This is a genomic window from Mycobacterium sp. NTMscope_Eco_3 (assembly GCF_976985685.1).
In genome coordinates, this window is record NZ_CDRJYZ010000001.1 from 2,919,411 (window position 1) to 2,977,081 (window position 57,671).

The 57,671-nt window shown below is 69.8% G+C and carries 36 protein-coding genes and 1 pseudogene (1 of these 37 only partly in view); 14 read left to right on the forward strand and 23 right to left on the reverse strand.

Going from position 1 to position 57,671, the window contains the following annotated elements; translation table 11 throughout:
- Nucleotides 1-1,471, reverse strand: the start of a protein-coding gene (locus tag AC0KTM_RS13450) for an acyl-CoA synthetase (RefSeq protein WP_225327538.1). 1,577 nt of this gene lie to the left of the window's left edge; only the first 1,471 of its 3,048 coding nucleotides appear in the window; it begins with the start codon at nt 1,469-1,471; its stop codon lies beyond the left edge, outside the window.
- A 511-nt stretch (nt 1,472-1,982) separates the two neighbouring features.
- Between AC0KTM_RS13450 and AC0KTM_RS13455 the strand changes: the two genes are divergently transcribed.
- From AC0KTM_RS13455 to AC0KTM_RS13490, 8 genes are all read left to right on the forward strand, one after another.
- Entirely contained in the window at nt 1,983-2,489 is a 507-nt protein-coding gene (locus AC0KTM_RS13455) for a hypothetical protein (protein ID WP_067168027.1), read from the forward strand.
- 17 nt (nt 2,490-2,506) lie between these two features.
- A complete protein-coding gene (locus tag AC0KTM_RS13460) occupies nt 2,507-3,253 on the forward strand; it encodes a gluconate 2-dehydrogenase subunit 3 family protein (protein ID WP_225327537.1) in 747 nt (248 codons plus the stop codon).
- A complete protein-coding gene (locus AC0KTM_RS13465) occupies nt 3,253-4,950 on the forward strand; it encodes a GMC family oxidoreductase (RefSeq protein ID WP_238956112.1) in 1,698 nt (565 codons plus the stop codon). Before AC0KTM_RS13460 ends, AC0KTM_RS13465 begins: the two co-directional genes overlap by 1 nt.
- Nucleotides 4,943-6,733, forward strand: a complete 1,791-nt coding sequence (locus AC0KTM_RS13470) for a glycoside hydrolase family 15 protein (RefSeq protein ID WP_225327535.1) — start codon at nt 4,943-4,945, stop codon at nt 6,731-6,733. Before AC0KTM_RS13465 ends, AC0KTM_RS13470 begins: the two co-directional genes overlap by 8 nt.
- Nucleotides 6,734-6,769: 36 nt before the next feature.
- Complete coding sequence (locus tag AC0KTM_RS13475; RefSeq protein ID WP_472415794.1) at nt 6,770-7,786, forward strand: SDR family oxidoreductase; 1,017 nt, start codon at nt 6,770-6,772, stop codon at nt 7,784-7,786.
- On the forward strand, nt 7,783-8,901 hold the full coding sequence (locus AC0KTM_RS13480) for an enolase C-terminal domain-like protein (protein ID WP_472415796.1): 1,119 nt from the start codon (nt 7,783-7,785) through the stop codon (nt 8,899-8,901). The genes AC0KTM_RS13475 and AC0KTM_RS13480 overlap by 4 nt, the downstream gene beginning before the upstream one ends.
- A 91-nt stretch (nt 8,902-8,992) precedes the next feature.
- Nucleotides 8,993-9,679 (forward strand): PAS and ANTAR domain-containing protein, encoded by a 687-nt coding sequence (locus tag AC0KTM_RS13485; protein WP_472415798.1) that lies wholly within the window; start codon nt 8,993-8,995, stop codon nt 9,677-9,679.
- A gap of 32 nt (nt 9,680-9,711) precedes the next feature.
- Entirely contained in the window at nt 9,712-11,538 is a 1,827-nt protein-coding gene (locus AC0KTM_RS13490) for an ABC-F family ATP-binding cassette domain-containing protein (protein WP_472415800.1), read from the forward strand.
- Nucleotides 11,539-11,743: 205 nt separating this feature from the next.
- Here the strand turns inward: AC0KTM_RS13490 and AC0KTM_RS13495 are convergent, their stop codons facing one another.
- The 18 genes and pseudogenes from AC0KTM_RS13495 to AC0KTM_RS13580 all read right to left on the reverse strand — a co-directional run bounded on the left by AC0KTM_RS13495 (nt 11,744) and on the right by AC0KTM_RS13580 (nt 45,416).
- Nucleotides 11,744-13,006 (reverse strand): HNH endonuclease signature motif containing protein, encoded by a 1,263-nt coding sequence (locus tag AC0KTM_RS13495; RefSeq protein ID WP_238956116.1) that lies wholly within the window; start codon nt 13,004-13,006, stop codon nt 11,744-11,746.
- A 57-nt stretch (nt 13,007-13,063) separates the two neighbouring features.
- On the reverse strand, nt 13,064-14,125 hold the full coding sequence (locus tag AC0KTM_RS13500; protein ID WP_238956117.1) for a type III polyketide synthase: 1,062 nt from the start codon (nt 14,123-14,125) through the stop codon (nt 13,064-13,066).
- A 160-nt stretch (nt 14,126-14,285) separates the two neighbouring features.
- Nucleotides 14,286-17,393, reverse strand: coding sequence for a type I polyketide synthase (locus AC0KTM_RS13505; RefSeq protein WP_472415802.1), 3,108 nt, complete (start codon nt 17,391-17,393; stop codon nt 14,286-14,288).
- A gap of 2 nt (nt 17,394-17,395) precedes the next feature.
- A complete protein-coding gene (locus AC0KTM_RS13510; RefSeq protein WP_472415804.1) occupies nt 17,396-23,770 on the reverse strand; it encodes an SDR family NAD(P)-dependent oxidoreductase in 6,375 nt (2,124 codons plus the stop codon).
- A gap of 19 nt (nt 23,771-23,789) precedes the next feature.
- Nucleotides 23,790-30,182 carry an SDR family NAD(P)-dependent oxidoreductase gene (locus AC0KTM_RS13515; RefSeq protein ID WP_472415806.1) on the reverse strand — a complete coding sequence of 2,131 codons (6,393 nt, stop codon included), beginning with the start codon at nt 30,180-30,182 and terminating at the stop codon, nt 23,790-23,792.
- A gap of 125 nt (nt 30,183-30,307) precedes the next feature.
- Nucleotides 30,308-31,369, reverse strand: coding sequence for a type III polyketide synthase (locus AC0KTM_RS13520; RefSeq protein ID WP_225327525.1), 1,062 nt, complete (start codon nt 31,367-31,369; stop codon nt 30,308-30,310).
- A gap of 111 nt (nt 31,370-31,480) precedes the next feature.
- On the reverse strand, nt 31,481-32,911 hold the full coding sequence (gene argH / locus AC0KTM_RS13525) for an argininosuccinate lyase (protein ID WP_225327524.1): 1,431 nt from the start codon (nt 32,909-32,911) through the stop codon (nt 31,481-31,483).
- A 71-nt stretch (nt 32,912-32,982) separates the two neighbouring features.
- Nucleotides 32,983-34,188 (reverse strand): argininosuccinate synthase, encoded by a 1,206-nt coding sequence (locus AC0KTM_RS13530; RefSeq protein WP_472415808.1) that lies wholly within the window; start codon nt 34,186-34,188, stop codon nt 32,983-32,985.
- Nucleotides 34,189-34,215: 27 nt separating this feature from the next.
- Nucleotides 34,216-34,710 carry an arginine repressor gene (locus AC0KTM_RS13535; protein WP_083016028.1) on the reverse strand — a complete coding sequence of 165 codons (495 nt, stop codon included), beginning with the start codon at nt 34,708-34,710 and terminating at the stop codon, nt 34,216-34,218.
- Entirely contained in the window at nt 34,707-35,633 is a 927-nt protein-coding gene (argF, locus tag AC0KTM_RS13540; RefSeq protein WP_472415810.1) for an ornithine carbamoyltransferase, read from the reverse strand. The genes AC0KTM_RS13535 and argF overlap by 4 nt, the downstream gene beginning before the upstream one ends.
- On the reverse strand, nt 35,626-36,819 hold the full coding sequence (locus AC0KTM_RS13545; RefSeq protein ID WP_472415812.1) for an acetylornithine transaminase: 1,194 nt from the start codon (nt 36,817-36,819) through the stop codon (nt 35,626-35,628). The genes argF and AC0KTM_RS13545 overlap by 8 nt, the downstream gene beginning before the upstream one ends.
- Nucleotides 36,816-37,703: an acetylglutamate kinase gene (gene argB / locus AC0KTM_RS13550; RefSeq protein ID WP_225327520.1), complete on the reverse strand. Its 888-nt coding sequence runs from the start codon at nt 37,701-37,703 to the stop codon at nt 36,816-36,818. Before argB ends, AC0KTM_RS13545 begins: the two co-directional genes overlap by 4 nt.
- Nucleotides 37,700-38,911, reverse strand: a complete 1,212-nt coding sequence (gene argJ, locus AC0KTM_RS13555; protein ID WP_472415814.1) for a bifunctional glutamate N-acetyltransferase/amino-acid acetyltransferase ArgJ — start codon at nt 38,909-38,911, stop codon at nt 37,700-37,702. The genes argB and argJ overlap by 4 nt, the downstream gene beginning before the upstream one ends.
- A pseudogene (gene argC / locus AC0KTM_RS13560) lies at nt 38,908-39,967 on the reverse strand (N-acetyl-gamma-glutamyl-phosphate reductase). Before argC ends, argJ begins: the two are co-directional and overlap by 4 nt.
- Nucleotides 39,968-39,998: 31 nt before the next feature.
- Nucleotides 39,999-42,485, reverse strand: a complete 2,487-nt coding sequence (gene pheT / locus AC0KTM_RS13565) for a phenylalanine--tRNA ligase subunit beta (RefSeq protein WP_472415816.1) — start codon at nt 42,483-42,485, stop codon at nt 39,999-40,001.
- Nucleotides 42,485-43,528 (reverse strand): phenylalanine--tRNA ligase subunit alpha, encoded by a 1,044-nt coding sequence (gene pheS, locus AC0KTM_RS13570; protein ID WP_472415818.1) that lies wholly within the window; start codon nt 43,526-43,528, stop codon nt 42,485-42,487. The genes pheT and pheS overlap by 1 nt, the downstream gene beginning before the upstream one ends.
- 139 nt (nt 43,529-43,667) lie before the next feature.
- On the reverse strand, nt 43,668-44,486 hold the full coding sequence (locus AC0KTM_RS13575; protein ID WP_238956127.1) for a rhomboid-like protein: 819 nt from the start codon (nt 44,484-44,486) through the stop codon (nt 43,668-43,670).
- 9 nt (nt 44,487-44,495) lie between these two features.
- Entirely contained in the window at nt 44,496-45,416 is a 921-nt protein-coding gene (locus tag AC0KTM_RS13580) for an adenylate/guanylate cyclase domain-containing protein (RefSeq protein WP_238956128.1), read from the reverse strand.
- A 200-nt stretch (nt 45,417-45,616) separates the two neighbouring features.
- Here AC0KTM_RS13580 and AC0KTM_RS13585 point away from each other — a divergent pair, with 200 nt between their 5' ends.
- Nucleotides 45,617-46,684 (forward strand): oxygenase MpaB family protein, encoded by a 1,068-nt coding sequence (locus tag AC0KTM_RS13585; protein WP_238956129.1) that lies wholly within the window; start codon nt 45,617-45,619, stop codon nt 46,682-46,684.
- On the opposite strand, the gene AC0KTM_RS13590 is transcribed toward AC0KTM_RS13585, so the two are convergent.
- The 4 genes from AC0KTM_RS13590 to infC all read right to left on the reverse strand — a co-directional run bounded on the left by AC0KTM_RS13590 (nt 46,671) and on the right by infC (nt 48,816).
- A complete protein-coding gene (locus tag AC0KTM_RS13590) occupies nt 46,671-47,462 on the reverse strand; it encodes a TrmH family RNA methyltransferase (protein ID WP_238957305.1) in 792 nt (263 codons plus the stop codon). The two genes, AC0KTM_RS13585 and AC0KTM_RS13590, sit on opposite strands and share 14 nt — an antisense overlap.
- 30 nt (nt 47,463-47,492) lie before the next feature.
- Complete coding sequence (gene rplT / locus AC0KTM_RS13595) at nt 47,493-47,888, reverse strand: 50S ribosomal protein L20 (RefSeq protein ID WP_008257634.1); 396 nt, start codon at nt 47,886-47,888, stop codon at nt 47,493-47,495.
- An 88-nt stretch (nt 47,889-47,976) separates the two neighbouring features.
- A complete protein-coding gene (gene rpmI, locus AC0KTM_RS13600) occupies nt 47,977-48,171 on the reverse strand; it encodes a 50S ribosomal protein L35 (RefSeq protein WP_014942304.1) in 195 nt (64 codons plus the stop codon).
- Nucleotides 48,172-48,207: 36 nt separating this feature from the next.
- A complete protein-coding gene (infC, locus tag AC0KTM_RS13605; RefSeq protein WP_225327549.1) occupies nt 48,208-48,816 on the reverse strand; it encodes a translation initiation factor IF-3 in 609 nt (202 codons plus the stop codon).
- Nucleotides 48,817-49,359: 543 nt separating this feature from the next.
- On the opposite strand from infC, the gene lysX reads away from it, so the two are divergent.
- The 5 genes from lysX to AC0KTM_RS13630 all read left to right on the forward strand — a co-directional run bounded on the left by lysX (nt 49,360) and on the right by AC0KTM_RS13630 (nt 57,636).
- Nucleotides 49,360-52,629 (forward strand): bifunctional lysylphosphatidylglycerol synthetase/lysine--tRNA ligase LysX, encoded by a 3,270-nt coding sequence (gene lysX / locus AC0KTM_RS13610; protein WP_238956130.1) that lies wholly within the window; start codon nt 49,360-49,362, stop codon nt 52,627-52,629.
- 77 nt (nt 52,630-52,706) lie between these two features.
- Nucleotides 52,707-54,191 carry an alpha/beta hydrolase gene (locus tag AC0KTM_RS13615; protein WP_238956131.1) on the forward strand — a complete coding sequence of 495 codons (1,485 nt, stop codon included), beginning with the start codon at nt 52,707-52,709 and terminating at the stop codon, nt 54,189-54,191.
- Between the two features lie 5 nt (nt 54,192-54,196).
- Nucleotides 54,197-54,616: a DUF6653 family protein gene (locus AC0KTM_RS13620; protein ID WP_308193062.1), complete on the forward strand. Its 420-nt coding sequence runs from the start codon at nt 54,197-54,199 to the stop codon at nt 54,614-54,616.
- 161 nt (nt 54,617-54,777) lie between these two features.
- The gene (locus AC0KTM_RS13625; RefSeq protein WP_238956132.1) at nt 54,778-55,443 is read left to right on the forward strand and encodes a TetR/AcrR family transcriptional regulator; all 666 of its coding nucleotides are present in this window, start codon (nt 54,778-54,780) and stop codon (nt 55,441-55,443) included.
- 60 nt (nt 55,444-55,503) lie between these two features.
- Entirely contained in the window at nt 55,504-57,636 is a 2,133-nt protein-coding gene (locus tag AC0KTM_RS13630) for an Rv1355c family protein (protein ID WP_238956133.1), read from the forward strand.
- Nucleotides 57,637-57,671: the final 35 nt, after the last annotated feature.

Consider the following 57,671-nt stretch of genomic DNA (forward strand, 5'->3'; position numbering starts at 1 on the left):
CCTCGTAGGTGTGCACCCGCCCGTCGAACAACAGGAATTCGCCCTGCGGGGCGTCGTGGGCCTGCTCCTCGATGATGCGGCCCAGCGAGATGCGGGTGTGGTCGTTGATCTGTCCCAGCCGGACCAGTCGTGGCAGCGTGCGGACCGTTTCGACGGCCAGGGTGCGCATGGATTTGTTGGCCGCGACGACGGTGTTGGCCGCGCCGCGCACCATGCCCAGCGCCGCCTCGGAGGCTTCCCCGATGCCGTGCGCGAGCCGGGAGCTCAGCGCCACGCCGCTGTCGGTGTGCTCGGCGGGCTGGTCGGCCATCGGCGCGATGCTGGTCGGCTTGTCGCCGCCGGCCGACAGCCACCGCACCCATTCGGCGACGGTCGGCCAGCTTTGCTGGGCCGCCTTGGACCCGACGACGAGGCCGAAGTGGCCCGTGCGGATGGTGGACTCGTAGACGTCGGCGTCCGGTGCCGCGCGCCGGATGCCGCGCACCGACGCCGGCTGGCCGATGTCGTCGACCTCGCCGACGAAGGCCAGCACCGGGCAGGTGATGTCGGTCAGGGTGACCATCTGCCCGTTGACGGCGAAACCGCCGGTCATCATCCGATTGTGGGCGATGAACTGCTTGAGCAGCTCGGAGATCGCGGGGCCGGACCACGCGATCCAGCCTTCGCGTTCGAGGAAGCGGCGCTGCTGCTCGCGCGGCAGCAGCGCCTCGCGGTCGTGCAGCTGGCGAACGAAGTCGACCCGCGCCTTGGCGGTCTTGAGCGGGTCGAGCATCTGGAAGCCCGTGCGCGCCATCCAGCTGGGGATGGCCAGCCGGCTGAAGACGTGGTCGGCCATGAAGTTGGCGGCGGGCGCGGCGAAGTTTGCCGGGATACCCATCGGCAAGGCGGCCAGGGTGTCCACCGGGGACCCGAAGGTGACGATGCTGGCCAGGCTCTTCGAACGCCGGTAGGCGGCGACCTGATAGCACCACATGCCGCCCTGCGAATAGCCGACCAGATGGATGTCGCTGCCCGTGGTGTCCCGGACCGTATCGATGGCCTGACTGAGCGCGACGATGTGATCGGCCAGCGTGCGCCGCATGCCGCCTTCGACCTTGTCGGGTTCGCCGAAGTCGATGACCCAGGGATCAAGCCCGTGGGCGTGCAGGATCCCGACCGCGCCTTCGTCGCGGGTGACGTCCCACATGTCGGCCGACATCATCATCGGATGCACCATCAGCACCGGCGGCCCGACGGGCGACTGGCCGGGCCGGCTGTCCGGCGGGAAGTACCGCCGGAGCTTGTACATCGACACGCTCTCGACGATCTGGGACGGCGACGGCGCCGTGCCCGTTTCCAAGCCCCCCAGTCGCAAGACCTCCAGCCCGTTCTGCGCGGTAGCGATCAGCCGCTCGACCGGTCGTGTGACCATCGAAAAATTGAGATCCACTGCTGCTCCCTGAGTCTTGACAGCTTGGACATCATGGCACATCTGGGCAGCTAGAAGGGCGGTGGTTGTAGCGAATCGGCGTCGGTGATCAGCCGTGCCGGGTCCGAACGCCAACCAGGGGTCGTCCGTTTTGCCGATCGCGTTGCGCTACACAACGGCGGAAGTTCTTCATCCCCGTCGGGTGGTGCCGGGCCACCCGCGCGTCGCGGGTGTGTTTGCGTTCGCGCGCACCGCCTGGTGACTCGCTGTGAATCGCCTGCACGCCAGTTTGTGCAGCAGGGCACCGGGTACGCAGTCGATGCGCTTCGGTCGCGACGCGTCGTCGAGATGACCTCGGTTGAAACACCCAGCCGGACGCTTAACCGTGACCGCCGGACCGTGTTCCTTCCAGCCCGAAGGCGAGGTCGCTCTATGGACACGACGACGGATTTGCTCGGCGAGCACGCTCACAAAACCACCGGCGCGCGCATGGCCGCCAACGATCACACGAAGGAAATCAGCCCGGACCGGTGATTCGCCGGCCCGGCACGACGCGAGCGAAGAAGGGATACACATGTTGTTGCTGGGCAACGGCGGAGGCCGCAAAGGCCGGACCGCCGGCAGCGACGGACTGGGCGAGGTCTCGCACCTGGCCGAGCGAGCACTGTACGACGTCGCACACGGTCGTTTCGAACGCTCACTGTCCGGGTTGACCGCCATTGCGGCGCTCGTCACGACGGCCGAAATCTACTTCGAGCACTACAAGGCGAGCTTCGGCAACAAGTGGATGTGGAGCCCGATCGTCGTGACCCCGCCGGTGGTCGTCGCCGGCATCGGGGGCGTGTTCTCGCGACGCTGGGCCAAGCTCTGGCTGCCGATCACCGCCGGCATCTACACGGCCAACGGGCTGATGGGTGAATACCTGCACGCGCGCGGCGTCGCCCGCAAGCCGGGCGGATGGAAACACGCGTCCTACAACGTGCCCATGGGCCCGCCGATCGCGGCGCCGGGATTGATGTGCATGGTCGGGGGGATGGGGCTGCTGGCGTCGATCCTGCGCCGCGAACGGTTCCGGGGTTAGGCATCGGGATCACTGAGATGGCTGACACCTCACGCCCCGACCACCTGCCCAACCTGCGCCCCGACGGCAAGCCGCCGCACCCGTCCTGGCTTCCCAAACAGCGCCGCGGCACCACGCCGCAGATGATCGGCCGCTACCCCGATTTCGACGTGCTCACAACCGCCGGCACCTGGGACGAGGCCACCCGGAAAGTCGTGCTGGCCCGGCTCAAACCTCCTGGCCCACTGCGGTTTTTCACCGCCGAAGAGGAGCCGTGCCTGCGCGCGTTCTGCGACACGGTGCTGGCGCAGGACGCCGAGCCGCGAGTCCCGGCGGCCGAATCCGTCGACTCCAAGCTCGCCGACGGGCGCCTCGACGGCTATCAGTACGCGGACATGCCCGACGACCGCGACACGTGGCGCTTGGTGCTGCGCGGGCTCGATGAGACCGCGGCGGCCAAATACGGCGCATCGTCCTTCGCCGCCGCCGGGCTGGACACCCGCGAAGAAATCGTCGGCCAGTTCTCGCAGGGCGACCTCGAGGGCGGCGCCTGGGAGAGCCTGAACGTCAAGCGCGCCTGGTCGGTGTGCATGCGAATGACCTTGTCGGGCTTCTACTCCCACCCGTGGGCCTGGAACGAGATCGGGTTCGGCGGCCCCGCCTACCCGCGCGGCTTCATGCGCCTCGGCGGTGCCACCGGACCCGACGCCGCGCGCGAACCGTTCGAGACCCCCGGCGCCACCGACGAAGACCCCGTGCAGGTCGTGCAGAACGGCGAAATCTGATGGGCGACTTCTGGCGAGGCCTGCTCAAAGGAGCCGTCGGCCCCAAGGACAACGACTCGCGGTTCCTGCTCGACGTGCACTCGCGCGACCTGCCCGGCGAGCAGACCATGCGCCGCTACCGCGACGACGACGAGGTCGACCTCGTGGTCGTCGGGGCGGGCGCCGGCGGCTCGGTGCTGGCGCAGCGGCTGGCGCGCGTCGGTTGGCGGGTCGTGATCCTCGAGGCCGGCCCGTTCTGGCACCCCGACGAGGACTGGGTGTCCGACGAGGCCGGCTCCCACGCGCTGTACTGGACGCAGAAGCGCATCATCGGCGGTGACGACCCAATTGAGCTGGGCAAGAACAACTCCGGGCGCGGGGTCGGCGGCTCCATGGTGCACTACGCCGGCTACACCCCGCGGTTCCACCCCAGCGACTTTGCGACCTACACCCTCGACGGGGTGGGCGCCGACTGGCCCATCCGCTACGAGGACTTGCTACCCCATTACGAGCAGGTCGAGCTCGAGCTGCCGGTGGCCGGCCAGAACTGGCCCTGGGGCGATCCGCATCGTTATCCCTTTGCCCCGCATCCTATTTCGGGTGCGGCCGCCAAGATTTGGCGGGGCGCGCTCAAGCTCGGCATCGAGATGCGGGTCGGGCCCGTCGGCATCGTCAACGGCACCTTCGGCAACCGCCCGCACTGCATCTACCGCGGCTACTGCCTGCAGGGCTGCAAGGTCAACGCCAAGGCCAGCCCGTACGTCACGCACCTTCCCGACGCGCTGGCCCACGACGTCGAGATCCGCGCCAACTGCATGGCCTCGCGCGTCGAACTCGACGAGACCGGCGCGGCGCGAGGCGTGGTGTACTACGACGAGGTGGGCGGCAAAGAACGACTGCAACGCGCCAAAGTCATTGCCGTGGCTGGGTATTCTATCGAGACGCCGCGCCTGCTGTTGAACTCGGTCAGCCAGCGCTTCCCGAACGGGTTGGGCAACAACGACGATCAGGTCGGGCGCTACGTGATGGTGCAGGGCGCCACCCAGTCCGCGGGCCGCTGGTCCGAGGAGGTCCGGATGTACAAGGCGCCTCCCCCGGAGGTGACCTCCGAGCAGTTCTACGAGACCGACCTCTCGCGCGGGTTCGCCCGAGGGTTTGCCATCCAGACCGTGTCGCCCATGCCCATCGGCTGGGCCGAACACGTGCTGGCCGACGGGCATTGGGGCCGCGCCCTGCGTGAGTACATGCGCGACTACAACCACTGGGCGACCGTCGGCGTGCTCAACGAGCTGTTGCCGCTGCCGGACAACCGCGTGACGCTGGCCGACGAAAAGGACCCCTACGGCATCCCGGTGGCCCGGTTCGACTACACGCTCTGCGACAACGACAAGGCCAACATGGCCTACTCCACCAAGGTGATCGGCGACATCCTGCACGCCGCCGACGCCCAGGACGTGCTCACCATCGAGCGTTTCGCCCACCTCATCGGCGGTGCCCGGATGGGCACCGGACGTGAGAATTCGGTGGTCGACTCCGACCACCGGGTGTGGGGCGTGCCGAACCTGTTTCTCGCCGACGGCTCGGTGTGTCCCACCCAGGGCTCCGCCAATCCCGCGCTGACGATCATGGCGTTGGCCTCGCGGCTTGCCGAACGGATGGCCGCCGGAAAGATCGATACCGGCGTGGCACGGGGGTCGAAGGCGGGAGCCCGTGGCTGACCTGAAGGTCGATACCGAGACCACCTTCGCCCCCCGAGTGCTGCGCGAGTATGCGCTGCTCGCCGACGGCGAGCGGGGTGCGCTGATCGGTCCGCAGGGTGACGTGGCATGGATGTGTGCGCCGCACTGGGATTCCGACGCCGTCTTCTCGAATCTCATTGGAGGCGGCGGGGTTTACGCCGTCACCCCGACCGACGTGCGGCATGTTTGGGGCGGCTACTACGAGCCGGGCACCCTGATCTGGCGCAACCGCTGGATCACTCGCGACGGCATCGTGGAATGCCGTGACGCGCTGGCCTTTCCGGGCGACCCCGACCGGGTGGTGCTGCTGCGCCGGCTCACCGGCTGCCGCGGTACGGCCCGGGTGCGGGTGTTGCTGGCACCGAGTGCGGGATTCGGCAGGCACGGCCCCGGCAAGCCGACCGTGGATGGCGGGGTGTGGAGCGGGCGCTCGGGGCGGCTGCACTGGCGCTGGCAGGCCGCCTGCGAGGCGCGCCCCGTCCGCGCCGCTCATGAGAAGGGCCAGCTGCTCACCTGTGAGGTCACGCTCGACGAGGACCAGCACCACGATCTGGTGCTGGAACTGTCCGAGCGAACCCTGCCAAAGCAGCCGCCGGACCCCGACCTGGCCTGGGACGCCACCACCGCCGCCTGGCAGCGCAGCGTGCCCGAGCTGACCTGCACCATCGCTCCCCGCGACGGGCGTAACTCCTACGCGGTGCTGCGGGGGCTGACCAGCAGCGGGGGCGGCATGGTCGCCGCCGCCACCATGAGCCTGCCCGAACGCGCGCACTCCAACCAGAACTACGACTACCGCTATTCCTGGATCCGCGACCAGGTGTACGCCGGCATGGCCGCCGCCGCCGTCGGCACGACCGAACTGCTCGACCGGGCGGTGGAGTTCGTCGGCGCCCGGCTGCTCGAGGACGGCCCGAACCTCAAGCCCGCCTACACCGTCACCGGCGGCGCGGTGCCCGGCGAAGAAACGCTCGACCTGCCCGGCTACCCCGGGGGCGCCGACAAGATCGGCAACTGGGTCAATCAGCAATTCCAGCTCGATGCCTTCGGGGAGGCGTTGCAGCTGCTGGCCAAGGCGGGCGCCGCCGACCGGCTGGATGCCGACGGCTGGCGCGCGGCGCAGTCCGCGATCAAGGCGATCGAAAAGCGTTGGCGCGAACCGGATGCCGGCGTCTGGGAGATCGACAACGAGCACTGGACGCAGTCCCGCCTGGCCTGTGTGGCGGGGTTGCGCGCCATCGCAAAGGTGGCCGGCGCCGGTCCCGAGGTTGCCGCGTGCGCGTCGCTGGCCGACGCGATCCTCGCCGAGACCGCGTCGGAAAGCCTGCACCCGCACGGTTATTGGCAACGCAGCCCGCGACTGACCGGTGTCGACGCATCGCTGCTACTGCCGCCGGTGCGCGGGGCCGTCCCCGCCGACGACCCCAGGACCATCGCGACCCTGGATGCCGTTCGCCGGGAACTCACCGACGACGGATTCGTCTACCGGTTCCGGCACGACGAGCGCGACCTCGGCGACGCCGAGGGCGCGTTTTTGCTCTGCGGGTTCATGATGGCGCTGGCCGAACATCAACTGGGCCATGCCCATTGCGCGATGCGCTGGTTCGAACGTAACCGTACCGCCTGCGGGCCGCCGGGGCTGTTCTGTGAGGAATACGACGTGCAGCAGCGCCAGCTCCGCGGCAACCTCCCCCAGGCGTTCGCGCACGCGCTGATGCTGGAATGCACCGCCACCCTCACCGACGACGCCGCCCACCATGACTGATCGGGTGTCCGACACCGAGCGAAAGGGATTTGCGCAATGACTCAGACAGTGGTGATCACCGGAGCCAGCGCCGGCATCGGCCGCGCCACCGCGAAGGAGTTCGGGCAGCGCGGCGCGAACGTCGCCCTGCTCGCCCGCGGCGCCGCCGGGCTCGAGGGCGCGGCCCGCGACGTGGAGGCCGGCGGCGGCAAGGCGTTGGCCATCCCGACCGACGTGGCCGACCACGCGGCCGTCGTCGCCGCCGCCGACGAGGCCGAAGCCGCGTTCGGTCCGATCGACGTCTGGGTCAACGTCGCGTTCACCTCGGTGTTCGCGCCGTTCACCGAAATCAGCGCCGAGGAGTTCAAACGGGTGACCGAGGTGTCCTACCTCGGCTACGTGTACGGCACCATGGCGGCGCTGGCCAAGATGCGGCCCCGCGACCGCGGCACCATCGTGCAGGTCGGTTCCGCGCTCGGGCAGCGATCCATCCCGCTGCAGTCGGCCTACTGCGGCGCCAAACACGCCATCAACGGGTTCACCGAGTCGGTTCGCTGCGAACTGTTCCACGAGGGCTCGAAGGTGCGGATCACGGTGGTCCAGATGCCCGCGGTCAACACCCCGCAATTCTCCTGGGTGCTGTCCCGGCTCCCCCGCCATCCCCAACCCGTGCCGCCGATCTATCAGCCCGAGGTCGCCGCCCGCGGCGTGCTGTACGCCGCGGATCACCCGGGGCGCAAACAGTATTGGGTCGGCGACTCCACCATGGTGACGCTGCTGGCGCAGAAGTTCGTCGCGCCGCTGCTGGACCGCTATCTCGGCCGCACCGGGTACGACTCGCAGCAGACCGAGGAGCATGTCAGCGCCGGCCGGCCCCACAACCTGTGGGAGCCGCTCGACCGGCAACCCGGCAGCGATCATGGCCCCCGCGGCGAGTTCGACGACGAGTCGCACGCCCACAGCCCCCAGTTGTGGGCGTCGCAGCACCCGGTCGTCAGCGGCACCGGCGCGCTGGGCGCCGCCGGGGTGGGCGCGTGGCTCGCGGCGCGCGCGGGTCGCCGGTGGGTGCGATGACGACCGCCGCGCGGATCGACACGGCCATCGACGACGTCACTGCGCAGGTCTACGAAATCCCCACCGACGCACCGGAAGCCGACGGGACCCTGGCCTGGTCGTCGACCACGCTGGTGCTGGCCGAGGTGTCGGCCGGGGGCCTGCGCGGGATCGGCTACACCTATGGCGACGGCGCCTGCGGCAAGCTCATCACCGGGCCGCTGGCCGGCACGCTCACCGGGCACAACGCCGTGGACATCCCCGCCCTCTGGGAGTCGATGGTCAAGGCGATGCGCAACAACGGGCGGCCGGGGCTGGTGTCGTGCGCGATCTCGGCGATCGACACCGCACTGTGGGACCTCAAGGGCAAGCTGCTGGGGCTGCCGGTCTGCCGACTGCTCGGCATGGCGCATCCCAAGGTGCCGGTATATGGCAGTGGCGGCTTCACCACGTACGACGAACGCACCACCCGCGCCCAGCTCGAACGCTGGGTCGACGAGTGGCAGATCCCGCGCGTCAAAATCAAGATCGGCGAATCATGGGGTTCCGACGAGCGTCGCGACCTTGCTCGAATCGCGTTGGCGCGCAAGGTGATCGGCCCCGACACCGAACTGTACGTCGACGCCAACGGTGCCTACCAACGCAAGCAGGCGATTCGGGTGGCCCACGCCATGGCCGATCACGACGTCACCTGGTTCGAGGAGCCCGTCTCCTCCGACGACCTGGCCGGGCTACGGGAGGTCCGCGACCAGGTGACCCCGGACGTCACCGCCGGCGAATACGGCTACGACCTGGCCTATTTCCATCGAATGCTGGCCGCCGATGCGGTCGACTGCCTGCAGATCGACGTCACCCGCTGCGGGGGCATCACCGACTGGCTGCGCGCCGCCGCCGTGGCCGCCGCGCGCAACGTGGACGTCTCCGGGCACTGCGCCCCCAACCTGCACGCCCACGTCGCCACCGCCATCCCGAATCTGCGTCACCTGGAGTACTTCCACGATCACCACCGCATCGAACACATGCTCTTCGACGGCGCGCTGGCGCCCGAGGGCGGCGCCTTGCGGCCGGATCAGCACCGGCCGGGGTTCGGCCTGGAGTTCAAGCGCAGCGACGCCGAGCAGTATCGGGTGGCCTGAGCCGCGCGGCCGCCACAAGCAGGCATGGATGCGGCCGAAAACGGGAATCGATACGCCAGGGTTTTCACAAAAGCGATTGGAGCTGGGCGCGATGACAGTGAACTCCGACGACCAAACCGTGGAGCGCCAGGAGGCGCTCATGCGTGACGTCGTCGAGGAAAGCGACCTCAGCGCGATCGACTCCGTGCTGGGTCTCGGCGATCCTCAGCGCGTCGGCCGGTTCCGTTTCTATCTGGACGGCCATCGCTGGGAATGGTCGGACGCGGTGGCGCGCATGCACGGCTACAAACCGGGAGAGGTGCAGCCCACCACGGAACTGTTGCTGCAACACAAGCATCCCGAGGACCGCGAACGGGTGGCGGCCGTGCTGGAGCGGGTGATGAAGGGAAAGCCGTTCAGCAGCCGGCACCGCATCATCGACACCGCCGGGCGCACCCACTGCGTCGTCGTCGCCGGCGATCGGATGGTCGACGACACCGGAGCGCCGGCCGGCACGTCCGGCTTCTACGTCGACGTCACCGACTCGCTGCACACCGACATCACCAATGTGCTCTCGGCGGTCGCCGACGCCCGGGCCCGCATCGAGCAGGCCAAGGGCGTGCTGATGATCGCCTACGGCATTTCCGCCGAGCGTGCGTTCGACATCCTGGTGTGGCGCTCCCAGGAGTCCAACCTCAAGGTGCGCGACGTCGCCGCCCGCTTCCTGGACGCCGTGGCCAGCAAGGCGTCACCGGAAACGCAAAGCCAGGTGGACCAGGCGCTGCTGACGCTGGAGTAGGGACGCGCCAGTAGGCCAGTAGGGTCGGGCCAGTGGCGCACCTACTCGGAGCCGAGGCCGTACACCTCGAATACCCGACCCAGGTGGTGTTCGGGTCGATCACGCTCGGGGTCAACGACGGCGCGCGGATCGGCATCGTCGGGCGCAACGGCGACGGCAAGTCCACCCTGCTGCGCCTGCTCACCGGCCAACAACAGCCCGACTCCGGCCGGGTCACCCGGCGCAGCGGGCTGCGGGTCGGCGCGCTGAGCCAAGCCGACACCCTGGACCCGGACCACACGGTGGGCTGGACCCTGGTCGGCGACGCCGCCGAACACCAGTGGGCCGGTAACCCGCGGGTCCGCGACGTGGTCGCCGGCCTGGTCTCCGACATCTCCTGGGACGCAACGGTTTCCACGCTGTCCGGCGGCCAGCGCCGGCGGGTGCAGCTGGCCAGGTTGCTGGTGGGCGAATGGGACGTCATCGCGCTCGACGAGCCCACCAACCACCTGGACATCGAGGGAATCACCTGGCTGGCCGCCCACCTGAGGGGGCGCTGGGCGCGCAACACCGGCGGGCTGCTGCTGGTCACCCACGACCGTTGGTTCCTCGACGAGGTCGCCACCACGACGTGGGAGGTGCACGACGGGATCGTCGAGCCGTTCGACGGCGGGTACGCGGCCTATGTGCTGCAACGCGTCGAGCGGGACCGAATGGCCGCCGTCGCCGAAGCCAAGCGGCAGAACCTGATGCGCAAGGAACTGGCGTGGCTGCGTCGCGGCGCCCCGGCGCGGACCTCGAAGCCCAAGTTCCGGATCGAGGCCGCCAACCAGCTGATCGCCGACGTGCCCCCGCTGCGCAACAACGTCGAGTTGGCCAAGCTGGCCACCGCGCGGCTCGGCAAGGACGTGATCGATCTGCTCGACGTGTCGGTCGCGTTTGGCGGCCGCCCGGTGCTGCGCGACATCGAGTGGCGGATCGCCCCGGGCGAGCGCACCGGCATCGTCGGGGCCAACGGCGCCGGGAAATCGACCCTGCTGGGACTGATCGACGGCACCATCACGCCCGACACGGGACGCGTCAAACGCGGCAAGACGGTGCGGCTGGCGGTGCTCGACCAGCAGGGCGACGCGCTGGCCGCGGTCGACGGCGACCGGATCGCCGACGTGCTGGGCCGGCTGCCCGGCGGCTACCAGGTCGACGGCCGTGAGGTCACCCCGGCCCAGCTGTTGGAGCGGCTCGGCTTCGGGCGCAGCCACCTGTCCGCCCGCGTGGCGGACCTCTCCGGCGGCGAGCGGCGGCGGCTGCAGCTGATGCTCACGCTGCTGTCCGAGCCCAACGTCTTGCTGCTCGACGAGCCGACCAACGACGTGGACACCGACACGCTGGCCGCCATGGAGGATCTGCTCGACTCCTGGGCGGGCACGCTGATCGTCGTCTCGCACGACCGCTACCTGCTGGAGCGGGTCACCGATCAGCAGTACGCGGTGCTCGACGGCCGGTTGCGGCACCTGCCCGGCGGCATCGACGAATACCTGCGGCTGGCCGAGCGGCGGGCGGACGGGGCGGCCATCGAAGAGCCGCGGCCGTCGCGGCCGTCGGTGGCGTCGCAGGGGTCGGTGGCGTCGCAGCCGTCGCAGGCGTCGCGGCCGTCGATGTCCGGTGCCCAGCGCCGCGCCGCCGAGAAGGAGATGGCGGCCGCCGATCGCCAGCTGGCGCGGCTGGCGGACCGGATCAAGGACAAACACGACGAACTCGCCGCCCACGACCAGTCCGACCACGTCGGCATCACCCGGCTCACCCAGGAGCTGCGCGCGCTCGAAGACGAGGTCGCCGCGACCGAGGGCCGCTGGCTGGAGCTCTCCGAATTGCTCGAATAGCCGTGAGCGGCAACAGTTTTCGGGGGACGGGTCAAGGCGCAACGAACACCGGCCATGGCGGTGCGGATTGGCCGAGACGGATAATGTTAACGAATCCCTTGATACGCCAACGTGTTTGAGCTTTCGGCGCATTGGCCGGTGGCGACCGGTACCACGAACCGGGTTAGTTGTTGGTCGGTGGTGGTTGGGGTTGGAAGGGGTCATATCACCACCAGTCGGCGCGCTCGCCGGTCGGTCCCGGACACGGCGCCACCGCGGGCGGGGGCCCGGTGGGTGCTCGCGCCAACGATCCCGGGCTCAGGATTCGGCCGGTGTCGTCGGTCACGGTCAGGGCGGCCGCGGGTCCGGTGATGGTGATGACACCCCGATGATGCAACCGGTGGTGATACGGGCAGACCAGCACCAGGTTGGCCAACTCCGTGGGGCCACCGTCTTCCCAGTGCCACAGGTGATGGGCGTGCAAGCCCCGGGTGGCCCCACAGCCAGGCACCGCGCACGTGCGGTCGCGGTATTCCAGCGCGCGGCGAAGCCGCCGGTTGATCACCCGCGTCGCCCGCCCGGCACCAATAACCCGCCCGTCACGCTCGAACCACACCTCACAGGTGGCATCACAGGTCAGGAAGCGCCGTTCGGCATCGGAGAGCAACGGACCCAAATGCAGGGCCGCCACGCGCCGCTCGACGTCGAGGTGGGCCACCACGGTGGTGTGCTGCCCGTGGGGCCGGCGGGTGGCCTCGGCGTCCCACCCGGCCTCGACCAGACGCATCAACGCCTCGACCGTACTCGGCAACGGGGGCCGCTGATCCGAACCGCCCGCCTCCTCGCCGTGGTCGTGTTTCCACTCGGCGATCAGCGCCTCACGATGCGAGGCCAACGCGGCGTCGAACTTCGCGGCATCCAAGTGGCCAAGGGTGATCCGATAACAGGCGCCCCACTCCGTGCTAGTTGAGGTGATCGAACGCTCGCGCTCGGGGGCGGGCCGTGGTTCGGACTCGGACTCGGACTCGGACTCTGACTCTGACTCGGACCGAGGTTCAGGTTCGGGTCGCGGTTCCAGCTTGACCGCGGTACGCAACTGATTGACCGTGGCGACCGCGGCCAGCTGCGCGTAATGCTCATCAGATCCCTGCCCGCCGCGCGTCGCAATCACCCCGACCTGATCGGCCGACAACCGACCCTCCCGCAGACCCTGAACACAGCGCGGAAACTCCTGCAGCCGACTCGCAATGGCGCTCAGCGTGTGCGCGTTTGCCGACGAACAACCCAGCTTCCAGGCCACCAACGCCGGCACCGAGCGCGCCCCGGTCACCCCACACAATTGGTCACGATCAATCTCGGCCACGATCTCAACAATGCGCCCATCAATCGCATTGCGCTGACCGCTCAACTCCGCCAACTCCTCGAACAACACCTCAAGACGGTCACTCGCAGTGACCACCACGGCGTCAGCGCATGCGGTCGACAACATGACGTCATCATCGCAGCCACCACCGACAAAACCGGGCCATCCACGGAAGTAACGCGCTCAGTGCCAGCGCAGCAGCACCAGTTCGGACCCGAAGCCCGGGCCCGTCGCGATCATCACCCCGGGGCTTCCGCCGGGCGGTGGCTTGGCGATGGTGTCCCGCAGGATATGCAGCACCGACGCCGACGACAGGTTGGCGATTTCGCCGAGCGAGCGCCAGGTCAGCTCGTGCGCTTCGGGCGGCAGCTGGAGGCACTTGGCGATGGTGGTGATGACTTTGGGGCCGCCGGGGTGCGTCACCCACGCGGCGATGTCGTCCTTGGTCAGCTGATGCGCGGCAAGGAACCGGCCCACGTCGTCGGCCAGGTAGCGGTCGATGACGGTGGGCAGTTCGGGAGACATCACCAGCTGGATCCCCGCCGAGCCGACGTTCCAGCCCATGATGTGCAGCGATTCGGGGTACAGCCGGCTGCGCGAATCGAGGATGTCGGGCCCGGCCGAACTCAGCTGCTCGGCGCGACGGTCACCGACGGCGACCACCGCGGCGGCGCCATCGCCGAACATCGCCGTCCCGACCAGCCCCGACACGGTCGGCCTGACCGCGGGGAAGGTCAGCGAGCACAGCTCGACCGACACCAGGGCGGCGACGCCGTCGGGCGCGCCGCGCAGGTAATCGTGCAGCCTGCCGACCCCCGCCGCCCCACCGGCGCAGCCCAGCCCGAACAGCGGCACCCGGCGCACGTCCGGGCGCAGGCCGAGGCGCCCGACGATCCGGGCGTCGAGCGACGGCACCGCGACGCCGGTGACGGTCGTGGTGACGATCGTGTCGATGTCGTGCGGGGTCAGCCCGGCCTCGTCGAGGGCGCCCAGCAGCGCGTCGCAGCCCAGGTCCACGGCCTTGTCGATGAAGATCTCGTTGGCCTCACCGAAGTCGGTCAGCGCGTGGTACCGCTCGAGCGGCAGCACGAAGTGGCGGCTGTTGACCTTGGCGGCGGCGTGCAGGCGCCGCACGACCTCCTCGTGTTCCTTCAGCGCGGGGAACTCGACGATCTGGTCGGTGATTTCGCCTTGGCTGTAGCGGTGCGGCGGCAAAGCGCCGAACACACCCGCGATGACGCTCATGCTCTACTCTCTTGATTGCCAACCAGCTGGAATACGATTCCGCTTAATGCCGGAAGTTTATGCGGTCGATTGGGGTCTCGCAAAAGTTTCGGGTATTCAACACATGTGTCATTAAATCCGCGTCGTGTGCGCGTAATCATGTCCGGCAGCGGGGAATTCGTCATTCGATATCTTCGTCATCCGCCGAATTGAGCGCCATGGCGATTAAATCGTCCGGGCTCAAAGAGTCGATGTCGTCGCCACCACCACGTGGGTCATTTGCGTCGCCGACGGGTGTTTGCGACATGCCGGCGAGTAATAGGAGTTTGTCGAGCAATCCCGTTCTGCGAAGCTCACGCACCGGAATCTTCTTCAGCGCGGACCATAGTTTTTCGTCGTCCGATTCCTCGCGATCATCATGGAGCAGTTGCCGGCGGAGATGATCGGCCAGCGCGGCCGGGGTCGGGTAATCGAAGATCAGCGTTCGTGACAACGCCGTGCCGGTATGCGTGGTGAGGCGGTTGCGCAGTTCGACCCCGATCAGCGAGTCGAATCCGAGGTCGCCGAACGCGCGGTCGTGGTCGATGGCGTGCCCACCCGGATGTCCCAGCACGGCCGCCGCGTGCTCGCACACCAATTCGACCAGCACGCGCTGCTGTTCGTCGCGCGGCAGTGCATGCAGCTGCTGGGCCAAGTCGGGTGAGCGTGTGACGGCGGCGGCCGGCGTCGCCCCCGCCTCGCCTGCCGGCCCTGGCCCGGCCCCCAGCCAAAACCTTTCTCGCGCAAAGCCATACGTCGGCAGCTCGACTCGCCGGGCGTTCAGGCCGGCGAAGACGCCCGCCCAGTCGACGCCGATGCCGCGGGTGAACAATTGTCCGGCCGCGCCCAGGATTGATTCGGTCTCGGGGCGGTCCTTGGGCATGGTCGCCAGCGCCGCCGCCCGTTCGGTGCTCAGCGACTGGTCGACCGCGGCCGTCAACGCCGCGCCCGGACCCAGCTCCACAAAAGTCGCGGCACCGGCCGCCTCGGCGGCGCGCACCCCCTCGAAGAAGCGCACCGGCTGTCGCACATGCTCCGTCCAGTACTGCGCCGACCCATATTCGGCGTCGGCCAGCAGCCCGGTCAGGTTCGACACCAACCCGATTCGCGGGCGTCGCGGTTCGATACCGGCCGCCACGGCGGAAAACTCGTCGAGCATGGGCTCCATCAGTGGCGAATGAAACGCGTGGGAGACCGCCAATCGGTGCACGCGCCGACCCGATTGCGCCAGCCGCTCCGCCAGCGCCGCAACCGGTGTCTGCTCACCGGAAAGCACCACCGAATGCGGCCCGTTGACCGCCGCGATGCTCACCTCGCCGTCCATCAAGGCGGTCACCTCGGCCTCGCCGGCGCCGACGGCCACCATCACCCCGCCGGCCGGCAGCCGCGCCATCAACCGGCCGCGGGCCGCCACCAGCCGCGCCGCGTCCGGCAGCGACAGCACGCCGGCCACACACGCCGCGGCGATCTCCCCCACCGAATGTCCCATCACCACATCCGGTGTGACACCGAAGGATTGCCACAGCCCCGCCAGCGCGATCCCCAGCACGAACAACGCCGGCTGGGCAAACTCCGTGCTCTGCAACAACTCCGGACCCGCGCCCCACATCACCTCGCGCAGCGGCAGCCGCACGTGCCCGTCGACCGCCGCGGCGGCCTCGTCGAAAGCGCGGGCGAACACCTCGAAGCGGTCGTAGAGTTGGCGTCCCATCCCGACCCACTGCGAACCCTGGCCCGGAAAGACGAACACGGTCTTGCCCGGCGACGTGGCCCTACCCACCGACACAACCTGATGTGGCTCCCCCGCCGCCAGCGCCGCCAATCCCGTTGTCAGCCCGTCACGATCGCCACCGACCACGACCGCGCGGTGCTCGAAGGACGTCCGGGTGCTGACCAACGACCAGGCCACGTCGAGGGCGGTGAGGTCGGCTCGCTCGGTCACGTAGGCCGACAACCGCTGCGCCTGATTGGTCAGGGCGCGTTCGGAGAGGGCCGACAGCACCCACGGCACCGCGTGGTCTGAGCCCGGGCGCGGCGTATCCGGTTGGGCGGGGGGTTGTTCCACGATGAGGTGCGCGTTGGTGCCGCCCATCCCGAAAGACGACACCCCGGCCCGCCGCGGGTGGTCGCTCGACGGCCACGGCACCGGCGCGGTATTGACGTGCAGCCCAAAGCGATTCAGGTCCGTCTCGGGATCTGCGCCGGCGTGGTTGAGACTCGCCGGAATGGTCGAATGGCCAATCGCCAGGACGGCCTTGAGCAGGCCCGCCACCCCCGCGGCGCCACCGGCGTGGCCGATGTTGGTCTTCACCGATCCCACAAGCACCGGATCGTGTGCGCGCTCGCCGAAAACCTCACCGAGCGCCTGCGCTTCGATCGCGTCACCGACCCTGGTTCCCGTGCCGTGGGCTTCGACGTAGTCGATGTCTGCCGCCTCGAGGCCGGCGTCGGCGAGAGCGCGGCGGATCACCTCGGCCTCGCCGCGCGCCGACGGCACTGTCTGGCCGGCCGAGCTGTGTCCGGCGTTGGCGACGGCGCTGCCGCGAATGACGGCGTGGATGCGGTCGCCGTCGTGAAGGGCCGCCGGCAACGGCTTCAGCAGCACCAGTCCCGCGCCTTCGCCCCGCACGTACCCGTCGGCGCGGCGATCGAAGGCGTAGGTGTGGCCCGACACCGACACGGCACCGAATTCCCGTTCCAGCATGGCGATTTCGTCGGCAAGGTTGAGGTGGATGCCGCCCGCGATGGCCAGCGACGATTGCCCGGTGCGCACGCTTTCGCAGCCGAGGTGCACCGCGACCAGGGACGAGGACTGGCCGGAGTCGACGGTCATGCTGGGTCCCCGCAGCCCGAAGGCATAGGAGATCCTGTTGGCGATCATCGCCCGGCTGATGCCGGCGAACGTGTGGTGGTCGAGGTTGTCGGCGAGGTCGCGCAGCGTCAGGGCGGCGTAGTCATCCGTCATCGCCCCGAGGTACACCGAGACCTGCTCTGTCCGCAGCGTGCCTGGCACGATGAACGCGTTCTCGAACAGCTCCCAGGTCAATTCGAGGGCCAAACGTTGCCTCGGGTCCATCGCGCAGGCCTCGCGCGGCGACAGGTGGAAGAAGTCGGCATCGAATTGCTCTGCCTCCCCGGCGAACTGGGTGTTTTCCCGACCGTCGCGGATGAGCCGCCACAAGGAGTCGGGGCCGGCCGCTCCGGGGAACTTGCACGCCAGCCCGATGATCGCTACATCTGTCGAGGGCAAGGTCAGGGGCCGACTTCGTCGTCGAGGATCGCAAAGAGTTGGCTCTCGGTGGCGGTGGCGAGATCGTCGTCGAACGGGTCCTCGGGGTGGTCCGGCAGCGCCGCCGGCGCTGGAGCGGTCGCTGTCGCCAGCAGACCTTCGAGCCTTGTGACGAGCTGCGCTCGGTCGCCCGCGCTCAGCCCGGGCTGGCTGAGCAGGGTGTGCAGCTCCCGCGCAATGTCGTTGAACCGGGCCATGCGATCGGGCGGGATGACCGGGCCGGCTACGGAGTTGGTGGCCAGCTCCGTTCCGAGGTGCTCGGCCAGGGCGGCCGGCGTCGGGTGATCGAAGATCAGCGTGGGCGAAAGGGTAAGCCCCGTCGCGATTTTGAGCCGGTTTCGCAGTTCGACGGCGGTCAGCGAATCGAAGCCGAGGTCAGCGAAGGCGTCGTCGGCGTTGACCTCCGCGCCGGTGTGCCCCAATACCGTGGCCGCGTTGCCGCAGACCAGTTCCACCAATTCTGCTTGTCGCTGTTCGGGACTCATGCCGTCCAACCGCGCCCGCAGGCCCGTCAGGGACACCATGTCGGTGTGCTCCAGGACCCGGCGGGCCGGGCGGGTGGCCAACTGGCTCAGCAGCGGCGGCAGCGTGGCGCTGTGCTGAGCCAGCGCGCCCCGGTCGAGGCGGGTGCCCACCACCATGGGCTGCTCGCCGAGCAGCGCGGCGTCCAGCAGCTCCAGCGCTTGCCGAGTGGTCAACGCGCTCAGGCCGGCCCGGCTCATCCTGGCCCGGTCGACCTCACCGAGGTGGTGTGTCATCGCCGATGGCTCTTCCCACATCCCCCACGCCACCGACAACCCCGACAGTCCCCGAGCGCGCCGATGGGCCGCCAGCGCGTCGAGGAAGCTGTTGGCCGCCGCATAGTTGCCCTGACCCGGCGCACCCACGATGCCGGCCATGGACGAAAAGGCCACGAACGCTGACAAATCCAGTTCTTTGGTCAGCTCGTGGAGGTTCCAGGCGCCGTCGACCTTGGCGCGCAACACCGTATCGACCCGCGCGGGCGTCAGTGACGCGATCACCGCGTCGTCGATCACCCCCGCGGCGTGGAATACCGACCGCAGCGGGTACTGCGGGGGCACCTGCGCCAGCACGGCCGTCACCGCGTCCCGGTCGCCGACGTCGCAGGCGACCACCGACACCGAGGCCCCCGCGTCGCGCAATTCGCCGGCCAGCTCGGCCATTCCGGCCGCCCGCTCCCCGCTGCGGCTGACCAGCATCACGTGAGGGACCCGGTGCCGCTCGACGAGGTGGCGGGCCACCGCCGCACCCGCCATGCCGGTGCCGCCGGTGATGAGCGCGGTCCCGCCCGCCAGCCCCGCGGGTCCGTCCGGCATGGTGAGCACCACCTTGCCGATGTGGCGGGCCTGGCTCACAAAGCGATAGGCGTCGGCGGCGCAGCGTGCGTCAAAAGCCTTGACGGGCAACGGCGCCAAGACCCCGCTGGCGAACAACCCCATCAACTCGGCCAGCATCTCCGCGATGCGATCCGGGCCGGCCTCCATCAGGTCGAAGGCGCGGTACCCCACGCCGGGGTGGGCTTGCGCGACGACATCCGGGTCACGCAGATCGGTCTTGCCCATCTCGATGAAACGACCGCCGGGGCCCAAAAGCCGCAACGACGCATCGTTGAACTCGCCGGCCAGGGAGTTGAGCACCACGCCGAAGCCCCCGGCGCCCACCGCCGCGCGGAACTTCTGCTCGAAGTCCAGCGTCCGCGAATCCGCGATGTGCGCGTCATCGAAGCCCATGGCGCGCAGCGTGTCCCATTTGCCGCGGCTTGCCGTCGCGAACACCTCCGCACCCCAATGCCGGGCCAGCTGCACCGCGGCCATGCCCACCCCGCCGGTGGCCGCGTGCACCAGCACCCGTTGGCCCGCCCGCAGCCCGGCCAGCACCGACAGCCCGTAATACGCGGTCAAAAACACCACTGGCACGCCCGCGGCCTGAGCCATCGACCAGCCCCGAGGCGCCCGCGTCACCAGTCGGCGATCGACCGCCGCCTCCGAGCCCGCCAGCCCGAATATCCCCATCACCGCGTCACCCACGGCCACATCGGTGACGCCGGAACAGACTTCGGTCACGACACCGGCGCCCTCGGCCCCCAACTGCGCGGCACCGGGATACATGCCCAGCGCCACCAGCACATCCCGGAAATTCACCCCGGCCGCGGCCACCTTCACCCGCACCTGACCGGCTTCCAAATTCGCCGGCGGATACTCCTGCACCGCCAGATCCTCCAGCGTCCCGGCATCGCCGGCGGCCAGCCGCCACACCGACGGCGGCTCGGGTAACCGCAACAGCGCCCGCTGGCCGGCCGGCTTCAGCCGGGCGCTGTGGGCGACGCCGTCGCGCACCACCAATTGCGGTTCGCCGCAACCGATCACCGCCGCGACGTCCAGCGATCCATCGGTGTCGACCAGCACGATGCGGCCCGGGTGCTCGGCCTGCGCCGAGCGCACCAGCCCCCAGACCGCCGCGCCGGCCAGGTCGGAGACGTCGTCAGCCGACAGGGTCACCGCCCCGCGGGTCTGCACCACCAGGACCCCGGCGTCGTCGCCGGACAGCCAGGATTGCAGGACGCCCAGCGTCTCGTGGGTGGCCGTGCACACCGAGGCGACCGAGGCGCCGGGCGGCGGCTCCCATACCGTGACCTTCTCGCCAACGCTATTGCCCGGGAGAGCAACCGGCGACCACACCACGTCCAGGAGCTCGCCGCTGCCGGAGCGCGCCGCCACCGCGGCCGTCAACTGCTCGGCCGACACTGCGCGTGTCACCAGCTCCCGCACCGACAGCACCGGCAGGCCCGACGCGTCGGCCAGATCGACCGACACGGCGCCAATGCCGACGGGCGCCAGCCGCACCCGGACCCGCGACGCTCCGGCGGCGTACAGGCTCACGCCCTGCCAGGAGAACGGCAACACCGCCTCGATCCGCTCGTCGGCCACCCCGAGCGCGTGCAACGCCGCGTCCAGGACCACCGGATGGATGCCGAAGCCACCGGTCGCGACTCCCGCGTGCTGCGGGAGTTCGACCTCGGCGAAAGTCTCGGTCCCACGCCGCCACACGGCCCGCAGCCCCTGAAACGCCGGGCCGTACCCGTAGCCCCGGGCCGCCAGGTCGTCGTACGCGCCGGCCACGTCCACCGCGTCCGCACCGGCCGGCGGCCACACCGACAGATCCGTCGCCGGGGCGGCGCCGCCGTCGCGCAACACGCCTTCGGCATGCAACGTCCAATCCGATTGCGCGACACGTGAATACACGGAGATTGCCCGCGCCCCCGTGTCGCCGGGGGCGTCCACCACCACCTGAAGCTGCACGACGCCGCCCGCCGGCACCGACGGAACCACCAGTGGCGCCGACAGCGTCAGCTCCTCGATCACCGAGCAGCCGACCTCGTCACCGGCCCGCAACGCCAGCTCCACGAAGCCCGCCCCGGCAAACAGCACGGTGCCGCCCACCGCGTGGTCGGCCAGCCAGGGCTGAGCCGCCGTCGACAGCCGCCCGGTCAACACCACGCCGCCGGAATCCGGCCGGTCCACCACCGCACCCAGCAGCGCGTGCTCGGCCTCGGCCAGGCCCAGGCTGGCGATGTTCGCCGACCCCACCGAATCGCTCGAGAGCCAAAACCGGCGCCGCACAAAGGCATACGTCGGCAACGCGATCCGGCGGGCGTTCAGCCCGGTGAATGACGCGGACCAGTCCACGTCCGAACCGGTCGCGAACAGCTGGCCGGCCGCCGACAGCAGCGAGTCGACCTCGGGGCGGCCCTTGGCCATCGACACCACCGACATCGCGCGGTCGGTCGTCACGGACTGGTCGACCGCGGCCGTCAACGCCGCGCCGGGGCCGACCTCCAGAAACACGCCGGCGCCCAGCGATTCGGCCAGCTGCACGCCGTCGACGAACCGCACCGGCCGGCGCACGTGGTCGACCCAGTACGCGACCGACCCATAGTCGGGGCCGGCCAGTTGCCCGGTCAGGTTGGACACCAACGCGATCCGCGGCTCGCGGGCCGACATGCCGGCCGCCACCGCGGAGAAGTCCCTCATCATGGGTTCCATCAGCGGCGAGTGGAACGCGTGCGAGACCGCCAGCTGCCGCACCCGGGCGCCGCCGTCCGCCAGGCGGTCCGCGACGGCCTTCACCGCCGACTCCGATCCCGAAAGCACCAGCGATTGCGGGCCGTTGACCGCCGCGATGCCGACGTCAGCGTTCAGCAGGGGCGCCACGTCGGCCTCGGTGGCGGTCACGGCCATCATCACCCCACCGGGCGGCAGCTGCGCCATCAATCGGCCCCGGGCGGCCACCAGTCGTGCCGCATCGGGCAGCGAGAGCGCGCCGGCGACGCAGGCCGCGGCGATCTCCCCCACCGAGTGGCCGATCACCACATCTGGCGTGACGCCGAAAGATTCCCACAGCGCGGCCAACGCGATCTCCAGCACGAACAGCGCCGGCTGGGCAAATTCGGTGCTCTGCAACAACTCCGCGTCGGCGCCCCACATCACCTCGCGCAACGGCAGCCGGGAATGGCCGTCCACCGCCGCCACGGCCTCGTCAAAGGCCCGGGCGAACACCGGAAATCGTGCGTACAAGGCGGCACCCATGCCCAGCCACTGCGAACCCTGACCGGGAAACACGAACACCCGCTTGCCCACCGAGCGGGTGCGCCCGGTGATCGCGCCCGGGACCGGCGCCCCGGACGCCAGCCCCGTCAGCCCCGCCATCAAGCCCGCCCGATCGGCGCCGATCAGCACCGCGCGGTGCTCGAACGGCGCCCGGGTGGTCGCCAACGACCAGCCCACGTCCACCGCGGGCGCACCCGGGTCGGCGCCCAGGTGGTCCAGCAGGCGTTGGGCCTGACCGGTCAGCGCGTCGGGCGACCGGGCCGAAACCACCCACGGCACAATCGGATTCGAGTCGTCGCGCGGGGCCTCGCCGTCCGGCTCCGGTCCGGGGTCGGCGGGGGCCTGCTCGACGATCACGTGCGCGTTGGTGCCGCTGATCCCGAAGGAGGAGACGCCCGCCCGCCGCGGCCCGCCGTGATCCGGCCACGGCCGCGGCTCGGTCAGCAGCGACACCGCGCCGGCCGACCAATCCACGTGCGGCGACGGGGCATCCACGTGCAGCGTCTGGGGCATCACCCCGTGCCGCATCGCCTGGATCATCTTGATCACCCCGGCCACTCCCGCCGCGGCCGAGGTGTGGCCGATGTTGGATTTGATCGATCCCAGCCACAGCGGCCGGTCCGCCGGGCGGTCCTGCCCGTACGTCGCGAGCAGCGCCTGCGCCTCGATGGGGTCGCCGAGCACCGTCCCGGTCCCGTGCCCCTCCACGACGTCCACGTCCGCCGCCGTCAACCCGGCGCTGGCCAACGCAGCCCGGATGACCCGTTGCTGCGACGGCCCGTTGGGTGCGGTCAGGCCGTTGGACGCGCCGTCCTGGTTCACCGCCGTGCCCCGCAACAGCGCCAAGACCGGATGTCCGAGGCGCCGCGCATCGGCCAGCCGCTCCAGCACCAGCACGCCCGCGCCTTCCGACCACGAAGTCCCGTCCGCCGCACCGGCATACACCTTGCAGCGACCATCGGGGGCCAACGCCCGTTGCCGGCTGAACTCGACGAACGCCGCGGGGGTCGCCATGACGGTGACGCCACCGGCCAGCGCCAGGTCGCATTCCCCGGACCGCAACGACTGCGCGGCCAGATGCATGGAGACCAACGAGGACGAGCACGCGGTGTCCACCGACACCGCCGGCCCTTCCAGCCCCAACACGTACGACACCCGGCCCGAGGTGACGCTCAGGGTCGAGCCGGTGAGGCCGTAGCCCTCCAGCTCGCCCTTCACCTCGCCTCCATATCCGGCGTGGATGACGCCCGCGAAGACTCCGGTCGCCGTGCCGCGCAGCGCGAAGGGGTCAATTCCCGCGCGCTCCAACGCCTCCCAGCAGATTTCCAGCATCATCCTTTGCTGCGGATCCATGGCGAGCGCCTCGCTGGGCCCGATGCCGAAGAATCCGGCGTCGAATTCACCTGCGTCCTGCAGGAAGCTGCCGTGGCGGGTGTACATCTTGCCTTTGGCGTCCGGATCCGGGTCGTAGAGGCCCTCGACGTCCCAGCCGCGATCGAGCGGAAAGTCCGATACCGTGTCCCGGCCCTCGACGACCAGCTCCCACAGGGCTTCCGGCGTGTCCACCCCACCGGCGTAGCGGCAGGCCATGCCCACCACCGCCACCGGCTCGGACAGCCGGCCTTCCAGTTCCGCGACGCGCCGCCGGGTCCGCCTGAGATCCGCCGTGAGGCGTTTCAGGTAGTCGACGTGCTGCGCGGTGCCCGGCATCGTCGCTCCCGGCGGGGGGTCAGCGGCCGAGTTCGTCATCGAGGATCGCAAAGAGTTGGCTTTCGGTGGCGGCTTCGAGGTCATCGTCGAGGGGTTCGGAGTCGGGCGGGTCGCCCGGCGCAATGGCGCTGAGCAGCGTGTGGATGCGGGCCCGCAGCGCCGAGCGCTCGTCGGCACTCCAGTTGGGCGCGCCCAGCAGCGCCTGCAGTTCGCGGGTGATGTCGTTGACGCGGGCCATCAGGTTCGGCTGGACGTCGGTGTCCGACCCCGCCAGTTGGGTGTCCAGGTGTCCGGCCAGCACGGTCGGTGTCGGGTAGTCGAAGATCAGGGTCGGCGAAAGGGTAAGGCCCGTGGCGTTTTTGAGGCGGTTACGCAGTTCGACGGCGGTCAGCGAATCGAAGCCGAGCTCCTGGAACGCGCGGCCGACATTGATGTCGGCCGGGTTCGACACCCCCAACACCATCGCGGCGTTGCCGCGAACGAGGTCGACCAATTCGCGCTGCCGGGCTTCGGGGCTCAGACCGTGTAGGCGCGCGCTGAGACCGGTGCCGGACGCGGCGATGTCCGTGTCGTCGACGACGCGCCGCGCCGGGCCGGCGGCGAGTTCGCGCAACAGCGGCGGCAGCGCGGCGACGTTGTCCGACAGGGCGGCCCGGTCCAGGCCGGCGGCCACCAACACCGGCCGGTCGGCGAGCATCGCGGCGTCGAACGCCGCCAGGGCCTGCCCGGTGGACAGCGGCGCCAGCCCGATCCTGCTCATCCGCGCCTTGTCCCGGTCACCGAGGTGCGCCGTCATCGCCGAGGCCTGCTCCCACAGGCCCCAGGCCAGCGACAGGCCCGCAAGGCCGTGGGCGCGCCGGTATGAGGCCAGCCCGTCGAGGAAACTGTTGGCCGCCGCGTAGTTGGCCTGCCCCGGGGTTCCCACGATCCCGGCCATCGACGAAAACACCACGAACGCAGACAAATCCAGGTGCCGGGTGAGCTGGTGCAGGTTCCAGGCCCCGTCGACCTTGGCCCGCAGCACCGCGTCCACCCGATCCGGGGTCAGCGACGAGATCAATCCGTCGTCGAGGATCCCGGCGGCGTGGACGACACCGCGCAGCGGATACCGCGCCGGTATCCGGGCCAGCATCGCCGCCACCGCGTCAGGATCGGCGGCGTCGCAGGCCTCCACCGTCACCTCGGCGCCGGCCCGCTGCAACCCGTCCACCAATTCCGCGACCCCGGCCGCCGCCGCGCCGGCACGGCTGACCAGCACCACGTGGGCCACCCCGTAACGGTCGACGAGGTGGCGGGCCAGCGCCGAGCCGGCCATCCCGGTGCCGCCGGTGATCACGACGGTGGCCCCCGCCAGGCCGCCGCCGCACCCGCTGAGCACCTCACCGGGTCCCGACGGAACGGTGAGCGCGACCTTGCCGATGTGGCGGGCCTGGCTGACGTACCGGTAGGCCGCCGAGGCGCATCGAACGTCGAACGTCTTCTGCGGCAACGGTATTAAGACCCCGGCCGTCAACAGCCCTACGATCTCGGCCAGCATGGCCGCGGTGCGGTCGGGGCCGGCCTCCAACAGGTCGAAGGCCCGGTACTGGGCGCCCCGGTACTGGTCGGCGACGACGTGCGGGTCGCGGACGTCGGTCTTGCCCATCTCGATGAATCGCCCGCCCGCGGCCAATAGCCGCAGCGACGCGTCGGTGAACTCGCCTGCCAGGGAATTGAGCACCACATCGAAAGGCCGGTCGCCCGCCACCGCACGGAACTTCGCCTCGAACTCGAGCGTGCGCGAATCCCCGATGTGTTCGTCGTCGAATCCCGTCGCGCGCAAGGTATCCCACTTGCCGCGGCTGGCGGTGACGAACACCTCCGCACCCCAGTGCCGCGCCAGTTGGACCGCGGCCATGCCCACTCCCCCGGTGGCGGTGTGCACCAATACCCGTTCCCCGGCCCGCAGCCCCGCCAGCACCGACAACCCGTACAGGGCCGTGAGGAACACCACCGGCACGCCGGCCGCCGCGACCAGCGACAGCCCCTGCGGCACCGGCGTCACCAATCGCTGGTCCACCACCGCCTCGGAGCCGACGACCCCCAACAACCCCATCACGTGATCACCGACCGCCACGCCGGTCACGTCGGGGGCGACCTCGACGACCACACCGGCGCCCTCGGCGCCCAACCGGCCGCCGCCGGGATACATCCCGAGGGCCACCAGCACATCGCGGAAGTTGACGCCGACCGCGGCCACCGCCACCCGCACCTGTCCGGCGGTCAATTCGGCTCGCGGGCAATGGCTTACGACCAGGTCCTCCAGGGTGCCCTCGCCACCGGCGTCCAGCCGCCAGCCACCAGCCGGCAGGCTGACCGCGGAGTCCGCCCGCGCCGGCCGCAGCCGGGCCGCGTAGGCGACGCCCCGGCGGACCACCACTTGCGGTTCACCGCAGCCGATTACCGCGCGGGCATCCAGCGATCCATCGGAGTCGATCAGCACCATGCGGCCCGGGTGCTCGGCCTGGGCCGAGCGCACCAGGCCCCATACCGCGGCGCCGGCCAGGTCCGAAACGTCTTCCCCGGCAAGCGCGACCGCCCCGCGGGTCTGCACGGCCAGCACCCCGGCACCGTCGGCGCGCAACCACGATTGCAGCACCTCCAAGGCTTCGGTGGCCGCCGCGTGCACCGACTTCACCACGTCGCCGGCATGATCGGCCACCTCCCACAGCGTGGCCTTCGCGCTGGCGCTCTCGCCGCCCAGTGAGATCGGCGACCAGGTCACGTCGAGCAATCCCTCGGCGAGCGGACGCCGCGCGGGGGCCGCCGCGACCGTCAATTGCTCGGCGGAGACCGGGAGCATCGCCAGCGAGCCCACCGACAGCACCGGCAGTCCCGCGCCGTCCGCCAATTCCACCGAGACCGCCCCGGCGCCGGCCGGCGCGATGCGAACGCGCGCCCGCGCGGCGCCCGATGCGTGCAACGACACGCCTTGCCACGAGAACGGCAGCACGGTCTGGTCCTGCTCGCCGGCGACACCGATCGCGTGCAGCGCGGCGTCCAACAGCACGGGATGGATGCCGAAGCCGCCTTCGGCCGCGGCGGCGTCATCGGGCACGGTGACCTCGGCGAAGATCTCGTCGCCGCGCCGCCACATCGCCCGCAGCCCCCGGAATGCGCGGCCGTATTCGTAGCCGCGCTGCGCGAGCCGGGCATAGGCGTCGGAGACCTCGACCGCGGCGGCGCCGACGGGCGGCCACACCGAGAGGTCCGCGGCCGGCGTCACCGCCCCCGGCCGCAACAGGCCCTCGGCATGCAACACCCACTCCGAACCCGGCTGCGCGGCATCCGAATACACCGACAGCCGCCGCTGACCTGACTCGTCGGGCGCGTCGACCACCAGTTGCACCTGCACACCGTCGCCGGCGGGCAGCACCAGAGGCGTCGACAGCGTCAACTCGTCGAGCACGCCGCAGCCGACCTCGTCACCCGCACGGATGGCCAGCTCGACGAATCCCGCACCCGGGAACAACACCGTCTCGCCCACCGCGTGATCGGCCAACCACGGGTGGGCGGCCGTCGACAAGCGGCCCGTCAGCACCACACCGCCGGAGTCGGGGCGCGGCACCACCGCGCCGAGCAGCCCGTGTTCGGCGCCGTGGACGCCCAGGGTGGCGACGTCATACGATCCGGTCGACCCGCCGGGAAGCCAAAAGTGTTGCCGCACAAACCCGTATGTCGGCAGGTCGACGCGCCGGCCGCCCAGGCCGGCAAGCGCGGCACCCCAGTCCACAGCGACGCCCGCCACAAACGCCTGCCCGGCCGAGAGCCAGAAGCGGTCCAGGCCGCCGTCATCGCGGCCCAACGACGGAATGACGCAGCCCTGTTCGCTGTCGGGCATCGTCTCTTCGATGGCGGCCATCAGCACGGGGTGCGGGCTGGACTCGATGAACGACTGATAGCCCGCGTCGCACGCGCTGCGTATCGCCCGCTCGAATTGCACCGTCTGCCGGATGCTGCGGAACCAGTAGTCGGCGTCCAGTCCCGCGGTGTCCATGAGTTCACCGGTCACGGTGGAGAAGAACGCGACCGAGGACGACCGCGGCGCGATGCCGTTCAGCGCCGCGGCGAGCGGCTCCCGGATCGCGTCCACCGCAGCGGAATGCGAGGCGTAGTCGACGTCGATGCGGCGGGCGCGAATGTTGTCGGCTTCGCACCGCTGCATCAACTCGGTCAGCGCGTCCACCTCGCCGGACACCACCACCGCCGAAACACCGTTGACCGTGGCGATATTCAAGCGCTCACCCCATGCCGCGATCAGTTGCTCCGCGCGCGGCAGGCCGCAGGCCAGCGAGACCATGCCACCCCGGCCCGACAACCCCACCAGCAGCCTGCTGCGCAGCGCCACCACCCGGGCGGCGTCTTCGAGCGACAGCGCCCCCGCCACACAGGCCGCCGCGATTTCGCCCTGCGAATGACCGATCACGGCATCGGGGGTCACGCCCACCGAACGCCACAACTCGGCCAGCGACACCATGACCGCCCACAGGGCCGGCTGCACCACGTCCACCCGGTCCAGTCCGGGCGCGCCCGGCGCGCCGCGGATCACGTCGATGAGCGACCAGTCGACGTGTGCGGCGAGCGCGTCAGCGCAGCGGTGCAGGTGCTCGGCGAATACCGTTGAGCTGTCCAGCAATTGGGCGCCCATACCGGCCCATTGCGATCCCTGCCCGGGGAACACGAACACCGTCTTGCCGGGCGACTGCGCCCGCCCCGCCGCGACGCCGGCGCCCTGTTCACCGGCCGCCAATTCGGCCAGCCCGCGCAGCAGCTGCGCGCCGGTGGCGCCCACGATCACCGCGCGGTGTTCGAAGCGCGACCGCGTCGAAATCAGCGACCAGCCCACGTCGACCACCCGCAGAGCGGGGTGGGCCTTGACGTGCGCCAGCAGCCGCGCCGCCTGGTTCGACAGCGCCTCGGCCGACCTGGCCGAGAGCACCCACGGCACCACCACGTCATCGCCTGAGGGCGCGGCACTTTCGGGCTCCGGTGCATATTGCTCCACGATGACGTGCGCATTGGTGCCGCTGATGCCGAACGACGAGACGCCCGCGCGGCGCGGCCGGTCAGGCGTCGACCAGGGGCGCGCTTCGGTCAGCAGCGACACCGCCCCGGCCGACCAATCCACGTGCGGCGTCGGCTCATCCACGTGCAGCGTCTTGGGCATCACCCCGTGCCGGATCGCCTGCACCATCTTGATCACTCCGCCGGCGCCGGCCGCGGCCGACGTGTGACCCATGTTGGATTTGATCGACCCCAGCCACAGCGGCCGATCCGCCGGCCGGTCCTGCCCGTAGGTCGCCAGAAGTGCTTGCGCCTCAATCGGATCCCCCAGCGTGGTGCCGGTGCCGTGCCCTTCCACCAGGTCCACGTCCGCGGTGCCCAGCCGCGCGTTGGCCAGCGCCGCCCGGATCACCCGTTGCTGTGAGGGCCCGTTGGGCGTCGCCAGCCCGTTGGACGCGCCATCCTGGTTCACCGCGGAGCCCCGCACCACCGCCAGGACCGGATGCCCCAGCCGGCGCGCGTCGGCCAGCCGCTCCAGCACGAGCACGCCGACGCCTTCGGAAAACCCGGTGCCGTCGGCCGCGCCCGCATAGGCCTTGCACCGGCCGTCGGCGGCCAGCGCCCGCTGCCGGCTGAATTCGATGAACATCGCCGGTGTGGCCATCACCGTCACGCCGCCGGCCAGCGCCAGATCGCACTCGCCGGAACGCAACGACTGCGCCGCCAGATGCAGGGCCACCAACGACGACGAACACGCCGTGTCGACCGAGACCGCCGGGCCCTCCAGCCCCAACGAGTAGGCCACCCGCCCGGATGCCACACTCAGCGTCGAGCCGCGCAGGCCGTACCGCTCCAGGTGTCCCGGCACCCGGCCCTGCCCCCCGTAGGAGCCGTGGAAGATCCCGGCGAACACGCCGGTCGACGAACCGCGCAGGGTGACGGGGTCAATTCCGGCCCGCTCCAACGCCTCCCACGACACCTCGAGCAGCAGGCGTTGCTGCGGGTCCATCGCCAGCGCCTCGCTGGGGGCGATCCCGAAGAAGGCGGCGTCGAAATCCCCGACCTCCGAAAGGAACCCACCACAGCGCGCATACGACTTCCCGACCGCGTCCGGATCCGCATCGAAGAGCCCGGCCAAGGCCCAGCCGCGGTCCGACGGGAATTCCGAGACCACGTCGCGGCCCTCAACCACCATCTCCCACAACGCCTCTGGCGAATCGACACCACCGGGATAGCGGCATCCCATGCCGACGACCGCGACGGGTTCGGTGGTGGCGGCAAGGTATTGGCGGTTCTCGCGCTTGAGCCGCTCGTTATCCTTCAGCGATTGGCGAAGGGCCCGGACGAGCTCCTCGGTGTTGCCGTTCATCGAACGCGGCCTTTCGTGTCACTCACAGCGCCAGTCGCCCATGGGCCCTTTCGACCCACCGCCACAAACTCGCCACCGCCCCAAAAGGGCGCCTCAGGGCAGGAATGGAAGTACACGAGCGACCATCAGTGCCAACGCAGCAACACCAGTTCGGAACAGAATCCCGGTCCCATCGCGAGCATCAGGCCGGGACTTCCGCTCGGCGGCGGCTTGGCGAGGGTGTCGCGCAGCACATGCAACACCGACGCCGACGACAGATTGCCGATCTCGCCGAGCGAACGCCAGGTGAGTTCCAGGGCTTCCGGCGGCAGGCTGAGCGCGGCGTTGATCGCCTCGATGACCTTGGGGCCGCCGGGGTGGCTGACGAACGCGCCGATGTCGGTCGGGGTCAAGCCGTGGCACCGGAGAAACTGGGTGACGTCGTCTTCGATGTATTGCTCGACGACGGCCGCGACATCCTTCGACAGCACGAGCTCGAACCCGCCCGATCGCACATCGAAGCCCATGGTGCGCAGCGAATCGGGGTACAGGTGACTGCGCGAATCCAGGACGCTGGGCCCGCCGGCCGCAAGGTGTTCGGCGCGCCGATCGCCCACGGCCACCACCGCCGCGGCCCCGTCGGCGAACAGGGCGCTGCCGACCATCCCGGCCAGCGACGGCTTGTATCCGGGATAGGTCAGCGAGCACAGCTCGACCGAGACCAGGGCGGCGACGGCGTCGGGCGCACCACGCAGGTAGTCGTTCGCGCGGGCCACCCCGGCCGCACCGGCCACGCAGCCGAGCCCGAACAGCGGCACCCGTCGCACATCGTCGCGCAGGCCGAGCCGCGCGGCGATCCGGGCGTCCACCGACGGCACCGCCAGCCCGGTGACGGTCGTCGTGATCAGCACGTCGACGTCCTGCGGCCGCAGTCCCGCCTCGTCGAGCGCGCCCGACAGCGCCTCGCAGCCGAGGTTCACGGCATGCTCGGTGAAGATCCGGTTCGCCATGCCGAAGTCGCTCAGCGTCGGGTATTGCTCGAGCGGCAGCACCAGGTGGCGGCTGTCGACTTTGGCGCTGGCATGCAGCTGCCGGACGATGTCTTCGTAGCCCGCGAACTCGGGAATGCTGACGAAGAAGTCGGTGAGGTCGCGCTGCGAATAACGGTGCGGCGGTAGCGCACCGAACACGCCGGCGACGACGCTCATTGCCTTCCCACCCCTTGGTCACGGGGATCCGGCCCGCAAGGTTCATCCGGATCTCTTTGAGCCCGCAGTCTAGTCGGCATGGCGGCGCCGGGCGGCGAAACCGATCTCATCTCAACGGCTCCCACTCGACAGGTCTTCGAGCCGTTCCTTCAGCCGTCCGGCGCTGGCCAGGACGTTTTCGATCTGCTCGGCGACCCGGACGGGCGCGGTGCCGCCCCACGCGTCCCGCGAGGCCACCGAGCCCTCGATCGTCAAAACCTCACGAACCTGCGGCGTCAGGTCACCGCTGATGGCGGCCAGCTCGTCGTCGGTCAGCTCGTCGAGCCCGACGCCGCGCTGCTCGGCGGCGCGCACGGCGGCCCCGGCGGCCTCGTGCGCGGATCGGAACGGCACCCCCTGGCGCACCAGCCATTCGGCGATATCGGTGGCCAGCGTGTACCCGGCGGGCGCGAGGGCGGCCATCCGATCGACGTCGAAGGTCAGGCTGCGCACGAGCCCGGCCATCGCGGGCAGCACCAGCTCCAGCTGGGCGACCGAATCGAACACCGGTTCCTTGTCTTCCTGCAGGTCACGGTTGTAGGCGAGCGGCTGGGCCTTCAGCGTGGCCAGCAGGCCGGCCAGGTTTCCGATCAGCCGCCCGGATTTGCCGCGGGCCAGCTCGGCGATGTCCGGGTTCTTCTTCTGCGGCATGATCGAGCTGCCGGTGGACCACGAATCGTGCAGGGTGACGTAGCCGAATTCGGTCGAGCTCCACAGGATGATGTCCTCGGCCAGCCGGGACAGGTCGACGCCGATCATGGCGAAGACGAACGCCGCCTCCGCGGCGAAATCCCGCGATGCGGTCGCGTCGATGGAGTTGTCGGCGGCGGCCGCAAATCCCAGCTCGGCGGCGATCGCGCCGGGGTCCAGCCCCAGCGAGGATCCGGCGAGCGCCCCGGAGCCGTACGGGGAGATCGCGGCCCGCTTGTCGAAGTCGGCGAGGCGGTCGACGTCGCGCAGCAGCGGCTGGGCGTGCGCGAGCAGGTGGTGGGCCAGCAGCACCGGCTGCGCGGACTGCAGGTGGGTCTTGCCGGGCATGATGGCGTTCGGGTGGGCGGCGGCCTGGGTGGCCAGCGCGCCGACGACGTCCAGCGCCCCGGCGGCGACTCGCCGCACCGCGTCGCGCAGCCACATCCGGAACAGGGTGGCCACCTGGTCGTTGCGGGAGCGGCCGGCACGCAGCCGCCCGCCAAGGTCGGGCCCGACCCGGTCGATCAGTCCGCGTTCCAGCGCCCCGTGCACGTCCTCATCGGTGACCAGCGGCGAGAAGCTGCCGTCGGCGACGTCCTCGGCGAGCTGGTCCAGGCCGGCCAGCAGCCCGTCGCGCTGCTCCTCGGTCAACAGCCCGGCCCGGAACAGGATCACGGTGTGGGCCCGCGAGGCGACGATGTCGTAGGGGGCCAGCACCCAGTCGAAGTGGGTGGACTTGCTCAGCGCGGCCAGCGCGTCCGACGGGCCGTCGGCAAACCGCCCGCCCCACAACGACCCCTCGCGAGTGCTCATCTACCCGCTCCTGCGCCGGGAGTGTGAATCCTGCGACGGCTTGACGGCGTGTCGCGTCGTGGAATTCACAGTCACGCCTCGGTGGTCTGGTCGCGGCGGGACGCGATCTTCGACGACAGCCCGTGCACGTAGACGAAACCCTTGGCGGCCGACTGGTCGAAGCTGTCGCCCTCGTCGTAGGTGGCCAGGTTGAAGTCGTACAGGGATTCGGCGCTGCGCCGCCCGTTGACCGCAATGTGGCCGCCGTGCAACACCATTCGGACCTCACCCGTCACATGTTCTTGGGTCTTGTCGACGAAGCTCTCCAGCGCGGCCTTCAGCGGCGAGTACCACAGCCCGTCGTAAACCAGTTCGGCCCAACGCTGATCGGTGTGCCGCTTGAACCGGCCCAGCTCGCGCTCGAGCGTGACGTGTTCGAGCTCGGTGTGCGCGGTGATGAGCACCATGGCGCCGGGCGCCTCGTAGATCTCGCGGCTCTTGATGCCCACCAGCCGGTCCTCGACGACGTCGAGGCGGCCGACGCCCTGCGCGCCGGCGCGGGTATTGAGTTCCTCGATGGCCCCCAGCACCGACACTCGGTTGCCGTCGATCGTCACGGGCACGCCGCGCTCGAACCCGACGACCACCTCGTCGGGGGTGCTCCAGTTCAGCGTGGGGTCTTCGGTGTAGGCGTAGACGTCCTTGGTCGGCGCGTTCCAAAGGTGTTCCAGGAAACCGGTTTCCACCGCACGGCCCCACACGTTCTGGTCGATGGAGAACGGCGAGCGTTTGGTCACGTTGATCGGGATGGCGTTCTCTTCAGCGAACGCGATCGCCTTCTCGCGCGTCCAGGCGTAATCGCGGACCGGCGCCAACACCTCGAGATCGGGTGCCAGCGAACCGAATCCGACCTCGAACCGGACCTGGTCGTTGCCCTTGCCGGTGCAGCCGTGCGCGACGATACTGCCGCCGTGCTCGCGGGCCGCCGCCACCAGGTGCTTGACGATCAGGGGCCGGCTGATGGCCGACACCAGCGGGTAGCGATCCATATAGAGGGCGTTGGACAGGATGGTGGGAAGGCAATAGCCCTCGGCGAATTCGTCGCGGGCGTCGACGACGACGGCCTCCACCGCCCCGCAGTCCAGGGCCCGCTGGCGGATGACCTCCATGTCTTCGCCGCCCTGGCCGAGGTCGATCGCCACCGCTACGACCTCACGGCCGGTCTCCTTGCCGATCCAGCTGATGGCCACCGAGGTGTCCAGACCGCCGGAATACGCCAGGATGACGCGTTCTGACATGAACCAATCTCCTTAGGTTGAAATCGCTTACGTGAGTTTTTCCAATGTGGTGGCCAGTTCGGCGCCGGTCATCGGCTCTCGAGCGGCCACGAAGACGGTGTCATCGCCGGCGATGGTGCCGACGACGTACGGTAGCGCCGCGCGATCGATCGCGCTGGCCAAATAGTCGGCGGCGCCCGGCGGTGTGCGCAGCACCGCGAGATTCGCGCTGGCGTCGGCCGACACCAGCAGCTCGCTCAGCAGCCGCGACAGCCGCGCGGTCCCGCCGGACACGCCGCGCACCGGGTTGCCGTCCTCGGGGACCATGTAGACACCGACGCCGCCGTCGGCGCCGCGCAGTTTCACCGCGCCCAGCTCTTCCAGGTCCCGCGACAAGGTGGCCTGGGTGACCTCGATGCCCTCGTCGGCGAGGCGCGCCGCCAGTTCGCTCTGGCTGCGCACCTCGGCCGACGACAGGATCGCCACGATGCGGGCCTGCCGGCCGGCCCGGGTGGTTTCGGGGGTTGTTTTCGAGCGGGTCATGACCGCCGCTCCAAAAGCCACACCAGCAGCGCCTTTTGGGCATGCAACCGGTTTTCGGCCTCGTCGAAGACCACGCTGGCCGGGCCGTCCATCACCTCGTCGGTGATCTCGTCGCCGCGGTGAGCCGGAAGACAGTGCAGCACAATGGCTTCCGGGTCCGCCAGGGACAGCAGGTCGGCGTTGATCTGATAGGGCCGGAACGGCTTGACCCGGTCCAGGCCGTCGTCCTCCTGGCCCATCGACGTCCAGGTGTCGGTGACCAGGACGTCGGCGCCGCGCGCGGCCGCCGCGGCGTCGGCGGTGACGGTGACCGAGGCGCCGGTGTCCTCGGCGCGCCGGCGGGCCGCCGCCACGAACGCCAAATCGGGGGCGAAACCATCCGGGGCGGCGATGGTGACGTGGACGCCGGCCGTGACGCCGCCGAGCATCAGCGAGTGCGCCATGTTGTTGGCCCCATCACCGAAATAGGCCATCCGCAAACCGGTCAGCGAGCCCTTGCGTTCGGCGATGGTCTGCAGATCGGCGAGCACCTGGCAGGGGTGGAACTCGTCGGAGAGCGCGTTGACCACCGGCACCGTCGCCGCCCCGGCCATCGCCTCGAGGCGCTCCTGCCCGAACGTGCGCCAGACGATGGCCTCGACATAGCGCGACAGCACCCGCGCCGTGTCCTCCAGCGTCTCGTCGCGGCCCAGCTGGGTGCTGCGGGCGTCGACGACGACGGCGTGCCCGCCGAGCTGGGCGATGCCCACCTCGAACGAGAACCGGGTGCGGGTGGAGTTCTTGTCGAACAGGACCGCGACCCCGCGCGGCCCCTCCAGGGGACGCGCGCTGAACGGGTCCTTCTTCAGTTCGGCGGCCAGCTGCAGCACCTCGGCCTGCTCGGAGGGCGACAGGTCGTCGTCGCGCAGGAAATGCCTAACCACGTGCAACCCCCTCGAAAATGGCCGGCAGCGCGGTGACGAAGCCGTCGAGCTGGTCTTCGGTGATGATCAGCGGCGGCGCCAGCCGGATGACGTCGGGCGCGGCGGCGTTCACCAGGAATCCGGCCTCCCGCGCGGCGGCCTCGGCGTCCTTGGCCCGCGGCGCGGTGAGCACCACCCCACACAGCAGCCCGCGCCCGCGCACGTGGTCAACGAGCGGGTGGCCGAGCGCCTCGATGCCGTGCCGCAGCGACTTGCCCAGCACCTCGGCGTGGCGGACCAGGTTTTCGGACGCCAGCACCCGCAGCACCGCCAGCGCCGCCGCCGTGCAGACCGGGTTTCCGCCGAAGGTGCTGCCGTGCAGGCCGGGCGTCATCAGCTCGGCGGCGCGCCCGACGGCCAGGCAGGCCCCGATCGGCAGGCCGCCGCCGAGCCCCTTGGCCAGCGTGACCACGTCGGGGGTGATGCCGTCGTGTTGGTGGGCGAAAAACGTTCCGGTGCGGCCCATCCCGGTCTGCACCTCGTCGAGCACCAGCAGCGCACCGTGCCGCGCCGTGACATCGCGGGCGGCGGCCAGGTATCCCTCGGGCGGGACGACGACGCCGCTTTCCCCCATGATCGGTTCCAAAAACACCGCCGCCGTGTCGTCGCCGACCGCCGCGGCCAGCGCCGCGGCGTCGCCGTACGGCACGTAGGTGACGTCGCCGGGCAACGGGGCGAACGGCGCCCGCTTGCTCGGCTGACCGGTGAGCGCCAGCGATCCCATGGTCCGGCCGTGGAAAGCCTCTTGCGCGGCAACCAGTTTGGTGCGGCCGGTGAGCCGGGACAGCTTGAACGCCACCTCGTTGGCCTCGGTGCCGGAGTTGCAGAAGAACACCCGCGCCGGCGTTTCCTCGGGCGCGCCCAGCAGCGCGACCAGTTCCTCGGCCAGCGCGATACCGGGTTCGGTGGCATACAGGTTGGACGTGTGCCCCAGCGTCGCCATCTGGTGGGTGACCGCCTCGATGATCGCGGGGTGGCGGTGGCCCAGGATATTGACCGCGATGCCGCCGAGCAGGTCGAGATAGCGCTTTCCATCCGCGTCGGTGACCACGGCCCCGTCGCCACGGGCCAGCGCCATCGCGGGGGTGCCGTAGTTGTTCATCATCACGGCTTCCCACCGCCGCTTCAGGGCGTCGGTATTACTCATGCCGGTACCACCTTGGTGCCCGTGCCCGCGTCGGTGAAAAGCTCCACCAGCACACAGTGTTCGACCCGCCCGTCGATGACGTGCGCGCTGGGCACGCCGGCGGTGACGGCTCGCAGACACGCTTCGACCTTGGGAATCATGCCCGCCTCCAGGGTGGGTAGCAGTTGCGACAGTGTGGCCGTGTCGATTTCGCTGACCAGCGAATCGCGGTCGGGCCAACTCGTGTACAGGCCTTCGACGTCGGTGAGCATCAACAGCTTCTCGGCGTGCAGCGCCTCGGCCAGCGCCGCCGCGGCGGTGTCGGCGTTGATGTTGTGCACCACACCCTCGGCGTCCGGCGCCAGCGTCGACACCACCGGAATGCGCCGTGCGGCAATAAGATCCAGCACCGCGGCGGTGTTGACCCGCTCGACGTCTCCGACCAGGCCGATGTCGGTGGCCACGCCGTCGACGGTGACGCTGCGCCGCACGGCGGTGAACAGCTGGGCGTCCTCGCCGGTGATGCCGACGGCGTACGGTCCGTGCGCGTTGATCAAGTTGACCAGCTCGCGACCGACCTGGCCGAACAACACCATCCGCGCCACATCGAGCACTTCCGGTGTGGTGACCCGGAATCCGCCCTTGAAGTCCCCCTGGATGCCGAGCCGGCGCAGCATCGCGCTGATCTGCGGGCCGCCGCCGTGCACGACGACGGGGTGCACGCCGCAGTTGCGCAGGAACGCCATGTCGGCGGCGAACGCGTGCCGCAGCGTGTCGTCGGTCATGGCGTTGCCGCCGTACTTGATGACGACGATCTTGCCGTGCAGCTGCTTGAGCCAGGGCAGGGCCTCGGCGAGCACCTGCGCCTTGACTCCGGTCGACAGGGCTTCGGTAGAGGAACTCATGAGCTGTACGCCGAATTCTCTTCGACGTAGCCGTGCGACAGGTCGGTGGTCCGGATGGTGGCCCGGCCCTCGCCGAGCCGCAGGTCGACGGTGATGTCGATGTCGGCCCCCGAGAGGTCCACCTCGCGCGCGCCCGGCACCGGAACCCCGTCGGCGAAGACCGCAAAACCGTTGAACGACACTGTGATCCGATCGACATCGAGGGCGATGGGCGCGATGCCGACGGCGGCGAGCACCCGGCCCCAGTTGGGGTCCGAGCCGAACACCGCCGTCTTGACGAGACTGTCGCGGGCGATGGTCCGCGCGGCGACCAGTGCGTCGTCCTCGGACGCGGCACCCGTGACGGTGACATTGACGCGCTTGGTGACGCCCTCGGCGTCGGCCTGCAGCTGGGCGCACAGATCGTCGCAGACGCGCAGCACGGCGTCGGCGAGGTCACCCTGGTCCGGGGTGATCCCGCTGGCCCCCGAGGCCAGCAGCAGCACCGTGTCGTTGGTCGAGCACGCGCCGTCGATGTCGAGCCGGTCGAACGTGCGCGCGGCCGCGTGGCGCAGCGCGGCGTCCAGCGCCGCCGCGTCGACGGCCGCGTCGGTGGTGAGCACGCACAGCATCGTCGCCAGGGACGGCGCGAGCATGCCCGCGCCCTTGGCCATCCCGCCGATCGTCCAGCCGCCGGGGTGGTGCAGCGCAACCTGTTTGGGCACGGTGTCGGTGGTCATGATCGCCTGGGCGGCGTCGTCGCCGCCGGACAGGCCGCCGGCCATGTCCTGCACGATCGCGCGCACCCCGGCGAGCACCTTGTCCATCGGCAGCCGGTCGCCGATCAGCCCGGTGGAGCACACCGCCACCTCGATGGCGCCGGTCTCGGTGCCCCAGTCCGACAGCGCGGCCGCGACGGCCTCGGCCGTGGCGTGGGTGTCCTGGAACCCGCCCGGCCCGGTGCAGGCGTTGGCGCCGCCGGAGTTGAGGATCACGGCGCGCAGCGCCCCGGTGCTCAACACCTGCTGGGACCACAGCACCGGCGCGGCCTTGACCCTGTTGCGGGTGAACACCCCGGCGGCCGCGTAGTCGGGCCCCTCGTTGAAGACCAGGGCCAGGTCGCGCTTGCCCGAGGCCTTGATGCCGGCGGCGATGCCGGCCGCCCGGAATCCGGCCGGCGCGGTCACGCCCTGTTCGCGCACCAACCGCGGCGTCTCGGTGCGCGTCACGGCGCCACCCCGATCACCGAAAGGCCTTCGGACTCCGGCCAGCCCAGCGCCAGGTTCATCGACTGCACGGCCGCCCCGGACGTACCCTTGACCAGGTTGTCGATCGCGGCGATCGCCACGAACGTCTGGGCCGCCTCGTCCACCGCGATCGCGATGTGGGCCGCGTTGCTTCCGATCACCGCCCCGGTGCGGGGCAGTTGACCGTCGGGCATCAGATAGATGAAAGGTTCTGCGTCGTAAGCCTTTTCGTAGGCTTCCCGCAGTTGCGACAGTGGCGCGCGGGTGCGGGCGGTGCAGGTGGCCAGGATTCCGCGCGACGTCGGGATCAGCACAGGGGTGAAGGACACCGTGACGTCGCGGTCGGTGACGGCCGCCAGGCCCTGGGTGATCTCGGGGGTGTGCCGGTGCGCCCCGGCGATGTTGTAGGCCCGCGCCGATCCGATGACCTCGGCGCCCAGCAGGTCGGGCTTGGCGGCCCGCCCGGCCCCGGAGGTGCCGCTGACGGCGACCACCGCGACGGCGGGCTCGATGAGGTCCTCGGCCACCGCGGGCAGCAACGCCAGCAACGCCGCGGTCGGGTAACACCCGGGGACCGCGATGCGTCGGGCGCCGCGCAGCCGCTCGCGCGCGCCGGGCAGCTCCGGCAGCCCGTAGGGCCAGCTTCCGGCGTGCGGGGAGCCGTAGAACCGCTCCCACGCGGCGGCGTCGGTGAGCCGGAAGTCCGCGCCGCAGTCGATGATCAGGGTGTCGGGGCCGAGCTGAGAGGCCAGCGCGGCCGAATGACCGTGTGGCAAGCCCAGGAACACCACGTCGTGGCCGGCGAGCGCGGCGGGCTCGGTCGGCTCGACGACGCGCTGGGCCAGCGGCGTCAGGTGCGGATGGTGCTCGGCGAGCGTGCTGCCGGCGCTGGCCGCGGCGGTCAGCGCGCCGATCGAGAGGCGCCCCTGGGCGTAGGCGGGGTGGCCGAGCAACAGGCGGAGGATCTCACCGCCCGCATAGCCGCTGGCACCGGCAACTGCCACCTTGATCACGTCGGCCATTTCGACGATTCTGCATGGTTATGCAGTACTTTGCAAATCCATTCCACCTAGGTGCGGAGCTCGGCGCCGACCGACTCGGCGGCCCGGCGCACGGCGGCGTCGCGGGCCGCGGTGGCGTCGTCCTCGGTCAGGGTGCGATCCGCCGCCCGGAACCGCAGCGCGAAGGTCAGCGACTTGCGGTCCTCGCCGATCTGCGGGCCCGTGAAAACGTCGAACAACTGCAGGTCTTCCAGGAGCTCCCCCGCGCCTTCGCGCACGGCGTCCGCCACCGCGGCGGCCGGGACGTCCGCGGACACCACCAGGCTGACGTCCTGGAAGACGGCCGGGAACGGCGACACTCGGGGCGCGGGCAGCGCCGCGACGAGGGGGATCGCGTCGAGGTTGAGTTCGAGCGCGCACGTGCCCTTGGGCAGGCCGGAGCGCTCGGTCACGGCGGGATGCAGCTGGCCCGCGTACCCCACCGCCGTGTCGCCGACGAGCACCTCGGCGCACCGGCCCGGATGCCAGGGCAGCTGCTGCGCCGCCCGCAACCGCACGTCGATTCCGGCGGCGCGGGCGATGATGCGCACCGCCTCGAACGCGTCGGCGGCCTCGGCGCGCCGGCCCGGCCCCCAGGGGCCGCGCCGTTCCCGCAGGCCGGTCAGCACCGCGGCGACATGCTGCGGTTGCCGCGGCAACGACGCGTCGAGCGTGGCGATCTCGCCGTCGGTCGGCCGCCGGTCGACGGGAATCAGCGTCACGCCGCGGGTCTCGGCTGACGGCTGCACCACCTGGGCCAGGGCATAGAGCGAAACGTCCACCAGGCCGCGGGATACGTTGCGCACCAAGGCTTCCAGCAACGCCGGCAGCAGCGTGGTGGCCAAGTGCGGTCGGTCGGCCTCCAGCGGATTGAGCACGGTGGTCGCGACCCGCCGCGGATCGTCGGTCGGCAGGCCCCACAGGTCGAACACGCCGGCTGGCAGAAACGGCGTCGGCAGAATCTCGACGTAACCGGACTGGGCCAGCGACTTGCCGATGGCGCGGCGGCGTTGTTGAACGGCGGACAGGCCGCGGCCGGCCGGCGCCGACGGCAGCACCGACGGGATGACCTCGAGCCCCTCGAGCCGCAGCACCTCCTCGACGAGGTCGGCGGGCTGCACCAGATCGGGCCGCCAGCTGGGTGGGGTCACCGTCAGCGTGTCGCCGTGTTGCGCTACGGCGGCACCGATTTGGGCGAGCCGCTTGGCGGCCGTTCCCGGGGCATAGGTCACGCCGGCGATGCGGCCGGGCAGGCCGGCGTCGATGTCGATCGGCGTTCCGGCCCAGTCGTCGCGCGCCGGCTCGCCCCGCCAATCGGTCAGCGTGTCGGACACCGCCCCGCCGGCGATCTCGGCGAGCAGCGCGGCGCACCGGTCCAGGGCGGCCACGGAAATGGCCGGATCCACGCCCCGCTCATAGCGGCGGGCCGCCTCGCTGGGCAGGTGCAATCTGCGCTGGGTGCGCGACACCGCGGCGGGGTCCCAGACCGCGGCCTCGAGCAGCACGTCGGTGGAGTCGGCGCGCACCTCGGTGCTGGCCGCGCCCATCACGCCGCCGATCGCGGTCGTCGCCGTGTCGTCGACGATCAGCACGTCGGCCGGTTCGAGTTTGCGCTCGATGTCGTCGAGGGTGACGACGGTCTCGCCGGGCCGGGCGAAGCGCACGCCGAAGCCGCCGGTGATGCGGTTGCGGTCGTGGGCGTGCATGGGGTGACCGAGTTCGAGCATCACGTAGTTCGTGACGTCGACCGCCGGCGAGGTCGCGCGGATGCCGGAGAGCAGCAGTCGGCGCTGCAGCCACCAGGGCGACACGGCCGCGGGGTCGATGCCGGTGACCGGGCGCAGCGCGAACCGCCGCACGCCGGTGTCGGGGTGCACCGTCAGGGGCCAGGCCTCCCCGTTCGCCGGCAGGGGCCTGACGTCGGCCGGGTCGACGAAGTCCAGGTCGTAGGCGCAGGCGATTTCGCGGGCCAGGCCCCGCAGCGACATGCCGTAACCGCGGTCGGGGGTGATGGCCAGGTGGAAGATCACGTCGTCGAGTCCCAGCACCGCGGCGCCGTCGGCTCCGGGTTCGGCGGTGCCCGGCGGCAGCACCAGGATCCCGGAATGGTCGGCACCCAAACCGAGTTCGGCCGTCGAGCAGATCATCCCGTCCGATGCGCGTCCGTAGGTCTTGCGCGCGGCGATGGCGAACCCGCCGGGCAGCGTGGTGCCCGGCAGCGCCACCACCACGAGGTCGCCGGCCACGAAATTCGTTGCACCACAGATGATCTCGCGGTCTTGCCCCTCGCCGACGTCGATGTGGCAGAACCGGATGGGCTTCTTGAAGCCGGTGAGCTCCTCGATGTCGGTGACGCGGCCCACCGTCAGCGGGCCGTCGACGGGCCCGAGGGTGAGGACCTCTTCGACCTCGTGGCCGATGTCCACGAGCGTCTGCTCCAGCTCGGCGGGGGCGGCATCCCAACCCGGCGCGCCGGCGTTCACGACCTCGCGCAGCCAGCTGTACGGAACGCGCATCAGGCACCCACCCCGAACGGCAGCGAGAACCGGACGTCGCCCTCGACCATGTCGCGCATGTCCGGAATCCCGTTGCGGAACTGCAGCGTTCGTTCCAGGCCCATGCCGAACGCGAAGCCGGAGTACTCGTCGGGGTCGATTCCCGCCGCGCGCAACACGTTCGGGTGCACCATCCCGCAACCGCCCCATTCCACCCAGCCGGGCCCGCCCTTCTTGCCGACGAACCAGACGTCGACCTCGGCGGAGGGCTCGGTGAACGGGAAGAAGTGCGGGCGGATGCGGGTGCGCGCCTCGGGGCCGAACTGGGCGCGCGCGAACGCATCCAGCGTGCCCCGCAAGTGCGCCATCGATAGGCCGCGGTCCACCGCCAGGCCCTCGACCTGATGGAAGACCGGGGTGTGGGTGGCGTCGAGTTCGTCGGTGCGGAACGTGCGGCCGATCGAGACGATGTAGACGGGCAATTCGCGCGCCAGCAGCGTGCGCACCTGCACCGGCGACGTGTGGGTGCGCAACAGCTGCCGGGAGTCCTCCGGCGCGATGTAGAAGGTATCCTGCTCGCTGCGCGCCGGGTGGTCGGCGGGGAAGTTGAGCGCGTCGAAGTTGAACTGCTCGCTCTCGACCTCCGGGCCCTCGGCCAACTCCCACCCCATCGCGATGAAGGTGTCGGCGATGTGTTCGGCCAGGATCGTGATCGGGTGCCGCGCCCCCATCGGCTGCCGGGTCGACGGCAACGTCACGTCGATGCGCTCGGCGACCAGCACCGCGGCGTCGCGTTCCGCGCGCAGGACCGCGAGGCGGTCGTCGTAGCCCTGCTGGGCCTCGCCTCGCGCGGCGTTGACCCGCTTACCGGCGTCGGCGCGCTCGTCTTTGGGAACGCTTCCCAGCGCCTGGCGCGCCAGGGCCAGCGGTGAGCGGTCGCCGAGGTGCTCGGTCTTGACACGCGCCAGGGTGTCGAGATCGTCGGCCAGTGTGAAGGCCTGCCGGGCGGCGTTGACCGCCTCGGTCAACGCTTCGGGCGACAGGTCGACGGGTTGCTCACCCACGCGGCGACATTCTCCTTGCTGACGAGGCTGTTAGGGCTGCCCGCATCGATCGTGCTTTCCGCGCGGCACGGGTCGAGTGCTGATCATAGTGATTCGATGCCTGGCGCCCGGCGGGCGCTGGGCAGTTGCCCGGCGGGGGTCAGCCGGCGACGGCCGGAGCCGGTCCGGGCAGCGTGCCGTCGCCGTCCAGCGGCGCGACCGGGAGGCCCCGGCCGGCGACGAACTTCGCCCCCGCGTAGGCGACCAGGGCGCCCAGGAGACCGAACACCGGCGTCGCCGCCATGGTCCCCCAGTGGTGGGCCAGCATCAGGAAACCGAAGCCCGACGAGGCCGCCAGCATCAGGTACCGGGCCGGTGTCCAGTGGATCGGCTGCCGGAACCGCGCCGACACGAGCACGCCCAGGATCACCGCGACGGTGTGGCCGGCATCGGTGAAGTCACCGCCGACGATCGCCGAGGCGATGCCCGCCGCCACCCACCAGCCGACCCACGCGGCCCGCCAGCGCGACGGGATCACCGCCGTCATCGCGCCGAGCACCGCCAGCGCGCCGTAGCTCATCCCGACGTCGCTGGCCCGGGTGATCGACACGGGCAGCCAACCGAACTCGACCGCCCCGGCCAGGGCGGCGGCCACCAGCAACGTCGCGCCGATGTGGCCGACGACGAAAGCCACCACCAGCCGGATGGTGCGCAAATGCAGCTCGGCCAGCGCCAGCAGGCAGGTCAGGAAGGGCAGCCAGAAGTAGAGCGGACCGGCGTCGACCACCAGCGCGCTGCCCAGCAGGGTGCCGAGGTGTCCGTGGGCCAGGTTGTGCACGTTGGTGCTGGCACGCGCGACGATGACGTCATGCGCCTCCGGGCCGAGCACCAGGATGGCGCAGCTGATGGCAAGCAGCAGCGCCGCATACCCCACGGTGAATTGGACCCGGGCGAGCCGGGACACGATGCCCCCTAGCATTGGCACCCATTATGGCTGCGAATTTGTTTCGGCTGTGTCATCAGAGCCTGACAACTCCCTAAAAGTCTTGAGGCGATATATCGCCAAGTCGGCGGGCATGCCGGCGGGCTTCGGCCCGAAAACCGGTTTGCGGGTGCGCTTGGCCTCGACGCCCAACGCGTCCAGCTCGCTTTGCGGTATGAGATCTAACGTTGAACTCGACACCATGATTCCACCCTTGGTGGCCCGTTCCATAACTCGTGCGGCGATATTCACATCCACGCCGAGCCAATCCGCGGCCAGCCGCTGCGGTCGTCCGGTGTGGATGCCCACGCGCATCCGCGGCGTGTAGCCGTCCACCTCGACCGATTGGAGCGCCTCTTTGGCGGCCAGCACGGCCCGCACGGCGACCACCGGGTCGCCGAACACGGCCATGAGCCCGTCGCCCATGCGTTTGACGATGTGCCCGCCCGCGTCGAGCAGCGGCGGCTCGAGCGCCCGCGCAACCTGACGCAGCAGCACCAGCGCCGCGTCGTCGCCGGCCTGCAAGGACCACGTCGAAAACCCGACCAGATCGGTGAAGACCAACGTCACCTCGGGATTGGCCGGCCGCCGGGCAACCCCCTCGGTCAGCGCCTGCCACACCTGCAGCACCCCGAGGCTGACCTCGCGCGACACCGCGTCGCGGTCCCCCAGCAGCCGATCGGCCGCACGCGCCGCGGCGCGCGGACCGCCATCGCCGGCCGTCGACAGCGGATCGCCGAACTCGGGGTCCCCGGGCAACAGCCGGCGCGCGCGCCGGACCAGGGCGACCGCCCCGGGGCTGTGATTCCGGCCGTGCAGCCATTGAGTCGCGTTGTGCACCGACAGCGGTGAACGCCGCGGGGCGGAGTGCGCCGCCGGGGATTCGCCGGGCTCGCCCGGATCCAGATCGCGACGCGCGAGTTCCACCTGGCCAGGTTATTTGGTTTCGTCAGAGGCAGGCAACGACGGCCCCGCCGGGTGTGTCACAAGTCGCACCTCGCCGCCCGATCACGGTGGCGGCACACCGGTGTGGAAGCTCGATAACAGCCGCGCGGACACATCGCCGAAATCGTAGACAACATACGTTGTCAAAGTTATCGTGAGGCCAATCGGTGCAGGAGGCCGCGATGACTGGCAGATCGACTACATCCGCTGATCCGCTCGGACCAGATTCCCTGACCTGGAAGTATTTTGGCGATCTGCGCACCGGAATGATGGGTGTGTGGATCGGGGCGATCCAGAACATGTACCCCGAACTCGGAGCGGCCGTCGAGGAGCATTCGATCCTGCTGCGCGAGCCGCTGCAGCGGGTGGCCCGGTCGGTCTACCCGATCATGGGTGTGGTCTACGACGGCGACCGCGCGGCCCAGACCGGCCAGCAGATCAAGGGCTACCACCGCACGATCAAAGGTGTCGACGCGGAGGGGCGCCGCTATCACGCGCTCGATCCCGACACTTTCTACTGGGCGCACGCCACGTTCTTCATGCTGATCGTCAAGGTGGCCGAGTACTTCTGCGGCGGCTTGACCGAGGCCGAGAAGCGCCAACTGTTCGACGAACATGTGCAGTGGTACCGGATGTACGGGATGAGCATGCGGCCGGTGCCCGGATCGTGGGACGAGTTCCAGGAGTACTGGGAGCGGGTCGGTCGCGAGGAGTTGGAGATCAACCAGGCGGTCCTCGACATCTTCGACATCCGGATTCCCAAACCCAAGTTCGTGCTGATGCCGACCCCGGTCTGGGACCAGATCTTCAGGCCGCTGGTGGCCGGGCAGCGCTGGATCGCGGCCGGCCTGTTCGAGCCGGCGGTCCGCGAAAAGGCCGGAATGCGTTGGACTCCGGGCGACGAGGTGCTGCTGCGGTTGTTCGGCAAGATCGTCGAACTCGCGTTCCTGGCGGTGCCCGACGAGATCCGGCTGCACCCCCGCGCGCTGGCGGCCTACCGCCGCGCCGAGGGACGGCTGCCCAGCGACGCGCCGCTGGTCGAGGCCCCGCCGTTCATGGCGCCGCCGCGTGACCGGCGCGGACTGCCGATGCACTACTTCCCCCCGCCGCCCAAGTTGCCGTTCGACCCCGCCCTGCAACCGGCCCGCGCGCTGCTGGAACGCGCCGGATCGCTGGTGCACACGACGTTGTCGCTGGCCGGACTGCGCGCCGGGCGGGGCCGCCCGAAGCGAGCGGTCAGGGCCGCGTAGGCAGTTTGAGCGCCCGCGCGCTCTGGTACAGACAGATGGCCGCGGCCGACGCCACATTCAGGCTCTCGGCGCCGCCGGACATCGGGATGCGCAGCCGGTGGTCGGCCGCCGAGGCGATTTCGCTTGGCAGGCCGTGGGATTCGGGCCCGAACAGCCACGCCGTCGGCCTGCCGAGCAGGTCGCCGGCATCGTCCAGCCGCTGCTCACCATCCACGGTCGTGGCGAGCGCCTGCAGACCCGCGGCGCGCACCGCGTCAACGGCGGCCAGGGTGTCGGGCGCGGCGACGACGGGGATCGAGAAGATGCTGCCGGCCGACGCGCGCAGGCATTTGCCGTTGTACGGATCGACACTGTGGCCGCCGAGGATCACGCCGGCCGCGCCCATCGCGTCGGCCAGGCGAATGAGGGTGCCGGCGTTGCCCGGCTCGCTGATCTCGACGGCGACCGCGATCAGCTGCGGCGAGCCCGCCAGCATGTCGTCGAGGCGGGTCGCCGGCACGTCGCACACCGCGACCAGACCCGCCGGGGTGACGGTGTCGGAGAGGGCCTTCGCGGCGCGCTCGGTGACCGGGTGGACCGGGCAGTCCAGGGCCGCGAGCAACGACGCATGGCGCTGCCGGGCGGCTTCGGTGACAAAGACGTCGCGGACGAAGTCCCGTCGGGACGCGGCCTCGACCAGGTTGGGGCCTTCGGCGAGGAAACGCCCCGCCCGACGGCGGCCGACGTGGCGATGCAGTTTGATCGCCGCGACGACCCTGGCTGAACGTTCGGTCAGCACCTGCCGGTCAGGCATGTTCGGTCGGGCCGGTTAGGCGGCTTCTCCCGAATCCGAGGGAGCGTTGACGTCCTCGGGCAGCGCGGCGCGGGCGATGTCCACCAGCGCGGTGAAGGCGGCCGGGTCCGCGACCGCGATGTCGGCCAGGTTTTTGCGGTCCACCTCCACACCGGCGGCCTTGAGGCCCTGGATCAGCCGGTTGTAGGTGATGTCGTTGGCGCGCGCCGCCGCGTTGATGCGCGAGATCCACAGCTTGCGGAACTCGCCCTTGCGCGCACGACGGTCGCGATAGGCGTACTGCAGCGAATGCAGCTGCTGCTCTTTGGCTTTGCGGTAGAGCCGGGATCGCTGGCCGCGATAGCCCTTCGAGGCCTTCAGGATGCTGCGCCTCTTCTTGTGGGCGTTGACCGCCCGCTTCACGCGTGCCATTGGATTTTCCTACTCTCGTTCATGCGTAGTGGGTCGATAAAGGGGGTCGCCGTGCCAGCTCGCGCTGCGGGTCTGGCCGGCGCGGTGGTCAGCCGTTCAGCAGCCGGTTGATCCGCTGGGTGTCGTTGGCGGCCACCACGGTGCGGCCGTCGAGGCGCCGGGTCCGTTTCGTCGGCTTGTGCTCGAGCAGGTGCCGGCGGTTGGCCTTCTGCCGCACGATCTTGCCGGTTCCGGTGCGCCGGAAGCGCTTTGAGGCCCCGCTGTGGGTCTTGGCTTTGGGCATGTTTCCTCTAGTTCTCGCTTGGTTCTCGCTGTTAGGTCAGTTCGACGACGGTTCGGCGTCGGCGGCGGCATCGGAATCCGGTGCCGCGCCGCCCCCCAGCTCTTCGGGATGCCGCGCCCTCGCGCGGGTCTTCGCGCCGCGGTGCGGTGCCAGCACCATCGTCATGTTGCGGCCGTCCTGCTTGGCGGACGTCTCCACGAAGCCGTATTCGGCGACGTCCGCGCCTAGGCGCTGAAGCAACCGATAGCCCAGCTCGGGCCGCGACTGCTCACGCCCGCGGAACATGATCGTGACCTTCACCTTCGATCCCGCCTCCAGGAAGCGGATGACGTGGCCCTTTTTGGTCTCGTAGTCGTGATCGTCGATCTTGGGTCGCAGCTTTTGTTCCTTGACGACGGTCTGCTGCTGGTTCCGGCGGGATTCGCGCGCCTTTTGCGCCGCTTCGTATTTGAATTTGCCGTAGTCCATGATCTTGCAGACCGGCGGCCTGGCGTTCGGGGCAACTTCGACAAGGTCGAGATCGGCGTCCGCAGCGACACGCAGTGCGTCTTCGATGCGCACTATGCCTACCTGCTCTCCCCCTGGGCCAATCAATCGGACTTCAGGTACGCGGATGCGCTCGTTGACGCGGGTCTCAGTGCTGATGGGGCCTCCCTTGTTGGGCTTCTGTGTGTCCTGCAATGACGACCGGTGACCTGGGTTCGTCGGGAAGCAGCGGCGGAGACACCACACCACGAGCAAAAAAGCCCTGCACAAGCAGGGCCCAATGCCGACCGATCACGTCCGAGAACTGCTCGGGCCGCCCGCGCTACGCGCGGAACAGGCGTACACGTTGCCTGTGACCGGACCGTCGAACCTTTGAAGATCCGGACAGGGATCTCGTCGGTCCGCGGTGGGAGTGGGACTCCACTTAACTGTTCCTGGCGTTCGCCGGGATGGTCGCAGGCGCCAGTTTAGCAGCCTTGAGGTGCCTTTTAGCACTTCGCCGGTCGACGGCGCCGCAACGGCCACCAACCGGGCCCGAAAACGACGTCCAAACTCGTGCCCGCCACTCTTAGCGCTTCGGCAAGCTTTTCACGGATTGAGGGCATATCCTCGCGGTCTGTGACACTCGCTTCTCCTCGTTCAGGTCCCCGTTCGGGGCCGAGCTCGGGGCCCCGTGGCCGGGCGAACTCGCGGTATCGCTGGGTGCCGGCGGCGGCCGGATGGACCGTGGGTGTCATCGCCACCGTGTCGCTGCTGGGCAGTGTGTCCCCGCTGATCCGGTACCTGATCAAGGTCCCGCGCGAGTTCATCAACGACTATCTGTTCAACTTCCCCGACACCAGCATCGCGTGGTCGTTCGTGTTGGCCTTGCTGGCCGCGGCCCTGACCGCGCGTAAGCGCATCGCCTGGCTGCTGTTGCTGGGCAACATGATTCTCGCCGCCGCCCTGAATGCCGCGGATATCGCCGCCGGTGACAACACCGCCGCCGAGATCTTCGGCGAGAACCTCGGGTTCTCCCTGCACATCGTCGCGATCGTCCTGCTGGTGTTGGCCTATCGGGAGTTCTGGGCCAAGGTCCGCAGAGGCGCGCTGGTCAAGGCGGCCGGGGTGCTGGTGGCCGGGGATGTGGTGGGAATCCTGGTCTCCTGGGGGCTGGTCGAGTTGTTCCCCGGAACGCTGGCCCGCCCGGATCGCCTGCCCTACGTGGCCAACCGGGTGGTCGGGTTCGCGCTCGCGGATCCGGACCTGTTCACCGGCCGGCCGCACGTGTTCCTCAACGCGATCTTCGGTCTGTTCGGCGCGCTCGCGCTGATCATGGCGACGATCGTGCTCTTTCAATCTCAGCGCGCGGAGAACGCGCTGACCGGTGAGGACGAATCGGCCATCCGCGGGCTGCTCGAGCTGTACGGCAAGAACGACTCGCTGGGCTACTTCGCCACCCGCCGCGACAAGTCGGTGGTTTTCGCCCAGAGCGGGCGCGCCGCCATCACCTATCGGGTCGAGGTCGGCGTCTGCCTGGCCAGCGGCGACCCGATCGGCGATCCCCGGGCGTGGTCCCAGGCCGCCGACGCCTGGCTGGGTCTGTGCCAGACCTACGGCTGGGCCCCCGGCGTCATGGGTGCCAGCACCCAGGGCGCGCGGACCTATCGCGAAGCCGGCCTGAACGCGCTCGAGCTCGGCGACGAGGCCATCCTGCGGACCGCGGACTTCAAGTTGTCCGGCCCCGATATGCGCGGGGTCCGACAGGCCGTGACGCGGGCCCGGCGGGCGGGGCTGACCGTGCGGATCCGTCGGCACCGCGACATCGGCGCCGACGAGATGGCCGACACCATCACCCGCGCCGACGCCTGGCGCGACACCCAAACCGAACGCGGCTTTTCCATGGCGCTGGGCCGCCTCGGCGATCCCGCCGACGGGGATTGCCTGCTGGTCGAAGCGCTGGACCGGGAAGGCGCCGTCGTCGCGATGCTGTCGCTGGTCCCGTGGGGAACCACCGGTGTCTCCCTGGACCTGATGCGCCGATCGCCGCAGTCGCCCAACGGCACCATCGAGCTGATGGTCAGCGATCTCGCACTCAACGCGGAAACCCTTGGCATCACCCGCATTTCGCTGAACTTCGCGATGTTCCGGTCGGCATTCGAACAGGGCGCCCAGCTCGGTGCGGGCCCCGTCGCCCGGCTGTGGCGCGGGTTCCTGCTGTTCTTCTCGCGGTGGTGGCAGCTGGAGACGTTGTATCGCTCCAACATGAAATACCAACCCGACTGGGTGCCGCGCTACGCCTGCTACGAGGACGCCCGCCTGATCCCGCGGGTCGGGGTCGCCTCGGCCCTCGCCGAGGGCTTTCTCGTCCTGCCGTTCGGCCGGCGCAAGCCGCACACCGGTCATCACCCGGCCGTTCCCGCCCGGCTGGCCGAGTCCGGGCTGCTGCACCACGACGGGAGCGCGCCCGACGTCAGCGGGCTGCAGCGACGCCAGGAGTCGGCCGACGAGGAAGAGGCGAGGTCCCGACTGCCCGAACAGGTTCGGGTGCGCCTGGCCAAGCTGAAAGTGTTGCGACGCAACGGCATCGACGCGTATCCGGTGGGCTGTCCGCCCAGCCACTCCGTCGCCGCGGCGCTCGATGCGGACGACCGGGAGGCGATCACGGTCTCCGGCCGGATCCTGCGGATACGCGATTACGGCGGGGTGCTGTTCGCCCAGCTGCGTGACTGGTCGGGGGAAATGCAAGTGCTGCTGGACAATTCGCAGTTGCAGCACGGGCGAACGGCTGACTTCACCGCGGCGATCGATCTCGGCGACCTGGTCGAGGTCGCCGGCCACATGGGCTTTTCCAAGAAGGGAACCCGCTCGCTGATCGTCGGCGACTGGCGGATGATCGGTAAGTGCTTGCGGCCGTTGCCGAACAAGTGGAAGGGACTGACCGACCCGGAGGCCCGGGTGCGGACCCGATATGTCGACCTGGCGGTCAATCCCGAGTCGCGGGAGTTGATCACGGCGCGCAGCGAGGTGTTGCGCTCGGTCCGGCAGACGCTGTTCGGCAAGGGGTTCATCGAGGTCGAGACGCCGATCCTGCAGCAGATCCACGGCGGCGCCACCGCCCGGCCGTTCGTCACGCACATCAACACCTACGACATGGACCTGTTCCTGCGGATCGCGCCGGAGCTCTATCTCAAACGGTTGTGCGTCGGCGGCGTCGAGCGGGTCTTCGAGTTGGGCCGGGCCTTCCGCAACGAGGGCGTCGACTTCAGCCACAACCCGGAGTTCACCTTGCTGGAGGCCTACCAGGCGCACGCCGACTACAAGGTCTGGATCGACGGGTGCCGCGAGCTGATCCAGAACGCCGCGCAGGCCGCCCACGGCGAGCAGACCGTCATGCGCCCACGCGACCAGGGCGCCGGTGGCCGCCTCGAACCGGTCGACATCTCCGGCCTGTGGGCCGTCAAGACCGTGTACGACGCCGTCTCCGAAGCGCTCGGCGAGCACATCGACCCGTCCACGCCGCTGGCCGCCCTGCGCAAGCTGTCCGACGCCGCGCACATTCCGTACCGGGCGCAGTGGGATGCCGGCGCGGTGGTGCTGGAGCTGTACGAGCACCTGGTGGAGGACCGGACGGAGGAACCGACGTTCTATATCGACTTCCCGACATCGGTCTCGCCGCTGACCCGCCCGCACCGCAGCGAGCCCGGCGTCGCCGAACGGTGGGACCTGGTGGCGTGGGGTGTCGAGCTGGCCACCGCCTACAGCGAGCTCACCGACCCGGTGGAACAGCGCCGCCGCCTGCAGGAGCAGTCGTTGTTGGCCGCGGGTGGCGATCCGGAAGCGATGGAGCTCGATGAAGACTTCCTGCAGGCGATGGAATACGCGATGCCGCCCACCGGCGGGCTGGGGATGGGCGTCGATCGCCTCGTCATGCTCATAACGGGCCGCAGCATCCGGGAGACGTTGCCGTTCCCGCTGGCCAAACCCCATTGATCGAGGTCAGGAACATTCGGTCCGTCGTGCGCGAACATTAGGCAAACAGGTTCCAGGCCGGTAAACAATAGATCACAATGACTCACGTGACAGCCTCGACGAACGGTGCACCCGCGCAGTTCCTGGCTCTTAGTCACACCTCGCTGATGCATGGCTGGGTGCCGACGACGATCCAGGTGCTGGCCGCGGTCGTGCTGACGTCGGCGGTCGGCTGGCGGTCTCGTCGCTGGCGCACGGTGCGGATGCCGGCGGCCGCGCTGGGCGGCGCAACCGTGGCCTACCTGACGCACTGGTACATCGTCGACCATGGGCTCTCCGAGGAACCGGCGCCGGCGGCGCTCTGGGTCTGGATCGCGCTGACGGGCATGGCGGCGGCGGTGCTGGTTCTGGGATGGCGCAGCGCGCGCCGCTGGCGGCGCGGCGCGGCGCTGCTGGCCGTGCCGTTGTGCTTGCTCAGCGCGGCGCTGGCGCTCAACCTGTGGGTGGGCTACTTCCCCACCGTCCAGTCCGCGTGGAGCCAGCTGACGTCCGGCCCGCTGCCCGATCAGACCGACCAGGCGACCGTTACCGCGATGGCCGCCAAGGGAACCCGGCCGCCGCACGGCACCGTGGTGCCCGTCGCGATCCCCTCGGACGGGTCGCACTTCAAACACCGTGGTGAGCTCGTCTACCTGCCGCCCGAATGGTTCGCCACTTCCCCACCGCCGCCGTTGCCGACCGTGATGATGATCGGCGGGCAGTTCAACACGCCGGCGGACTGGACGCGTGCGGGCAACGCTGTCAAGACGATCGATGACTTCGCGGCCGCGCATGGCGGTAAGGCGCCGGTGTTCGTGTTCGTGGACTCCGGCGGCGCCTTCAACAACGACACCGAATGCGTCAACGGGGTTCGGGGCAACGCGGCCGACCACCTCACCAAAGACGTCGTGCCCTATATGGTTTCGGCGTTCGGCGTCAGCCCGCTCCGGTCCAACTGGGGCGTGGCGGGCTGGTCCATGGGCGGGACCTGCGCCGTGGATCTGACCGTCATGCATCCCGACATGTTCAGCGCGTTCGTCGATGTTGCCGGCGACTTCTTCCCCAACGCCGGCAACAAGGCCCAGACCATCGCCCGGCTGTTCGGCGGAAACGCCGACGCCTGGGCGGCTTTCGATCCGTCCACGGTGATCAACCGGCACGGACCGTACCGCGACGTGGCCGGGTGGTTCGCGATTTCGTCGGACGGCCCGGCGGCGGGGCGCCGCGACATCCAGCTGACCGACAGCGGCGCCATCCGTCTGGCGGGACGTGAGGCGGCCGCCAACCCGGCCAATCAGACCGCGGCCGCCTATTCGCTGTGTGCGCTCGGCCGTGCCAACGGAATCGACTGCGCGGTCGTCCCGCAGCCGGGCAGGCACGATTGGCCGTTCGCGGACCGCGTGTTCGCGGCCGCGCTGCCCTGGCTGGCCGGGGCGCTGGGCACCCCGGACATTTCGCGGACGCCGCTGCCCACCCCGTCCGCGCCGGGCGGCGGTGCCCCGGTCGTCGTTCCGGCCGAACATTCCAACACCGCGATGCGGTAGCGCGGGTGTTATCCGTTGCGCGCGTTCGGCGCGCGGTCTTCGCGCGGCACTGCCATCCGTGGAGCGCGTGGAGCCGCTGGGCGAGCACGCCGTTGATTCTGGTCCCGCCATGGACGCGGCAATGGAGCCACGCGGTGTGGATTGCGTTGTGGCTGGCCGTGAACCCGTTCATTTTCGGCAAGCCCGCGCATCACCGCGCATGGTCGACGCGGGCCATGCTGGGCGAGGAGCTGTGGATCAGCCGCCGCCCGCGCGATGCGGCGACAGCGGTCAGCGGGACGACGTCGGCCGCCGCATTGGGCGCGGTGCTCGCCGCCCGTCGCCGCCGGCTGCGGCCGGCGCTGATCGCGGTCGCCGTGCAGATGGCGCTGACCCTGGTGTACTGGCAGCAGATGGTCCGGTATCTCGAGCGGCAGTCGCGGTAACGGGACCTCGTGCGCGAGAACGCCGTTCGCCCGGGCCGCGCGCGGCCGTCAGGCGCGTGCCCGCGCGGAGGCCGCGGCGCAACGCAACCGCGGCAGTGATACGGAGATATGGTTATCCGATACCGCCATATCGTGACGCGATGCGGGTGTATTGTCCGCCCGTGGGACCCACCCGGCTGTTTCCGTACGACCCGCCCCCTCCAGCAGAACCCTCACCCAAAGAGCGGATTCGCGACGCCGCATTGAGCTGCTTTGCCGTTCGCGGCATCGCTGCCACGACGCTGCGCGCGGTTGCCGAGACCGCAGAGGTTTCGATTGGGCTGGTGCAGCACCACTTTCGCACCAAGGCCGCGCTGAGCGCCGCCGTCGATCAGTACGTCCTGCAGGCGGTTAGTGAGGCGTTGGAACCCGCTACGCTGCCCGAGCCACCCTCCGACAATCTCAACGAGGCCGGGCGCCGGCTGACCGCGCTGATGGTCGAACGTCCCGACGTGATGACCTATCTCGGACGCGCGCTCGCCGAGGGTGGCGCATTGGGTTCGGTCATCTTCACCGGGCTGGTGGGTATCAGCGCGGGCCAGGGCGACCAGTTCGGGCAACAGGGCAAACTCCGACCCGACCTGGATCCCGACTGGGGAGTACTCAACCCGCTCATCCTGCGCATCGGCGCCATCATTCTGCATCCCTACATCGAGCTCTACCTGGGTGAGTCGTTCTTCACCGCGCCGCAGCTGCGACGCTGGGACGCCGCGGTCACCAGCCTGATACGGCGAGGGCAATTCCTCGAGCAGACGGAGCCGCAGGATAAGGATGTCATCGCCTGGTGAGCGGCCAAACGCAGCGTTACGGGGGCCGACACGCCGGTCAGGTGCTATACACGAAACACCATGGACGAGCGCACCGTAACCGCGTACAGCGCACAAATTCTCGACTCCGATGAGCCCGGCGATCGTCTGGTATTGGACCGTCTTCGAACCGATCCCACCATCGAGGTCGTCGACCGACTCGACGCCCAACTGGCTAACCTGCGCGGTCTCCACCCGGCGCCGGATTCGACACTTCTCGGCGAAGGAACCCGATGGGCGTACTACCCGTGGCGGCGTGCCGTCGTTGCGGTGCTGGGGCCGCGTGGATTTCGGGCGTTACGGCTTGATCGCAACAGAAACAACATCACCATCGCGGAACAAGCCCGGCTCAGCTCGCTGACCATCGGCGTCGCTGGTCTTAGCGTCGGCCATGTCATCGCACACACCTTGGCGGTTCAGGGATTGTGTGGCCGGCTTCGGCTGGCAGATTTCGATCATTTGGAACTATCGAACCTGAATCGAGTGCCGGCCACTGTGTTCGACCTCGGGCTGAACAAAGCTCACGTGGCGGCGCGCAGGATTGCTGAGCTCGATCCCTACCTGGCGGTGGACGTGCTCGACACCGGGATTACCGCAGACACCATCGACGCGTTCTTGGATGGACTGGACATCGCCATCGAAGAGTGTGATTCGCTCGACATGAAGGTCGCCTTGCGGACGGCGGCCCGTGCCAGGCATCTCCCCGTGTTGATGGCGACCAGCGACCGGGGGCGCGTCGATGTCGAACGCTTCGATCAAGACCCTGAACGTCCGATCATGCATGGATTGCTGGACGAGCTCGACGTCGAGTTGGTGGCGGGCATGAGTACCCGGGAGAAGCTCCCGCACATGCTGCGTTACGACGAAGCCGGGCACATCTCGCCGCGCACTGCCGCATCGCTCATCGAGATCGACCGGTCGCTCTCGACGTGGCCCCAGCTAGCATCCGATGTCATAGTGGGCGCGTCGGCGTTGGCGGAGGCTGTCCGCAGAATCGGACTGGGCGAAAACCTGAGATCCGGCCGGTGCCGCATCGACACGGGCTGGGCGCTCGATCAACTGGGCGAGGTCGAAACGGCCCAGCATCGCCCTGCGCGTGACAACGAACTTGGAGATAACCCGGCACCTCCCGCAGTCGACGACACGATCGTCGCCGCCGCGATGCGCGCCCCCTCGGGGGGAAACAGCCAGCCGTGGCGCATCGACGCGCAACCGACCGAGCTCACCATAAGCGTTGCCACAGAACATACTTCGACGATGGACGTGGGCTTCCGCGGCAGCGCTGTCGCAGTGGGCGCCGCATTGTATAACGTGAGAATCGCCGCCGCCGCCCGTGGGATGCTCGGCCCGGTGAGTGTATCCGAAGGCGGCGCCGGGTCTCCGCTGCGGGCCACGATGCACTTCGGAAACGGTAGCGACCCGGCCCTGGCCGATCTTTATGAACCGATGCTCGTGCGCGAGACCAACCGTCATCGCGGAACAGCTCAGTCACTCGACGATCAGACGACGAAGTTACTCGCCGTGACGGCCGAGCGGGAAGGCGCGCGCCTGCACCTGCTCACCGAGCGAGACGACCTTTTGCGGGCCGCAACGATTTTCGGGGCCGCCGACCGCATCCGGTACTTGACGCCGCAACTGCACACAGAGATGGTTTCGGAACTGCGCTGGCCCGGGGATCCAGAACCCGACACGGGTATCGACGTGCGATCTCTCGAACTCGACGCCAGCGACTTGGCGTTGATGGATATCGTGCGCCGGTCCGATGTCATGGCTTACCTTGCGGAATGGAACGCCGGCAGTGCGCTGGGCGACGGCATGCGCGACGAAGTCCTCACGAGCTCCGCGCTGGCGGTGCTCACCGTGACCGGGGGGTGCCTGAGCGACTACGCCCGCGGCGGGTCGGCCGTTGAGGCGGTATGGATCGTCGCCCAGCGCGAAGGCCTCGCTGTCAGGCCGCTGTCGCCGGTCTTTCTGCATGCGCGAAGCGCTGCCGATCTCAATGAGTTATCGGCTGGCTTCGCCGGCGAATTAGCGCGATTACAAGACGATTTTGTGCGCCTCATCGCGACCGATCCAGAGGAATCGATCGTGCTGGTCTTGCGCTTGACCTCCGCGCCGCCACCGTCGGTGTCCAGTCGCCGCAGCCCGAGCCGGGTCCGCTCTGGGCCGCCCTGATGCGCCCGTCGCGTAACGAACGCCTGGGGCCATCG

Excerpts from the sequence above, each read along its gene's own strand:
- rpmI (WP_014942304.1), bottom strand. The coding sequence starts at position 48,171 with ATGCCCAAAGCCAAGACCCACAGCGGGGCCTCAAAGCGCTTCCGGCGC.
- AC0KTM_RS13575 (WP_238956127.1), bottom strand. The coding sequence starts at position 44,486 with ATGCTAGGGGGCATCGTGTCCCGGCTCGCCCGGGTCCAATTCACCGTG.
- AC0KTM_RS13480 (WP_472415796.1), top strand. The coding sequence starts at position 7,783 with ATGACGACCGCCGCGCGGATCGACACGGCCATCGACGACGTCACTGCG.
- AC0KTM_RS13465 (WP_238956112.1), top strand. The coding sequence starts at position 3,253 with ATGGGCGACTTCTGGCGAGGCCTGCTCAAAGGAGCCGTCGGCCCCAAG.
- AC0KTM_RS13520 (WP_225327525.1), bottom strand. The coding sequence starts at position 31,369 with ATGAGCGTCGTCGCCGGCGTGTTCGGTGCGCTACCGCCGCACCGTTAT.
- argH (WP_225327524.1), bottom strand. The coding sequence starts at position 32,911 with ATGAGCACTCGCGAGGGGTCGTTGTGGGGCGGGCGGTTTGCCGACGGC.
- AC0KTM_RS13460 (WP_225327537.1), top strand. The coding sequence starts at position 2,507 with ATGGCTGACACCTCACGCCCCGACCACCTGCCCAACCTGCGCCCCGAC.
- AC0KTM_RS13615 (WP_238956131.1), top strand. The coding sequence starts at position 52,707 with ATGACTCACGTGACAGCCTCGACGAACGGTGCACCCGCGCAGTTCCTG.
- AC0KTM_RS13515 (WP_472415806.1), bottom strand. The coding sequence starts at position 30,182 with ATGAACGGCAACACCGAGGAGCTCGTCCGGGCCCTTCGCCAATCGCTG.
- AC0KTM_RS13530 (WP_472415808.1), bottom strand. The coding sequence starts at position 34,188 with ATGTCAGAACGCGTCATCCTGGCGTATTCCGGCGGTCTGGACACCTCG.
- pheT (WP_472415816.1), bottom strand. The coding sequence starts at position 42,485 with ATGCGCGTTCCGTACAGCTGGCTGCGCGAGGTCGTGAACGCCGGCGCG.
- AC0KTM_RS13630 (WP_238956133.1), top strand. The coding sequence starts at position 55,504 with ATGGACGAGCGCACCGTAACCGCGTACAGCGCACAAATTCTCGACTCC.
- argB (WP_225327520.1), bottom strand. The coding sequence starts at position 37,703 with ATGAGTTCCTCTACCGAAGCCCTGTCGACCGGAGTCAAGGCGCAGGTG.
- rplT (WP_008257634.1), bottom strand. The coding sequence starts at position 47,888 with ATGGCACGCGTGAAGCGGGCGGTCAACGCCCACAAGAAGAGGCGCAGC.
- AC0KTM_RS13500 (WP_238956117.1), bottom strand. The coding sequence starts at position 14,125 with ATGAGCGTCATCGCGGGTGTGTTCGGCGCTTTGCCGCCGCACCGCTAC.
- AC0KTM_RS13545 (WP_472415812.1), bottom strand. The coding sequence starts at position 36,819 with ATGAGTAATACCGACGCCCTGAAGCGGCGGTGGGAAGCCGTGATGATG.
- AC0KTM_RS13535 (WP_083016028.1), bottom strand. The coding sequence starts at position 34,710 with ATGACCCGCTCGAAAACAACCCCCGAAACCACCCGGGCCGGCCGGCAG.
- AC0KTM_RS13510 (WP_472415804.1), bottom strand. The coding sequence starts at position 23,770 with ATGCCGGGCACCGCGCAGCACGTCGACTACCTGAAACGCCTCACGGCG.
- AC0KTM_RS13485 (WP_472415798.1), top strand. The coding sequence starts at position 8,993 with ATGACAGTGAACTCCGACGACCAAACCGTGGAGCGCCAGGAGGCGCTC.
- AC0KTM_RS13495 (WP_238956116.1), bottom strand. The coding sequence starts at position 13,006 with ATGTTGTCGACCGCATGCGCTGACGCCGTGGTGGTCACTGCGAGTGAC.
- AC0KTM_RS13475 (WP_472415794.1), top strand. The coding sequence starts at position 6,770 with ATGACTCAGACAGTGGTGATCACCGGAGCCAGCGCCGGCATCGGCCGC.
- AC0KTM_RS13585 (WP_238956129.1), top strand. The coding sequence starts at position 45,617 with ATGACTGGCAGATCGACTACATCCGCTGATCCGCTCGGACCAGATTCC.
- AC0KTM_RS13455 (WP_067168027.1), top strand. The coding sequence starts at position 1,983 with ATGTTGTTGCTGGGCAACGGCGGAGGCCGCAAAGGCCGGACCGCCGGC.